Below are 56,237 nucleotides of genomic sequence, written 5' to 3' on the forward strand. Positions count from 1 at the left end.
AGGGAGAGAAAACCACCGGGGGTTGACCCTTTTTGGGGGGGGGGAGGGGGGGGGGGGGGAGAGGAGGAGGGGGGGGGGGGGGAGGGCCCGGGCCGTCCCCCCCCTCCCCCCCCCGAGCCCTGCGTTCACACCGAGTCGCCTGCTCCGTGGATCGGATCAGAGCTGGTTGCCGACGAAGACCGTGAGGTCGACGAGGCGGTTGGAGTAGCCCCACTCGTTGTCGTACCAGCCGAGGATCTTCACCGTCGTGCCCTCCTGGACCATGGTCAGGGAGGAGTCGAAGGTGCAGGACGCCGGGTCGCTGACGATGTCCGAGGAGACGATCTGGTCCTCGGTGTAGGACAGGTAGCCCTGCAGCTCGCCCTCGGAGGCCTTCTTGAAGGCGGCGTTGACCTCGTCCTTGGTGACCTCGCGCGACAGCTCCACGACGAGGTCGGTGGCCGAGCCGGTCGGGACGGGGACGCGCATCGCGATGCCGTCCAGCTTGCCCTTGAGCTGCGGGAGGACCAGGGCGGTGGCCTTCGCGGCACCGGTCGTGGTCGGGATGATGTTCTCGGCGGCGGCACGGGCGCGGCGCAGATCCTTGTGCGGGAAGTCCAGGATGCGCTGGTCGTTCGTGTACGCGTGCACCGTCGTCATCAGGCCCTTGACGATGCCGAAGTTCTCGTCGAGCACCTTCGCCATCGGCGCCACGCAGTTGGTGGTGCAGGAGGCGTTGGAGATGACGTGGTGGTTCGCCGGGTCGTACTTGTCCTGGTTGACGCCCATCACGATGGTGATGTCCTCGTCCTTGGCCGGAGCCGAGATGAGGACCTTCTTGGCGCCGCCGGCGATGTGCTTCTCGGCGTCGGCCTTCTTCGTGAAGATGCCGGTCGACTCGATGACGATGTCGACGCCCAGCTCGCCCCACGGGATGTCGGCGGGGTTGCGCTCGGACAGGACCTTGATGGTGTGCCCGTCGACGGTGATCGTGTCGGCGGTGTGCGCCACCTCGGCCTTGAGGCGGCCCAGGATGGTGTCGTACTTCAGCAGATGCGCGGTGGTCGCGGTGTCACCCAGGTCGTTGACAGCCACGATCTCGATGTCTGCACCCTGCTCCAGCAGTGCGCGGAAGTAGTTGCGACCGATACGACCGAAGCCGTTGATGCCTACGCGGATCGTCACGAACCGATCTCCTCGTTGGTACGCCGGCCATGCGGTGCCGGCGAGCTCTGTTTGGGATGTCCCCGACCACCCCCGACCCTACCTCCCTGGGGCCTTCGCGGTGACATCGAGATGCCGCATACACGGGCAGGCGGTCCGTACCCGCCAGTAGGGGTACGGACCGCCCCACCGTCAAAGCCGGTCACCCCTTTTGACTACGGTGAGCTGGTCAGCGTTGACCGGGGAGTTCACCCTCCGAGGGCCGCGAGCGCCTTCTTCACGAGGGTGTTGCGGTCGGCCGCCGCGGTGAGGTGCTCGAGGCCGAAGCCCAGCAGCACGGTCCGGTCGGTGGTGACCGCGCCGTACGTCTGGAACAGCGTGCCGGTGCGCGCCCAGTCCTTGAGCACGGCCGGGCTGCCCGGAGGCGGTCCGGAGGCGCTCCAGGCGCCGAGCGAGGTCTCGAAGCCCTCGGTCTGCGTCGCCGTGCCGTTCAGGACGAGCGAGGCGTCGTCGGCCAGCACGCCGTGCCCGCCGCTGCCCGGGTCGGTGACGTAGGTGATCGACACCTCGACGGACCGGCCGGCGTAGGCGCTCAGGTCGTAGGCGACCTGCTGCCAGCCGCTGGAGGCGCCGGTGAGGCTGTTCCAGGCGCCGCTGGTGCCGGTCGGGGTGCAGCCGCCCGGCGCGAAGGTGAGGTAGTGCTTGAGCCAGGGGTGCTCGTTCACCAGGAAGCCGGCCTCGCACTCCGACGGGACCTTCTGGCTGCTCGCGCCGCCCTTCTCCGGGAGCGTCGTCCAGTCGTCGCCGCCGGTGGAGTGGGCCTCGACGATCACGTGGTCGTAGCCGGGCTCCGTGTCCCACAGCAGCCGGCTGCGCAGTGTGGGCTGCTCGGCCGCCGTGACACCGGTGAGGTCGACGGTGCGGGTGAGGCGCTTGTAGGAGTCGTCGGTGTGCACGGCCGCCGCCATGTAGGAGCCCGCGTACGGCCCGTACGGGTTGACGGTCCCGGCGAACTGGCCCGCGCCCGCGCTCGCGAACTGCGGGTAGGTGGCGGCGGGCAGTTCCTCGGAGGTGACGCCGTAGGTGCCCGCCTTGTCGAGCGGGTTGCCAGGCGCCGCGCCGAGCGTGCCGCCGGCGCCGGCGAGCTTGCCGGAGCCGGTGAAGCCGGTGGCTCCGGGCGTGGACGTACGCGAATAGGCGCCCAGGTAGTACTGGCTGAAGTCGTTCGACAGGGTGCCGTCGCCGAGGTCGACGTTGCCGCCGGCCTGTTCGCCCGCCTCGATCAGCTTGCCGCCCTCGTTGAGGTAGGCACGCAGCTGGAGTTGGGTGGCGTTGCCCGGGACGCCCGCGCCCGTGTAGTGGACGACGGTCCTGAAGTGCTTCAGCACACCGAGCGCGTCGGGCGCGCCCTGGGTCGCGACGTCCCAGACGATCGCCTTGCGGCCGTTCGCCCTCAGCGCGTCGACGTACGTCTGCGCCTGCGTGGCGGCCACGCCCTCCTCGGCGACGACGAGCATGTCGGCCTGGGGCCGCTGCGCGACGGTGTAGGTGAAGTGCTTGCTCGCGGCCTTCCTGCCGCCCTTGGCCCCGCCGGTGAACCACACCTCGACCTTGTCGCCGGGGTCGGCGCCCCTGACCTTGGCCCGGTACTCGTCGAAGTGCAGGTTGTCGTCACCGCCGTAGGTCTCGCCGCCCCGCCACGCCCTCAGTGGCGTGTCGTGCGTACGGCCGCCGTTCACGCGGTACTTGAGCTCCTTGCCGCGGATCGCCCTGCGTACGACGACGGAGACCTCCTGGTCGGCGCCGCGCGCGTACGACGTGGTGAACTCGGCCGCGGTGAAGTCCGCCGCGGTCAGGCCCAGCGACGAGGACGGCCGGTCGGGGTGCGGGGCGGTCTCGGCGACCGACAACGCGAACGGGATGTTCTTCTCGAACTCCTGCTGGATCAGGTGCTCGTCGTCCGGGAAGTTGAAGACGGAGCGGCAGTCGGCCGCGTTCCACTGGTCGTTCGGGTCGGCGTTCGAGGCGGTCTGACAGGTCGACATCTCAGGGGTGAACATCGACATGCGGTTGGCGTTCGCCGCGTGGCCGTCCGCCTCGCCGTTCGTGGTGTACAGCTCCGAGGAGACCTGTGGGCGGTAGCCGGGGATCGCGGAGTTGTCCGGGCTGCCGGCCAGCGCCTTGTAGAGCACGTCGTCGGGCGTGGGCGTGGCCACCTGCCAGCCGACGCCGTAGAGCAGCAGCTCGGCGGCGGAGTGGTAGTTGATGCCGTAGGAGAAGCCGATGCGCTTCTCGAAGGCGTCGATCGCCTTGGTCTCGGGTTCGGAGCCGGGGCTCGCGCCGCGGTAGGTCTCGCTGGTGGGGTTGGGGGAGGAACCCTCGTCGTCGTAGCCCCACTTGTAGGCGAAGTTGCGGTTGAGGTCGACGCCGTCGCCGGTGGAGATGACGCCGTCGCCGTTGACGTCCCGCAGGTTCTTGCGCCACAGGCGGGTGTCGGAGCTCTTGAACGTGTAGTCGTAGCCGTCGGGGTTGGCGGAGATCACGAACCACAGCTCGGTGGAGTCGACGATCTTCCTGACGCGCTTGTCCGTCTTGTAGTGATCGAGGTAGTAGTGCATCAGCCGCCGGGTCATCTCCGGCGTGATCCACTCGCGCGCGTGCTGGTTGGACATGTAGAGGACGGAGGGCCTGGAGCCGTCCTTGGCCTTCTTCGCGTCCTTGGTCAGCTTGAGCGCGAGGATGTCCTGACCGCTCACGGTCTTGCCGATGGAGACGACCTTCGTGAGGCCGGGGTTCTGCTGCCCGGTCCGGACGATCTCCTCCTTCAGGCCACCGCTTCCGCTGTACGGCCGGAACACCCCCTGGGCCGCCCCCTCGACCCGCGCCTCGGCCTTGGCCGACAGCGTGTGCTCGGTGAGGTCGACGCCCTGCTTCTCCAGCTTCCGGGCCTGCTGACGGGTGAGGTAGACCTCGACCGGGGCGGTGCCCTTCTCGGGTACCTGCTCCCCCAGTTCGTGGCTGTCCTGTCCTGCCGCGAGGAGCAGGGGTACCTGCTTCGCGGTGACGTCGGCGCGGTAGACCTGGACCTCGCCGGGATCGGAACCCGGCGAACTCCCGTTCTGCGCCTGGGCGATGGGTGCGAGGCTCGCTCCGCCGATCAGGAGCGCGCCGACAGCGAGGATCGATCTCGCTCTGTGTCTCATGAACCCCCCTAGCAGTTGATCACCACAGCAGCGAACTGTTGCCAGGCTCATGACAGTTCATGATCGAGTCAAGAGCGCCTCAAGGACAGGAAAACGCAGGTGGCGCCGCCCAACCCGATGGTGGGGACCCCCTGTTTGTTTGCCCTTTTTCCGGTCCACCTACAAAGGTTTTTTTTCTCTTCCTCGTTGTTTTTTGCTTCTTTCCGGAAAGCTCAAGGACCAAACAAAAACCACTCAAGGAAAAGAAAACCTCGTTTCCCCCCCCCAGCTTGGGCGCCGCCACCTGCGTGTTGATCGACCGTCGGCCGGATCAGCCGACGAGGTTGTCGGCCATCTCCTCGGTGATGCTGGACTCCGTGCCCGGAATGCCCAGGTCGGAGGCGCGCTTGTCGGCCATCGCCAGCAGCCGGCGGATACGGCCGGCGACCGCGTCCTTCGTCAGCGGCGGGTCGGCCAGCGCGCCCAGCTCCTCCAGCGAGGCCTGCTTGTGGTCCATGCGCAGCCGGCCGGCGGCCGCGAGATGCTCGGGGACCTCCTCGCCGAGGATCTCCAGGGCACGCTGGACCCGGGCGCCCGCGGCGACGGCCGCCCGCGCCGAGCGGCGGAGGTTGGCGTCGTCGAAGTTGGCGAGACGGTTCGCCGTCGCCCGCACCTCGCGGCGCATCCGGCGCTCCTCCCAGGCCAGCACCGACTCGTGCGCGCCGAGGCGGGTGAGCAGGGCGCCGATCGCGTCGCCGTCACGGACGACCACGCGGTCCACGCCGCGCACCTCGCGCGCCTTCGCCGCGATCGACAGCCGGCGGGCGGCGCCGACCAGCGCGAGAGCGGCCTCGGGGCCCGGGCAGGTCACCTCCAGGGAGGAGGAGCGGCCCGGCTCGGTGAGCGAGCCGTGGGCCAGGAAGGCACCGCGCCAGGCGGCCTCCGCGTCGCAGGTGGCCCCCGAGACCACCTGCGGGGGCAGACCGCGGATCGGGCGGCCCCGGCCGTCCACCAGGCCGGTCTGCCGGGCGAGCTGGTCGCCGCCGGCGACGACCCGGACCACGTAGCGCGAACCGCGCCGCAGTCCGCCCGGCGCCATCACGATCAGCTCCGAACTGTGGCCGAAGATCTCCAGGATGTCCCGCTTCAGGCGCCGCGCCGCCATCGCGGTGTCCAGCTCCGCCTCGATCACGATGCGCCCGCTGACCAGGTGGAGGCCGCCGGCGAACCGCAGAATGGCGGAGACCTCCGCCTTTCTGCAGCAGGTCCGGGTGACGGGGAGCCGGGAGATCTCGTCCTTCACCGCTGCCGTCATCGCCATGGGCCGATCCTTCCATGCATCCGAAAAATACGGTCGTACGCGGCAGCCAGCAGCTCCGGATCGTGCCGCGGAGTTCCGTCCCTCCGGGCCACCGGCGCCAGCTCGACCGCGGCCCCGAGCCGCTTGGCGGCCTCGGTGAGCACCTCGCGGTCGGGAACGGCGGCCTCGTCGGCCAGCACCACGTCCAGGGCGAGTTTAGGGGCGTGTCGTCCCAAAACCTCCAAATGACGCTGCGGTGAGAAGCCTTCGGTTTCTCCGGGCTGCGGGGCGAGGTTCAGCGGGAGCACCCGGCGCGCCTTCGTCTCGATCAGCGCGTCCAGGAGATCCGGCACGAGCAGATGGGGGATGACGGAGGAGAACCAGGACCCCGGGCCGAGGACCACCCAGTCGGCGTCCAGGACCGCCTCGACGGCCTCCGGGACCGCGGGCGGGTCGTGCGGCACGAGGTGCACGGACTGCACCTCGCCGGGCGTCAGCGCCACGGTCGCCTGGCCGCGCACCAGGTCGACGTCCTCGGGCCGGTCCGGATCGTGCCCCTTGACCAGGGCCTGGAGCTCCAGGGGCACGGCGGACATGGGCAGCACGCGCCCGTGCGCGCCCAGCAGCTTGCCGACCAGGTCGAGTGCCTGGACGTGATCGCCGAGCTGCTCCCAGAGGGCGACGATCAGGAGGTTGCCGACCGCGTGCTCGTGCAGGTCGCCCTTGGACTGGAAGCGGTGCTGGATGACCCGGGCCCAGGTCTGGCCCCAGTCGTCGTCGCCGCACAGCGCCGCCAGGGCCTTGCGCAGGTCGCCGGGCGGCAGCACGCCCAGCTCGTCGCGCAGGCGCCCGCTGGAGCCGCCGTCGTCGGCCACGGTGACGACGGCGGTGAGGTCGCCGGTGATCCGGCGCAGGGCGGCGAGCGAGGCGGACAGGCCCATGCCGCCGCCGAGGGCGACGACCTTGGGCTGGGTGCCCCGGCGGCGCGGCCGGGCACCCCGGGCCTCGACCGGCCGGCCGGTGCGCGACTCGGGCACCGTGCGGCGCAGCCGGCTGAGCCGGCTCGGCCGCAGAGAACGTTCCGTCATTCGCGTCCCATGTCCCGGTGTACGACCACCGTCTCCACACCCTCGGCCGCGAGGCGCGCGGCGAGCTTCTCCGACATGGCCACCGAGCGGTGCTTGCCGCCCGTACAGCCGATGGCGACGGTCACGTACCGCTTGCCCTCGCGGCGGTAACCCGCCGCGATCAGCCGGAGCAGCTCGGCGTAGCGGTCGAGGAACTCCTTGGCGCCGGGCTGGTTGAAGACGTAGGCCGACACCTCCTCGTTGAGCCCGGTGAAGGGGCGCAGCTCCGGGACCCAGTGCGGGTTGGGCAGGAAGCGCATGTCCGCGACCAGGTCGGCGTCGACCGGCAGGCCGTACTTGAAGCCGAAGGACATGACGGTCGCCCGCAGCTCGGGCTCCTCCTCTCCGGCGAACTGGGCGTCCATCTTGGCGCGCAGCTCGTGCACGTTCAGGCTGGAGGTGTCGATCACCAGGTCGGCGTCGCCGCGCAGCTCGCGCAGCAGCTCGCGCTCGGCGGCGATGCCGTCGACGATGCGGCCGTCGCCCTGCAGCGGGTGCGGGCGGCGCACCGACTCGAAGCGGCGCACCAGCGCGTCGTCGGAGGACTCCAGGAAGACGATCCGCCGGGTCACGCCCCGCTGGTCCAGGTCGGCGAGGGACTCGCGGAGGTTGTCGAAGAAGCGGCGGCCGCGGACGTCGACCACCACCGCGATCCGCGCCACGTTCCCCTGCGAGCGGGCGCCCAGCTCGACCATGGTGGGGATCAGGGCGGGCGGCAGGTTGTCCACGACGAACCAGCCGAGGTCCTCCAGACACTTGGCGGCCGTCGACCTGCCCGCTCCGGACATGCCGGAGATGATCACCAGTTCGGGGATGGCCGAGTCCGGCATCCCGGCCGGCTCAGTCGTCGCGCCCGTACTCACCTGTGCTTCGTCTCCGCCCTGGTCCTGTTGCTCGTGGTGCTTGTTCACATTCATGTCTCCTGCCCCCGTCGTTCGTCCGGGGCGCCCGTCGTCACGGGCTCCCCACCGGAACCCATGGTGCCGGGTTCCTCCTCCATGATCTCTCCAGTCGCCGTGTTCACGGCGGGTGCGGCCGGTGCCGCCTGGGCCAGGGCCACGGCGATCGTCTCGGCCGTCTTGCGGCCTATGCCGGGCACCTCGCAGATCTGGTCGATGGTGGCGGATCGCAGTTTCTTGAGCGAGCCGAAATGCTTGAGAAGTGCCTGCTTACGGGTGTCCCCGAGGCCGGGCACGTCGTCCAGGGGGCTCGACCGGAAGCGCTTGGCCCGCTTGGTGCGCTGGTAGGTGATCGCGAAGCGGTGCGCCTCGTCCCGCACACGCTGGAGCAGGTAGAGGCCCTCGCTGGTGCGGGGCAGGACCACCGGGTCCTCGTCGTCCGGCAGCCACACCTCCTCCAGGCGCTTGGCGAGGCCGCACACGGCGACGTCGTCGATGCCGAGCTCGTCCAGGGCCTTCTTCGCCGCCGCGACCTGCGGCCGGCCGCCGTCGACCACGACGAGCTGCGGCGGGTAGGCGAACTTCCTGGGGCGGCCGTCCTCGTCGGTGAGCGCGTCCTCGCCGTCCGCCCACTCCCCCGTCTTCTCCTTCTCCGCGAGGTAGCGCCGGAAGCGGCGGTTGATCACCTCGTGCATGGAGCGGACGTCGTCCTGGCCCTCGAAGCCCTTGATCTGGAAGCGGCGGTACTCGCTCTTGCGCTGCAGGCCGTCCTCGAAGACGACCATGGAGGCCACGACGTCGTCGCCCTGGAGGTGCGAGATGTCGTAGCACTCGATCCTCAGGGGGGCGCTGTCCAGATCGAGGGCCTCGGCGATCTCCTCCAGGGCGCGCGAGCGCGTGGTCAGGTCCGAGGCGCGCTTGGTCTTGTGCAGCACGAGCGCCTGCTGGGCGTTGCGCTCCACCGTCTCCATCAGGGCCTTCTTGTCGCCGCGCTGCGGGATGCGCAGCGAGACGTTGGCACCGCGGCGCTCGGCGAGCCACTCCTGGACGGGTTCGGCCGGCTCGGGCAGGGCGGGGACGAGGACCTCCTTGGGGACGGAGTCCCCCTTCTCCTCGCCGTAGAGCTGCTGCAGGGCGTGCTCGACGAGGGCTCCGGTGGTGACGTCCTCGACCTTGTCGGTGACCCAGCCGCGCTGGCCGCGCACGCGGCCGCCGCGGACGTGGAAGATCTGGACGGCCGCCTCCAGCTCGTCCTCCGCGACCGCGATCAGGTCGGCGTCGGTCGCGTCGGCGAGCACGACCGCGCTCTTCTCCATGGCCTTCTTCAGGGCCTCGACGTCGTCGCGCAGCCGGGCCGCCCGCTCGTACTCCATCTCCTCGGCCGCCTCGGCCATCTGCTTCTCCAGGCGGCGGATGTACGTGCCCGTGCGGCCGGCCATGAAGTCGCAGAACTCCTCGGCCAGTTCGCGGTGCTCCTCCTCCGTCACGCGGGCGACGCAGGGCGCGGAGCACTTGCCGATGTAGCCGAGCAGGCAGGGGCGGCCGGTGCGGGTGGCGTTCTTGAAGACGCCGGCCGAGCAGGTGCGCACCGGGAAGACGCGCAGCAGGAGGTCCACGGTGTCGCGGATGGCCCAGGCGTGGCCGTACGGCCCGAAGTAGCGCACGCCCTTGCGCTTGTGGCCGCGCATCACCTGTACGCGCGGGAATTCCTCGTTCATCGTCACCGCGAGGTACGGATAGCTCTTGTCGTCGCGGTACTTGACGTTGAACCGGGGGTCGAACTCCTTGATCCAGGAGTACTCCAGCTGGAGGGCCTCGACCTCCGTGGACACCACGGTCCACTCCACGGACGCGGCCGTGGTGACCATGGTGCGCGTGCGGGGGTGGAGGTTCGTCAGGTCCTGGAAGTAGTTCGCCAGGCGCTGGCGCAGGCTTTTTGCCTTTCCGACGTAGATCACCCTGCGGTGCTCGTCACGGAATCTGTACACCCCTGGGGTGTCCGGGATCTCACCCGGCCGGGGGCGGTAGCTGGAGGGATCTGCCATGTCTCACACCCTACTGGCGGGGGCCGACACTCGGCGGGCCTGTGGACGACGCCCGGCGCGACGGCGGCCGGGCCCGCCCGGCGCGCCCGCGCCGGGCCGCCGATCGCGTCTCGGCCAGGAGCACGTCGCTGTTGGGTTTCAGGTGTTGTCGGGACTAGGTCAACACGCTTCAATGCGTGGGAACTCGGGGCCGTGAAGGACGGCGTACGGATGTGAAGACGCCCCGGCGCCGACGGGGTGGCCCCGAGGACGAGCGCGAAACCCGGCCCGACCAGCCGTAGTGAGCATTCACAGAAAGGCCCCTGCATGCCGCACGCCACACAGCACGCGGACGTCGCCGCCGTCGCCACCGCGGAACTGGACTCGGCCCTGCGGGGCGGCCCCTTCCACGTGGCGCTGCGTGCCGCGATCGCCGCCCGCGGACTGCCGCTGCAGCGGGTGCAGCACCATCTGTCGCGCCACGGGGTCAAGGTCGGTGTCACCAGCCTGAGTTACTGGCAGCAGGGTGCCCGGCGCCCGCAGCGCCCCGAGTCCCTGCGGGCCGTGCGCGCGCTGGAGGAGATACTCCAGCTGCCGGAGGAGTCGCTGATACGGCTCCTCGCCGAACCCGACGAGGGCACGTCCGGGCGCCGGCCCGCGGGCCGCTCCTACCGCTCCCTGGTGGAGGCGTCGGGCGTCCTGCAGCGGATGCTGGCCGAGCTGGGCTCGCCGCCCGACGGCGGGCTGCACACCCTGGGCCACCACGAGCTGGTGCGGATCGGGCCCGGACGTGAGCTGGCGGCGCGCGAGTCGCACCACATCGTCCGCGCCCACAAGGACGGCGTCGACCGCTTCCTGGCCGTCCACCACGGCGACCCGGGATGCGCGCCGGAGCGCATGGGCGTGCACGCGCTGGAGAACTGCCGCACGGGACGCGTGCGCGTGCACCAGGACACCGGCGTGCTCGTGGCCGAGCTCCTCTTCGACACCCGGCTGCGGGCCGGCGACACCTTCCTCTTCCGCTACGGCATCGAGGACGGCACCGCCGGGGTGTCCCGCGAGTACGTCCGCGGCTTCGGGCCGGCCGGCGGGCAGTACGCGCTCCAGGTGCGCTTCGACGCGAGAGCCCTGCCGTCCCGGTGCCACCGTTTCGCCCAGCACTCCCCGGCGGCCCCGCGCAGCGGCCGCCAGGAACTGCGCCTGAGCGACCCCCACCACTCGGTCCACCTCGTCGAGCCCCGGGTGCGGACGGGGATCGTGGGGATCGGGTGGGACTGGGAGTGAGACTCCGGTCCTGACGGTCCGGGGCCCTCCTCGGCACGACCTGGGCGAGGTAGTCGGAGCAGTTCCTCGCGCTGGACGTAAACGTTTGCGCAAGCGTTTACGCCAGGCGCGGAATGGGATACGGTCCGCCGGAAGGCCGGCCGCGTGCTCGGTGAGGGGCACGCCTCGGGAAGGGGATCGCGATGGCCACGATGGCCGACGTCGCACGGAGCGCCGGGGTCTCCGTGGCGACCGTCTCGCACGTCCTCAACGACACCCGGCCCGTCCTCCCCCACACCCGCCAGGCGGTCCTCGACGCGATCGACCTCCTCGGCTACACCCCGAACACCCTTGCCCGCTCCCTGGTGACCTCGCGCACCCGGTCCATCGGGCTCGCGGTCTCGGCGATCAGCAACCCGTACTTCACGGAGATCCTCCAGGGCGTCGAGGCGGCCGCCCTGGAACAGGGGTACGGCCTGCTCATCGCCGATCCGCACGACGACCCGGTGCACGAGCGCAAGGTGGTGCAGCTGCTGCACGAGCGCCGGGTCGACGGCATGATCGTCGCGCCGTCCGCGGACCCCCGCCAGCTCGTCGCCTATCTCGGCCGGCACCAGGTCCCCGCCGTCTTCCTCGACCGGCTCGTCGACACCGCGGACGGCGAAGCACCGGCGGACGGCGCACCCGCCGACGCACCGCGCCACGACCAGGTCTGCGCCGAGAGCGCCGAACCGACCGCCCGCCTCGTCACGCACCTCGCCGAGCTGGGCCACCGCCGGATCGGGCTGGTCGCCGGACTGCCCGGGCTCAGCACCACCCGGGAACGCATCGCCGGTTATCGCCTGGGCCTGGCCGGCTCCGGACTCCCGTACGAGGAGCGCCTGGTGGCGCACGGCGACTCCGAGTCCGCCGGGGCCGAACGCGCCACCGCGGAGCTCCTCTCCCTCCCCGCCCCGCCCACCGCGCTGGTCACCGCCAACAACGCGATGACCATCGGCGCCCTTCGTGCCCTGCGGGACCGCGGCCTGTCCGTACCCGGCGACCTGGCCCTGTGCTGCTTCGACGACTTCGCCTGGGCGGACCTGTTCTCGCCCCGGCTCACCGCCGTCGCCCAGCCCAGCAGGGAGATCGGCGCCGAGGCGGTGCGGGTCCTCCTGGAGCGCCTCGCCTCGCCCGGCCGCCCCGCCCGCACCCTGCGGCTGCCCTGCACCTTCGTCCATCGCACCTCGTGCGGGTGCCCCGAACCGCTCCCGCAGTCCGAGAAAGGAACCGCTCCGTGATCGTCGTCGCCGGTGAGGCCCTCATCGACCTGGTACCGCAGGGCACGGGTGCCCTCGCGGGTCTGACGCCGGCGCTCGGCGGCGGCCCGTACAACACGGCCGTCGCCCTCGGCCGCCTCGGCTCCCCCACCGCCTTCTGCTCCCGCACGTCGCACGACGCCTTCGGCGAGGCGCTGCTCGACGGGCTGCGCACGGCGGGCGTCGACGTCTCGGGCGTGCAGCGCGGTGCCGAGCCGACCACGCTCGCGGTGGCCACGATCGACGGGAACGGCTCGGCCTCGTACTCCTTCTACGTCGAGGGCACCGCCGACCGGCTGTTCTCGGCTCCGGCCGCGCTCCCGGCCGAGACCCGCGCCGTGTCCTTCGGGACCTGCTCGCTGGTCCTGGAGCCGGGTGCGACGGCCTACGAGACGCTGATGCGCAAGGCCGCGGCCCAGGGCGTCCTCACCGCGCTCGACCCCAACATCCGGGCGGTCCTGATCCCCGACGCGGACGCCTACCGGGCCCGGTTCAGGAGCTGGCTGCCCTCGGTGACGCTGCTCAAGCTCTCCGAGGAGGACGCCCTCTGGCTGGGTGGTTCCCCGCGCGAGTGGCTGGCGGCGGGGCCCGCGGCGGTCGTGATGACGCACGGCGGCGACGGGCTCTCCGTGTTCACCCGGGACGGCGCCGAGTACTCCGTGCCGGGTGAGAAGGTCGACGTCGTCGACACCATCGGCGCGGGTGACACCGTGAACGCGGCCCTGCTGCACGGCCTGTCCGACCGGGACGCGCTGTCCGCGGACGCGCTCGCCGCGCTGGGCGCCGACGGCTGGACGCGGCTGCTGCGGTTCGCGGCCCGGGCGGCCGCGATCACCTGCTCGCGGGCGGGCGCGGAGCCGCCGTACGCCGACGAAGTCGGTTCGGTGTAGGGGCGGTTCGCCTGCTTCACGGGTCCGGGTGCCGCAACGGGCGGCGCCCCGCGGGGAGTTGTCCCGCGGGGCGCCGCCCGTTGCCGAAGGTGTCAGGCCTTGCGTGCCCGCGTCGTCTTCTTCGCGGGAGCCGCCTTCTTCGTGGTCCCGGCCGCCTTCTTGGCGGCGGCGGTGCCGGCGGTCCTGGCCGTCGCCGTCTTCTTCGCCGCCGACTTGGCCGCGACGGTCTTCTTGGCCGCCGCCTTGCGCGGGGCCTTCACCGAGGTTCCGTCGCTGATGCGGTCGGCGCCGAGGATCTCCCGCAGGAACTTGCCGGTGTGGCTCGCCGGGACCCCGGCGACCTCCTCCGGCGTGCCCTCGGCGACGACGAGTCCGCCGCCCGCGCCGCCCTCGGGTCCCATGTCGACGACCCAGTCGGCGGTCTTGATCACGTCGAGGTTGTGCTCGATGACGATGACCGTGTTGCCCTTGTCGACCAGGCCGGACAGCACCTTCAGCAGCTTGCTGATGTCCTCGAAGTGCAGACCGGTGGTCGGCTCGTCCAAGACGTAGACCGTGCGTCCGGTGGAGCGCTTCTGCAGCTCGCTGGCGAGCTTCACGCGCTGGGCCTCACCACCGGACAGGGTGGTCGCGGCCTGGCCGAGCCGGACGTAGCCGAGGCCGACGTCGTTGAGCGTCTTGAGATGGCGGTTGATCGCCGGGACGGCCTCGAAGAAGTCCATCGCCTCCTCGATCGGCATGTTCAGGACCTCGGAGATGGACTTGCCCTTGTAGTGGACCTCCAGGGTCTCCCGGTTGTACCGGGCGCCGTGGCAGACCTCGCACGGGACGTAGACGTCCGGGAGGAAGTTCATCTCGATCTTGATCGTGCCGTCGCCCGCGCAGTTCTCGCAGCGGCCGCCCTTGACGTTGAAGGAGAAGCGGCCGGGCAGGTAGCCGCGGACCTTCGCCTCCGTCGTCTCCGCGAACAGCTTGCGGATGTGGTCGAAGACACCGGTGTACGTCGCCGGGTTGGAGCGCGGGGTGCGGCCGATCGGCGACTGGTCGACGTGCACGACCTTGTCGACGAGGTCGTCGCCGTCCACGCGCGTGTGCCGCCCGGGGACGCTGCGGGCGCCGTTCAGCTCGCGCGCCAGGTGGGTGTAGAGGATGTCGTTGACCAGCGTCGACTTGCCCGACCCCGACACGCCCGTGACCGCCGTGAACACGCCCAGCGGGAAGGAGACGTCGATGTCCTGGAGGTTGTTCTCGCGGGCGCCGTGCACCGTGAGCAGCCGGGACGGGTCGTGCGGGCGCCGGATGTCGGGCAGCGGGATGGCCTTCTTGCCGGCCAGGTACTGGCCCGTCTGCGACTCGCTGTTGGCGAGCAGCTCCTTCAGGGAGCCGCTGTGCACGACCTTGCCGCCGTGCTCACCGGCGCCGGGGCCGATGTCGACGACCCAGTCGGCGACCTTGATGGTGTCCTCGTCGTGCTCGACCACGATGAGCGTGTTGCCCATGTCGCGCAGCCGGACCAGCGTCTCGATCAGCCGGTGGTTGTCGCGCTGGTGCAGGCCGATGGACGGCTCGTCGAGGACGTAGAGCACGCCGACGAGGCCGGAGCCGATCTGGGTGGCCAGGCGGATGCGCTGCGCCTCGCCGCCGGAGAGGGTGCCCGCGGCGCGGTTGAGCGAGAGGTAGTCCAGGCCGACGTCGACCAGGAACCGCAGCCGCTCGTTGACCTCCTTGAGCACGCGCTCGGCGATCTTCTTGTCGCGGGCGCTCAGCTTCAGCTCGCCCAGGAAGTCCGCGCAGTCGCTGATGGACATCGCGGAGACCTCGGCGATCGACTTCTCCATGATCGTGACCGCGAGGACGATCGGCTTCAGGCGCGTGCCCTCACAGGTGGGGCAGGGCACCTCGCGCATGTAGCCCTCGAAGCGCTCGCGGCTGGCGTCGCTCTCGGCCTCGCTGTGCCGGCGCTTCACGAACGGGACGGCGCCCTCGAAGGGCGTCGTGTAGACGCGCTCGCGCCCGTACCGGTTGCGGTAGCGGACCTCGATCTGCGTCTTGTGGCCGTACAGCAGGGCCTTCTTCGCCCGCTGGGGCAGGCCCGCGAAGGGGATGTCCGTCCTGAAGCCCAGCGCGTCCGCGAGGGCGCCGACGAGGCGGCCGAAGTAGTCCTTGGTGTGCCCGTGCGACCAGGGGTGGATGGCGCCCTCGTCGAGGGACTTGTCCTCGTCCGGGACGATCAGCTCCGGGTCGACCTCCATGCGCGTGCCGATGCCGGTGCAGTCGGGGCAGGCGCCGAAGGGCGAGTTGAAGGAGAAGGAGCGCGGCTCCAGCTCCTCGAAGGACAGGTCGTCGTACGGGCAGTACAGGTGCTCCGAGTACATGCGCTCGCGCTCGGGGTCGTCCTCGGGGAGGTCGACGAAGTCGAGCACGACCATGCCGCCGGACAGGCCGAGCGCGGTCTCCACGGAGTCGGTGAGGCGGCGCTTGGCGGAGTCCTTCACCGTGAGGCGGTCGACGACCACCTCGATGGTGTGCTTCTCCTGCTTCTTCAGCGTGGGCGGGCTGGAAAGCTGGATCGTCTCGCCGTCCACCCGCGCGCGGGAGTAACCCTTGGTCTGCAGGTCGGAGAAGAGGTCGACGAACTCCCCCTTGCGCTCGCGCACCAGCGGCGAGAGCACCTGGAAGCGGCTCCCCTCCGGCAGCTCCAGGACCCGGTCGACGATGGCCTGCGGCGACTGGCGCGAGATCGGGCGGCCGCACTGGGGGCAGTGCGGCTTGCCGATGCGCGCGAAGAGCAGGCGCAGGTAGTCGTAGACCTCGGTGATGGTGCCGACCGTCGAGCGCGGGTTGCGCGAGGTCGACTTCTGGTCGATGGAGACGGCCGGCGACAGACCTTCGATGAAGTCGACGTCCGGCTTGTCCATCTGGCCGAGGAACTGGCGGGCGTACGAGGAGAGCGACTCCACGTAGCGCCGCTGGCCCTCGGCGAAGATCGTGTCGAAGGCCAGGGAGGACTTGCCCGACCCGGACAGGCCCGTGAAGACGATGAGCGAGTCACGAGGCAGGTCGAGCGACACATTCTTCAGGTTGTGCTCACGCGCGCCACGGACGATGAGACGGTCGGCCACAGCCGGTCCGCACCTTTCTTGAGAGAAGTGACAGGGGCAGGGCCCCGTGCTTCTTCAGACTAGGGGGAGCCACTGACAACGCCGGTCGGATTCCGCGATGGATAACAATCCGCAGCTCTCCAGCATGCCCGACGCCACCGCCGACCATATAGCACGCGCATTCGATTTACGGCACTGCTTCACCACCTTCACCCAAAGGTGTGGCGGGGCTAGGGTCATGACCATGATTGATCACGGTCATGACCTGGCCTCTGTACGTGACGCGACCGACCGGCTGCTCACCGCAGCCGCCGCACTGGACAACGCGGCCGTGGCCCAGCCGTCACGGCTGCCGGGCTGGACCCGCGGCCATGTCCTCGCCCACCTCGCCCGCAACGCCGACGCTCTGGTGAACGTCCTCGAGGGCCGCCCCATGTACGTCTCCGGACAGGCGCGGGACGCCGAGATCGAGCGCGACGCCCCGCGCCCGCTGGACGTGCAGCTCACGGACGTGCGCGAGAGCGACGCGCGCTTCCACAAGACCGGGGCCGCGCCCGCGGACTGGTCGCGCACGGTGGAGCTGCGCAACGGCGTCACCGACTCGGCGGCCAGGGTGCCGTTCCGGCGCTGGGGCGAGGTGGAGCTGCACCACGTGGACCTCGGCATCGGGTACGAGCTGGAGGACCTGCCGGCGGAGTTCACCGAGCGGGAGATCGACTTCCTGGCGCAGCGCTTCACGGGTCACCCCGATGTGCCTCCCACACGCCTGACGGACGGCACGCGCGCGTGGCGCACGGGCCGCGAGGCGACGGAGCCGGAGGTCACCGTGACGGGTCCGGCGCCCGAGCTGCTCGGCTGGCTCGCGGGGCGCCGCGACGGCTCCGGGCTCACCGTGCGCGACGGCACGCTCCCGGCGCTTCCCCCGTTGTGAGCGCATGGCCTGTGGCCGGGGACACGGGCGCACTCCCCGGCTATAGGCTGGCGGCCATGACGTACAGCGGACAGGTGACGGTCGGCGGCCCGGCGGACGTGCACGAGCTCAAGGACCTGATGATCACCAAGATCGCGGTCGGCCCGATGGACAACAACGCCTATCTGCTGCGCTGCCGGGCCACCGACGAGCAGTTGCTGATCGACGCGGCGAACGACGCGGACACGCTGCTCGGCATGATCGGCGCCGACGGCATCGCCTCCGTCGTCACCACGCACCAGCACGGCGATCACTGGCAGGCGCTCGCCGAGGTCGTCCGGGCCACCGGCGCCCGCACCTTCGCCGGCCGGGAGGACGCCACCGGCATCCCGGTGCCGACCGACGTCCTCGTCGACGACGGCGACACCATCCGGGTGGGGCGCGTGGAGCTGACCGCGCGCCATCTGGTCGGGCACACGCCGGGCTCGATCGCCCTCGTCTACGACGACCCGCACGGCCATCCCCATGTGTTCACCGGGGACTGCCTCTTCCCGGGCGGGGTCGGCAACACCCGTAAGGATCCGAAGGCGTTCGCCAGTCTCATCCACGACGTGGAGACGAAGATCTTCGGCACGCTGCCCGACGAGACCTGGGTCTACCCGGGCCACGGCAACGACACGTCGCTGGGCGCGGAGCGTCCGCATCTGCCGGAGTGGCACGCGCGCGGGTGGTGAACGCCGGGGGGACTCCCGTCGGTCACGGGCGGTGAGGCCCGGTGCTGAGCGCCGGTCGCGGGCGGTGAAGCCCAGCAGTGGGGGCGTGCGGGCACGGCGCACGCGCCCCGTGTGAAGCGTTCACACGCGCCGGAGCCATGTGCGCGCTCCCGGCGCGCCGGGTGGAGCAGTCCACTGGAAGCAGCCCCGCACAGGATGACGGCTCCTGCGCGGCATGGGCCGCCGGTCTTTCAATCCCCGCCCTCGACCGGCGGCCCCGGCGTGTCCCGAGCGGGACAGCAGCGCAGGCCGGCCGTAAGGGACGCCGGCCAGGACGGCGGGACTTACGCGTCCGCCTGTGCCGCCCCCGCGAGAGCGGCGACGCGCTCCACGCCGAACACGTACCCCTGCACCCCGCACCCGGCGATCACGCCGTCCGCACGCAGCGAGACGTACGAGTGGTGCCGGAAGGACTCGCGCTGGTGGATGTTGGAGATGTGCACCTCCAACACCGGCATGCCGTCACAGGTGTTGAGCGCGTCCAGGATGGCGACCGAGGTGTGGGAGTAGGCGCCCGGGTTGATCACGATCCCGCAGTGGTTCAGCCGCGCCTCGTGGATCCAGTCGACCAGCTGCCCCTCGTGGTTGGACTGCCGGAAGTCCACCGTGCCACCGTGCGCGGCCGCCGCCTTGGCGCACAGCGCCTCGATGTCGGCGAGGGTGTCCTTGCCGTAGATCTCCGGCTGGCGCTGGCCGAGCAGGTTCAGGTTGGGCCCGTTGAGAATCATGATCGGGGCGTTGGCCAGGGTGCGGGGCACGGTTCGTTCCTCCGGTCCGGTGGGTTGCGGCGATCCGTCGGGACCGCTGTCCGGACCCGGTTTATCACGGTGCACCCGCCGCGCCGTGGCCCGTACCCTCCGGGCATGACGACGATCTCGTACCCTCCCAAGCCGTCGCCCGGCGACCGTGTCGCCGTGATCTCGCCCTCCGCGGGTCTGCCGGGGCTCCTCCCGCGCCCGTACGAACTCGGGCTGGAGCGGCTGCGCAAGGAGTACGGGCTCGAACCGGTGGAGTATCCGGCGACCCGCAGGATGGGCTCCACGCCGCGGGAGCGGGCCGACGACATCCACGCCGCGTTCGCCGACCCGGACGTGAAGGCCGTGATCGCGTCGATCGGCGGCGACGACCAGATCACCGTGCTGCCGCTGCTGGACCGGGAGTTGATCCGGTCGCACCCGAAGCCGTTCTTCGGCATGAGCGACAACACCAACCTGCTGCTGTACCTGCGCAACGCCGGGATCGTCGGCTACCACGGCGCGACGGTGATGTGCGAGCTCGGCCGCCCCGGCGCCATGCACCCGCAGACCGCCGACTCCCTGCGGGCCGCGCTGTTCACCCCGGGCCCTTACGAACTGCGGCCCGCCGAGCGATGGAACGATGTCAACGGCGACTGGGCGGACCCCGCGACCTTCGACGCGGAACCGCCCTCCCGGCCGGGCGACGGCTGGACCTGGGTGAACGCAGACCGGGCGGTCGAGGGCCGCAGCTGGGGCGGCAACCTGGAGATCCTGGGCTGGCTGCTGATGGCCGACCGGGAGATCGCGCACGACCTGGCCGAGTACGACGGCGGCGTGCTGTTCCTGGAGACCTCGGAGGAACTGCCCAGCGCCGACGAGGTCTTCCGCACCCTGCGCAACATGGGCGAGCGCGGGCTGCTCCAGCGCTTCTCCGCGCTGCTCATGGGCCGTGCGCGGACCTGGTCCTTCCAGCGCCCCAACAGCCCCGAGGAAGCGGCCCGTTACGCGGCCGGCCAGCGCGAGGCCGTCCTGCGGGCCCTGCGCGCGTACGCCCCGGAGACCATGATCGTCTTCGACGTCGACCTCGGCCACACCGATCCGCAACTCGTCATCCCCTACGGCGGCTTCGTCCGCGTCGACGGTCCCGCCCGGCGCATCACCGTCACCTACTGACGAGCCCGATCACCCCCGTACGCCCCCGTAACCGGCGATCACGCCGGGTAGTTGACGCAGCATGCACGACGTACGCACCGTGACCGGCCCCTCCATGCTGCGGCTCGCGACCGCCTCGCTCGCCGGTACGGCCATCGAGTTCTACGACTTCTTCGTCTACGGCACCGCCGCGGCCCTGGTGCTGGGGCCGCTGTTCTTCCCGGCGTTCTCGCCGGTGGCCGGGACCCTCGCCGCCTTCGCGACGTTCGGCGTGGGCTTCCTCGCGCGGCCGCTGGGCTCGGTGCTGTTCGGGCACATCGGGGACCGGCGCGGGCGCCGCCCGGTCCTCGTCGGCTCGCTGCTGCTGACCGGCGCCTCCACGGTCGCCGTCGGCTGCGTGCCCTCGTACGCGTCGATCGGTGTGGCCGCTCCCGTGCTGCTGCTCGTGCTGCGTTTCCTCCAGGGGCTGGGGCTCGGCGGCGAGTGGGGCGGGGCCGTGCTCCTCACCGCCGAGCACGCGCCCGCCGAACGGCGCGCCCTGTGGTCGAGCTTCCCGCAGGTCGGACCCGCCCTCGGCTTCCTCCTCGCCAACGGCGTGGTGCTGGCCCTGTCGGCCGCACTGTCCGACGCGCAGTTCGCCGCGTGGGGCTGGCGCGTGCCGTTCTGGGCGGCCGGGCTGCTGGCGACGGCCGGACTCTGGCTTCGGTCTTCGCTCGCCGAGAGCCCCAGCTTCCTGGAGATCGACGACCACGCGCGCGTACCGCTCGCGGAGGTCCTGCGCGACCACTGGCGACTCGTCCTGCTCACGGCCGGCGCCCTCGCGATCGGCTACGCGATCTTCTACGCCGTCACCACGTGGTCGCTCGCCTACGGCACCGAGCGGCTCGGGGTGAGCCGTACGGTCATGCTGACCTGCATCATGGCCGCGGTGGTGGTGAAGGGCGCACTCACCCCGGTGTCCGCGCTGCTCGGGGACCGCTACGGGCGGCGGACGACGTGCCTGGCCGGCTGCACCGCCGCCGTGCTGTGGATGTTCCCGACGGTCGCCCTTCTCGCGACCGGTGAGCCGCTGCTGATGTTCACCGGCTTCCTGGGCGCGCTGATCGCCTTCATCACGATGTTCGGGGTGATCGCGGCCTACCTGCCCGAGTTGTACGAGCCGCGTGTGCGCTGCACCGGTGCTGCCGTCGGCTACAACCTCGGCGGGGTGCTCGGGGGCGCGCTCACGCCGATCGCGGCGACGGCGCTCGCCGGGCACGGGGGCCGGGTGCCGTGGGGCGTGGGGGCGTATCTGACGGGGATCGCGCTGCTGAGCCTCGGCTGCTTCGCCCTGCTGCCCGAGACGCGGCCGGTGCCGGGCGCCGTCCCGGAGCCGGTCATGGATTGATCGCCAGCTCCAGATAGGCCGCGAACAGCACCAGATGGACCCCGCCCTGGAGCGGCGTGGCCCGGCCCGGCACCACGGTCAGGGAGGCCACCACCACGGTGAGCGCGAGCAGCACCATGTGCACGGAGCCGAGGCCGAGGACGAGCGGTCCGGAGAGCCAGATCGAGGCCAGGGCGACCGCGGGGATGGTCAGGCCGATGCTGGCCATGGCGGAGCCGAGGGCAAGGTTCAGGCTGGTCTGCACCCGGTCGCGGCGGGCGGAGCGCAGGGCGGCGATGGTCTCCGGGAGCAGCACCAGGAGGGCGATGACCACGCCGACGACGGCGTGGTGCAGCCCGGCCGCCTCCACCCCGGACTCGATCGTGGGCGACACGCCCTTCGCCAGTCCGACCACGCCGATCAGTGCGAGGAGCAGCAGGCCGAGGCTGATCCAGGCGGTGCGGGCGGAGGGCTCGTCGGCATGGTCGTCGGCCGTGATCACCTCGCCCTGGCGGGTGATCGGCAGGAAGTAGTCGCGGTGCCGCACGGTCTGGGTCGCGACGAACAGGCCGTAGAGGATCAGGGAGGAGAGCGCGGCGAAGGTGAGCTGTACGCCCGAGAACTCCGGGCCCGGCTTGCTCGTGGTGAACGTCGGCAGCACCAGGCTGAGCGTGGCCAGGGTGGCGACGGTCGCGAGGGCGGCACCGGTGCCCTCGGGGTTGAAGACCGCCGTGCCGTGGCGCAGGGAGGCGACGAGCAGGCAGATGCCGACGATGCCGTTGCACGTGATCATGACGGCGGCGAAGACCGTGTCCCGGGCCAGCGTCGAGCTCTTGTCGCCGCCGTCTGCCATGAGGGTGACGATCAGCGCGACCTCGATCACGGTGACGGCGACGGCCAGCACGAGGGAGCCGAAGGGCTCGCCGACCCGGTGGGCGACCACCTCGGCGTGGTGGACGGCGGCCAGCACGGCCCCCGCGAGGACCACCGTGACCAGGGCGACGACGGCGCCGGGCAGATCGCGGCCCCAGGTGAACGCGAGCAGGACGATCGCCAGCACCGGAACGCCGACCGTCCACCGTGTCGTGAGCGATCTCAGCCGAGCGATCATGAAGTGATCGTCGCAGAGGCGCCTGGGCCCCGCACTCCGGTCGTCCGGGTCCGGCTCCCGGCCGCACGCGGCCCGGACCTCGGCTGATGTGCGGAGCCCATGAACCTCACTTCATCTCGGTCATCTCGAGTACGTCGCAGTCCGTGAAGGACGGCGGCCTCGTGGACAGTGCGGCCATGCGCTCCGCCATCTTCGTCGTCTCGGGGTCGTTGCTGTTCCGCATGGCCTCCTCGTAGGAGTCGAACTCGATCACGACGAGAAAGCGGCCCGGCGTGCTGCGGTCACGCAGCACGAGGCGGTGCGTCGGTCCGCCGCTGCGGCCGGCGAACTTCTTGTCCATCTCCTCGGACAGGGCGCGCATCTCGTCGATGCGGTCGGTCTCGAAGTCCACGATCTGCACGAACTTCATGGGTGCGTCCACGGGTGCCTCCCCCGGCCAGGGCACTCCCGGAGCGGAAGCGCCGTCCACCCAACGAAGCACCGGGAGCCGTCTTCGGCAATTCGGAGCGCACGGCTCCCGGTGGTGGTTGTTCCTACGCCGGTCGTGGTCAGGTCTGGATGCTGTCCTTCGCAGCGCCTTCGCTCTCCGCCCGCGCCGCCTCGTCCGCCGCCTGCTTCCGGGACGCTCGCAGGCTGGTGATCGTGGTGACGATCAGGACGGAGCAGATGACGCCGAGGGAGACCGGTATGGAGATCTCCGGTACGTGCACCCCGGACTCGTGCAGTGCGTGCAGCACCAGCTTCACGCCGATGAAGCCCAGGATGATCGACAGGCCGTAGCTGAGGTGGACCAGCTTCCTCAGCAGGCCGCCGATGAGGAAGTACAGCTGCCGCAGGCCCATCAGCGCGAAGGCGTTGGCCGTGAACACGATGTACGGGTCCTGGGTCAGGCCGAAGATCGCGGGGATCGAGTCGAGCGCGAAGAGCACGTCGGTGGTGCCGATCGCCAGCATCACGACCAGCATCGGGGTCATGACCCGCTTGCCGTTCTCCTGGATCCACAGCTTGGTGCCGTGGTAGCGGTCGGCCACGCCGAACCTGCGCTCGGCGGCCTTGAGCAGCTTGTTCTCCTCGAACTCCTCGTCCTCCTCGTCGGCCCGGGCCTCCTGGATGAGCTTCCAGGCGGTCCAGATCAGGAAGGCGCCGAAGAGGTAGAAGACCCACGAGAAGCTGGCGAGGATCGCGGCGCCCGCGGCGATGAAGACCGCCCGCAGGACCAGGGCTATGAGGACGCCCACGAGCAGGACCCGCTGCTGGTACTGCGAGGGGACCGCGAACTTCGCCATGATCAGGACGAAGACGAAGAGGTTGTCGACGCTCAGCGACTTCTCGGTGATGAAGCCGGCGAAGAACTCGCCGCCCGCCTCGCCGCCGCCGAAGACGAGCAGGCCGAGGCCGAAGAGCCCGGCGAGGGCGATCCAGACGACGGTCCAGATTCCGGCTTCCTTGACGGACACGTCGTGCGGCTTGCGGCCGATGAAGAAGTCGACCGCGATCAGGGCCGCCAGGCCCACGATGGTGAGGACCCACAGGGTCACGGAAACATCCACTGCGCCTCCGGCAGTACGTAACGGCAAATGTCAGCGTCGTCGCTGCCGGAGGTCTCTTCCACCCAGGCGCGGGCCCTGGGCCGACGCCCCGGGATCTGGCTGATCCGTACTGACGGGTGCGCCGCATCAGACAGGGAGTACTCCCCTCCGTGAGGAAAACAGTACCCCAATCACCAAGAAAAGGTAAAGCGATTGGCAAAGAAAAAACTAAATCAGCTGGTCAGGGCCCTTTACGTGTACTTGGTGCGGGCGGCCGCTACCTGCGTCAGCACCTGCTGGAGCACCTGGCTGCCGGACGGCACCAGCGGCGGCTCGTACGTCCAGGCGTGACCGACCCACGGATCGGCCAGGTGGTCGTCGGGCACCGGAGTGAGTCGCAGCAGCGAACGCCACAGCGGGTCGAGCAAAGGCCCGTAACCGGCGGCCTCCTCACGGTCCGCGACCAGCATCAGATGGACGCCGACGGCCGGGCCCTCGTCCGCGAGGTAGCGCAGCTGGTTCACCGCGCGGTCGTCGAAACCGTGCGGGAAGTCGTTGACGATCAGCAGCTGCTCGGCGGTGTCGAGGCCGGGCGGCAGCGAGTCGGCCGCGCCGCCGCGCACCGCCATCTGCACCAGATCGACCCGCTGGGTGAGCCGCGTCAGGACGTCCGCCACGCCCGCCGCGCCCAGGGCCGGCGGCGCCGCGAGCACGCCGGTCTGCACCAGCGGCACGAGCGCCTGGGCCCCGGAGCCGGCCGCGTCGATCACGTGCACGGCGAACTCGCCCGCCGGGTAGACCGCGAGCAGTCGGGCCGCCAGCGCCACCGCGGTCTCCATCGCGAGGTGCCGCAGCGCGTGGCTGTCCGTGGCCTCGTCGTCGAGATAGGCGGTGCGGCCGCTGTCGATCCACAGGCCGCGCTCCAGCGGCAGGCGGACCAGCATCGGGATGCGCAGCAGCTCGCTCTCGGGCAGCCGGAGATCACCCAGGCGCAGGGCCATGGGGATCTCCATCGGCACCCGGTAGCCGTGCCAGACGGGGTTGTCCCAGCGTGCGTACGCGGGCGGGAGCGCGGGTTCGACGACGTCCGACTCCGCGCGCAGCTGGGCGAGATCCCGGTCGAGCGCATGCCTGGCCTGGTCGACCAGCTGCGTGTGCTTGGCGCGGGCCGCCTCGCGGGCGGCGTCGCCCTGCCCGCCGATCCTGCTGCGCGGGTCGGAGAGGACCTGGTCCAGCTCCTTCTCCATGCGCGACTCGGCGAAGTCGACGGCGCTGCGGTACGCGGCCGTGGTGCGGGCCAGGTCCTCGAACATGCCCCAGACCTGGTTGTAGAGCCGCTCGTCCATGGACCAGCCGGTCGCGTCGCCCGCGACGGGCTGCGCGGGCTGCCCCGGCCGGGCCGGGGGCGCGGTCGGCGGGGGCGGTGGCGGGGCGGAGGTCTGCCGGCCCGGGTGGCTGTAGTTGACCGGGCCACCGGTGGGCGTGGCCGGCTGGGTGACCGCGGAGGGGTCGACCGGCTCGGTGGACCCCGGCTGGGTGCCCTGCGGTTCGTACGGGGACGAGGGCTGCGGGTCCGCCGGTCCCGGGGTGCCCTGCCGTGTGGGGCCGCCCTGGTCGGGGCCGAGCGCCGGTGCGGCGGTCTGACGTGTGCGGTCGCCGTCCGAGGTGCGCTGCGGCGGCGCGGGAACCGAGCGCGCCAGACCGTGGGCCACGGCGTCGTTGATGGTGCCCGCGAGCTGGTGGGCCTCGGACAGGCCCTGGTCGGTGAGGAGTTCGGCGAGGCCGCCGGCGTATCCCTGGCCCACGGCGCGGACCTTCCAGGCGCCCTGGCGGCGGTAGAGCTCCAGGGCGACGACGGCCGACTCGGCGTCCAGGCCGGTGATCGTGTAACTGGCGACCTCGGCGCCGTCGAGGCCGGTGACGGCGACGAAGGGGGCGGCCACCGCGCCGAAGCGGACCGGGCCGCCTGCGCCCGTGGGCAGGGCGAGCAGCACGCTGACGCGGTGCACGGACTCCGGCATGGCGTCCAGATCCACCGCGAGTCGGTGGTCGGCTGCCGCCTGCTTGGAGACCTCGAGCCCCGGCAGGGTGGGCGCGCCCGGGTGGGCCACCCATTCGACGCCGCGTGCCCTGCCGTCCGCGTCGCCGAGCGTGGCCGAGGCAACGATCGGTGTGCCGGCCGAGACCCGGATCTCGAGGCGGACCTGGGAGAGCGGGTGGTTCTGTCCCCGCACCAGCTCGGCCGTCATCGCCCTCTCCCCCTGTGTCGCTGATGTGTCGTGTGGTGTGCGCCGGGGCCCGTCCCGCGGTCGGGCCCCGGCGGGGTCGGACTACAGGTGCGGCAGGATCGCCGGCATCAGGTCCTGGAAGGTGCGGCCGTTGGCCGGCGTGCCGAGGGCCGTCATCGTCCAGCCGGGGCCCGAGCGGTGCACCTTGGCCATGATCTGGGCGGTGTAGGCGCCGCCGCCCGCGAGCGTGTAGCGGGCCAGCTCCTGGCCGTTGGACTCGTCGACCAGGCGGCAGAACGCGTTCTGCACCTCCTGGAACGTCTGGCCGGTGAAGGAGTTCACGGTGAAGACGATCTGGTCGATGTGGACCGGGATACGCGCGAGGTCGACGAGGATCGCCTCGTCGTCGCCGCCCTGCCCGGCACCGCCGACGAGGTTGTCACCGGTGTGGCGCACGGAGCCGTCGTCGCTCACCAGGTGGCGGAAGAAGACGACGTCGACCGGCTGCTTGTCCGCGAACAGCACGGCGGAGGCGTCAAGGTCGATCTCCCGGGTGCGCGATCCGAACAGGCCGCGCCGGGGAGCCGCCTGCCAGCCGAGACCCATGCGCACCGCGGTCAGACTGCCCCCGTCGTTCTTCTGCAGACTGATGGCCTGACCCTTTGTCATGTTGACGGTCACGCGCTGATTCCCCTCTCGAGCTGTCCCCTGTTGCCGCGATTCCGCGGTTGTCGAGAACCCTACGCAGGGCCACCGACAGTGACGAACCCCGACCCGTGCTTTGTGTCGGTCTTGCAACACAGCACGCACGGGCCGGGGTCCGGCAGTTGACGCGCCCGGTCAGGCCAGGCCCGCCTCCCGCATCTGGCGCAGTTCCTTCTTCATCTCGGAGATCTCGTCGCGCAGCCGGGCCGCGATCTCGAACTGGAGGTCGGCGGCGGCGGCCCGCATCCGCGCCGTCATCTCCTCGATCTGGTCGGCGAGTTCGGCCGCGGGGCGGTCGGTCGGGACCGTCTCCTTGGCCTTGCCCTTGGCGCTCCTGCCGCCGATCGCCTTGTTGCCGAGGGCGGGCACGGGTGCCTTGGCGCCCTTGCCGTCCTTGGACTGGCGGTAGCCCGAGCCGAGCAGCTGCTCGGTGTCGACGTCCTCGCGGGCGATCTGGGCGACGATGTCGTTGATCTTCTTGCGGAGCGGCTGCGGGTCGATGCCCCGCTCGGTGTTGTAGGCGACCTGCTTCTCCCGGCGGCGGTTGGTCTCGTCGATGGCCTTCTCCATCGCCGGGGTGATCTTGTCGGCGTACATGTGGACCTGGCCGGAGACGTTGCGCGCCGCGCGGCCGATGGTCTGGATCAGGGACGTGCCGGAGCGCAGGAAGCCCTCCTTGTCGGCGTCCAGGATCGCCACCAGCGACACCTCGGGCAGGTCGAGGCCCTCACGCAGCAGGTTGATGCCGACCAGTACGTCGAACTCGCCGGAGCGCAGCTCCCGCAGCAGCTCGACGCGGCGCAGGGTGTCGACGTCGCTGTGCAGGTAGCGCACCTGGATGCCGAGCTCCAGGAAGTAGTCCGTGAGGTCCTCGGCCATCTTCTTGGTGAGCGTGGTGACCAGGACGCGCTCGTCCTTCTCGGTGCGCGTGCGGATCTCGTGCACCAGGTCGTCGATCTGGCCCTCGGTGGGCTTGACGACGACCTCCGGGTCGACGAGGCCGGTGGGGCGGATGATCTGCTCGACGACGCCGTCCCCGCGGGAGAGCTCGTACTTGCCGGGGGTCGCCGACAGGTAGACCGTCTGCCCGATGCGCTCCTGGAACTCCTCCCACTTCAGCGGGCGGTTGTCGAGGGCGGAGGGCAGCCGGAATCCGTGGTCGACGAGGGTGCGCTTGCGGGACGCGTCGCCCTCGTACATGGCGCCGATCTGCGGGACGGTGTTGTGCGACTCGTCGATGACGAGCAGGAAGTCGTCCGGGAAGTAGTCGAGCAGGGTGTTCGGCGGGGAGCCGGGCAGGCGGCCGTCGAAGTGCATCGAGTAGTTCTCCACGCCGGAGCAGGAGCCGATCTGGCGCAGCATCTCCAGGTCGTACGTCGTCCGCATCCTCAGGCGCTGCGCTTCCAGGAGCTTGCCCTGCTTCTCCAGCTCGGCCAGGCGCTCGCCGAGCTCCTTCTCGATGTCGTTGACCGCCCGCTCCATGCGCTCGGGGCCCGCGACGTAGTGGGAGGCCGGGAAAACGTACAGGTGCTGGTCGTCGCTGATGATCTCGCCGGTGATCGGATGCAGGGTGGAGAGGGCCTCGATCTCGTCGCCGAACATCTCGATGCGGACGGCCAGCTCCTCGTAGACCGGGAAGATCTCGATGGTGTCGCCGCGGACGCGGAAGGTGCCCCGGGTGAAGGCCAGGTCGTTGCGCGTGTACTGGATGTCGACGAAGCGGCGCAGCAGCTCGTCGCGGTCGACCTCGTCGCCGACCCTGAGGGGGACCATGCGGTCCACGTACTCCTGCGGGGTGCCGAGGCCGTAGATGCAGGACACCGAGGCGACCACGACGACGTCGCGGCGGGTGAGCAGGGAGTTGGTCGCCGAGTGGCGCAGCCGCTCGACCTCCTCGTTGATCGAGGAGTCCTTCTCGATGTAGGTGTCCGACTGCGGGACGTAGGCCTCGGGCTGGTAGTAGTCGTAGTACGAGACGAAGTACTCGACCGCGTTGTTGGGCAGGAGCTCGCGGAACTCGTTCGCCAGCTGGGCGGCCAGGGTCTTGTTCGGCGCCATCACGAGGGTGGGGCGCTGGAGCTTCTCGATCATCCACGCGGTGGTGGCGGACTTGCCGGTGCCGGTCGCGCCGAGCAGGACCACGTCCTTCTCGCCGGCCTGGATGCGCCGGGCGAGATCGTCGATGGCCTGGGGCTGGTCGCCGCTGGGCTGGTAGGGGCTGACGACCTCGAAGGGCGCCACCGTGCGTTCGATGTTGGAAACGGGCCGCATGGAACCAACCGTACGACCCGGCACTGACAACGCGGGCCGGTCAGCGGTTCTGCGGGGTCCGGGAGCGGCGCCGGGCCGAGAGCCGGACCGGGCGCGGCGGCACGTGATGGGCCTGGTGGTGGACCGCCGGATGGGCCGGGACGCCCGGCTTGTTCTCGACCGGGGTCACGGCCGGCTTGCCCATGACCATCATCGGGTCGAACAGCACGACCACACCCGCGAGGACCAGGAAGGCGAGCGGGCCGACGAGCATGGGCCACAGCAGTTCGGCGGGCGATTCGCCCTCGGTGGGCACGCCCGTGTCGTGGAGGTGGACGCTGAGGGCCGCCATGCCCGTGTAGTGCATGCCGCTGACCGCCAGCCCCATGACCAGGCTCGCGCCCACGCTCCACGCGAACCCTCTGACCTGCCCGGCCGCCCACAGGGCGGCCGTCGCGGCGACCATGGCGATGACGACCGAGACGGCGACGGTCAGGGTGTTGTACTCCAGCTTGCCGTTCAGGCGCATTCCGGCCATGCCCAGGTAGTGCATCGACGCGACGCCCAGGCCGGTGATCGTGCCCCCGGTGAACAGGGCCGCTCCCCTGGCGCCCCGGTAGCCGACGATGAAGATCCCGACGCCCACCATCACGATGGCGACGCCGAGGCTGGCGAAGGTCAGCGCCTTGTCGTAGTGGATCGGCGCCTCCTTGACCGTGAAGCCCATCATGGCCACGAAGTGCATGGTCCATATGCCGGAGCCGATGGCCGCCGCGCCGAGGGCGAGCCAGCCTGGACGCCAGGACTGCGCGACCAGCATCGATCTGGTGGTGCAGCGCAGGCCGAGGGCGCCACCGAGGCAGGCCATGAGATAGGCCACCACCGGTGTGACGAGTCCGTAGGTGAATCCGTCGACCGTGCCTCGCATGCGCGGCTGCCCTTCCGCCCTCTTCGTCCCGTGAATCGCTGAAATGCGCCCCCTCCCAGGACCGCAGGAGCGGTCAGGGTTGAGGCAGAGAGTATGGCCCCCACCGGAATGGTCGAACGATATTCCGGCAAAGAAACACGTCGTTGCCTCAGTTGTGCGGCACCGGTGTGCGGACTTGGGCAACACCATTCGATGTGTGGCCATTCTGCACTCCGGCGTTGTTCACGCTCTGCTGTCACAGTTGATCTGTCCGTGATAGACCGACGTGAGGGGTACGCATGTACGCGCGCGCTGTCGCCGCCGTCACCACCGCTCTCCTGGGGACGGCCGCTCTGCTGGTGCCCGGATCCGATGCCAAGGCAGGTTCCCCCGCGACGGTCACTCACGCCCCTGCGGGCGCCGTCACCGCGCGGCCGCTGGTCATCGGCCACCGGGGAGCCTCCGCCCAGGCGCCCGAGAACACGCTGGCCGCCATCGACCGGGCGGCCAGGCTGGGCGTCTCCTGGGTCGAGAACGACGTGCAGCGGACCAGGGACGGCGAGCTCGTGGTCATCCACGACGACAGCCTTGTGCGGACGACGAATGTGAAGGACGTCTTCCCCCACCGGGCGCCCTGGAAGGTGAAGGACTTCACCGCGGCGGAGATCGCGCGCCTGGACGCGGGCAGCTGGTTCGCCCCCCGGTTCGCGGGCACGCGCGTGCCGACGCTGACGCAGTACATGCGCCGCGTCGAGCACAACCACCAGAAGCTGCTGCTGGAGATCAAGAACCCCGAGCTGTACCCGGGCATCGAGCAGCAGATCCTGAAGGTTCTCGGCGACGAGGGCTGGCTCGACCGGCAGCACCTGGCGGGCCGGCTGATCGTGCAGAGCTTCGGTGCGGACAGCCTGCGGATCGTGCACGGACTCGCGCCCGCCGTCCGGACGGCCTTCCTCGGCGCGCCGCACGTCGCGGACCTGCCCGCGTACGCGGGCTTCTCCGACGGGATCAATCCGTCCCACGGCTCGGTCTCCAGGGGCTACGTCGCCGCCGTGCACTCGGTCGCGGGACCGCACGGCAGGCCGCTCGCCGTCTTCGCCTGGACCGTCGACGACGCGGACACCGCCCGCCAGGTCGCCCGCTACGGCGTCGACGGCGTCATCAGCGACAAGCCGGACGTGGTCCGGACCGCGCTGCGCACCACCGCGCCGCAGACCCCCTGACGCCGCTGCGCCGGGCGTTGTCAGTGGCGGGTCGTACGGTGGGCGCATGGACAGCGATGGGCACTACGAGCAGCAGGTCGTGTGGGCCGTGGTCGACACCGGGATCGGTCCGCTGCTGCTGGCCGCGACCCGGGAGGGCCTGGTCAACGTCGTCTTCCACGCCACCGAGGCGGTGCGCGACAAGGCGCTCGCCCGGCTCGCGTCCCGGCTGGGGGCGGAGCCCGTCGAAGCTCCCGGCTCCCCGCTGCTGGCCGAGGCGATACGCCAGGTCACGGCGTACTTCAGCGGTCGGCGGCGGGACTTCGAGCTGCCGCTGGACTGGTCGCTGACGTCCGGCTTCAACCGGCAGGTGCTGCGGGAGCTGGCGGCCGGCGTCCCGTACGGCGCGGTCGTCGGCTACGGCGATCTGGCCGGACGGGTGGGCCAGCCGGGCGCGGCCCAGGCGGTCGGGACGGCGATGGGGTCCAATCCGCTGCCGGTCGTGGTGCCCTGCCACCGCGTGGTGGAGAGCGACGGGGGCATCGGGGGCTTCGGGGGCGGGCTGGAGACGAAGCGCAAGCTGCTCGCTCTGGAGGGCGTGCTGCCCGAGCCTCTGTTCTGAGGGGTGCGAGAAGGGTGGTCGGCAGGGGAAGCCGGTAGCAGACTCCGCCATGCGCACAGCCACTGGCATCCGAGGACTCGGAGCCGAAGGGACGGCGATCACGCATGACCGGAAACAGGGCAGTCGCTTATCTCAAGCCGGGCACGGTGGAAGTAAGGACCATCGATCACCCCACGCTCGAACTCCAGGACGGGCCTGGGGTGGCGCCGGACAATGTCGGCCGGAAGTGCCGGCACGGTGTGATCCTCAAAGTGCTCGCCAGCAACATCTGCGGAAGTGACCAGCACATGGTGCGCGGCCGGACGACCGCGCCCGAGGGGCTGGTCCTCGGACACGAGATCACCGGAGAGGTCGTCGAGAGGGGGCCCGACGTCGAGTTCGTCGAAGTCGGCGACATCGTCTCGGTACCGTTCAACATCGCCTGCGGGCGGTGCCGCAACTGCAAGGAACGCGCGACCGGCATCTGCCTGAACGTCAACCCGGCCCGCCCCGGCGCGGCCTACGGTTACGTCGACATGGGCGGCTGGGTCGGCGGCCAGGCCGAGTACGCCATGGTCCCGTACGCGGACTTCAACGTGCTGAAGTTCCCGGACCGGGACGAGGCGCGCGAGAAACTGCTCGACCTGACGATGCTGTCGGACATCTTCCCGACCGGCTTCCACGGCGTGGTGACCTCGGGCGCCGGTGTCGGGTCCACGGTGTACGTCGCCGGGGCGGGCCCGGTCGGTCTCGCCGCCGCCGCGTCGGCGCAGCTGCTGGGCGCCGCCGTGGTCGTCGTCGGCGACCTCAATCCCGAACGCCTCGCCCAGGCGCGGAGCTTCGGCTGCGAGACCGTCGACGTCTCGCAGGGCAGTGTCGAGGACCAGCTCGTGCAGATCCTCGGGGTGCCCGAGGTGGACGCCGCGGTCGACGCGGTCGGCTTCGAGGCGCGGGCCCACGGCAAGGACGCCCAGGAGGCACCGGCGACGGTGCTCAACTCCCTGATGGGCGTCGTGCGCGCGGGCGGCGCCCTGGGCATCCCGGGGCTGTACGTCACGGACGACCCCGGCGGGATCGACCAGGACGCCAAGTCCGGGACGCTGAAGGTCCGGCTCGGCCTGGGCTGGGCCAAGAGCCACCACTTCACGACGGGCCAGTGCCCGGTGATGAAGTACCACCGGGGCCTGATGATGGCGATCCTGCACGAGCGCGTGCACATCGCCAAGGCGGTCAACGCGACCGTCATCGGCCTGGACGACGCACCGCGCGGCTACGCCGAGTTCGACCAGGGCGCCAGCCGCAAGTACGTGCTCGATCCGCACGGCGCACTGAGCGGTGTGAGCCCGGTCTGACCCGCACCGGGGGTGCCCACGCGTACGCGCGCGTGGGCACCCCCTCGGCCGGCCGGAGCTAGTCGTAGTGCCGGGCCTCGAAGACGTTCCCGTCCGGGTCGCGGAAGTAGAAGCTGCGCCGGGCCTTCCCACGGGCGCCGTAGGAGTCGTAGGAGAACTCGGAGAGGGGGACGGCGCGTTCCTCGAGGCGGCCGTGCAGGGCGTCGAACTCCTCGCCGGGCAGCGCCAGGCAGACGTGGTTGACCGGGTGGCCCGCGCTGTCGGCGGCGCCGGGGACCATCTTCATGCCCGGCGCCATGGAGTGCGGCATGAGGTCGATGATGCTCTCGTCGTTGAGCCGGACCGAGGGGAAGGAGACCTCCCCCGCCGAGAACTCGGTGAGCCTCAGCGGCCGCAGGCCGACCGCCTTCTCGTAGAAGTCGGCCGAGGCGACCGGGTCGCGTACCCACAGGACTACATGGTCTAGACGCGTCGTGTTGTCCGTCATGTTCTTCAGGCTGGTGTGATCTCCCGCGGGCCGCAAGGGTCCGGCGGGACGGAGGGCCGCCGCTCCCCCGGTGCTACGGCTTGCGGCCCCACGCGGAGATCATCGGGGCCGTCGCCAGGTCCATCCCACCGGCCGCGACGTTCGCCAGGTGGCGGTCGATGTCCTCGTCCGTGGCGATCTCCGCGGCGACGAGGCGGTCGCGGATCTGGCGGACGGTGGCCGACTCCAGGGCGGCGCAGGCCGGGGAGGTGAGCGGGAAGTACACGTCGGCCCGCACGTCGTCCATCCCGGCCTCGCGCAGCAGGCGCGGCAGACGGCGGCCGTAGGAGAGGTCGGCGCCCCGGTCGGCGAGCAGCCGGCGGAAGCCGCGGCGCAGGCGGTTGGCGAGCTCCTCCTCGGGGCCGTGCTCGTCGGGGCAGGTCAGGGGCTGCAGGGCCGGGTCGGCGTCCTCGACGAGGAGCACGCCGCCGGGACGCAGGGCGTCGATCATCGACCGCAACGCCCGTTCGCGGTCGGGGACATGGACCAGGACGAGGCGGGCGTGCACCAGGTCGAAGCCCTCGCCCGGGGGCTCCTCGGCGGCGACGTCGTGGACGCGCACGCTGACCGGCGGGTGGGCCGCGGTGGCGAGCAGCGAGGTGTCGATGTCGGTGGCGACGACCTCCCCTCCCGGACCCACCTTCCCGGCCAGCCAGGACACCACCGAGGTGCCGCCGGCGCCGACCTCCCAGCAGCGCCAGCCGGATCCGACGCCGAGCCCTTCGAGGTGCCGGAAGGTCGTGGGGTCGAACAGGGCGGTGAAGGCGTCGAAGCGCTCTTCCGCCTCGGCCTGCCGGTTGTCGAGGAGGTATCCGTCGGATTCGCTCATGCCGTGATCATCCCAGTCGCGGGCGGTCCGTGAGCCGCCGTGAATCCTTCGTCCACAGGCGGGAACAAGACGGAATGTCCTGCTCCCACAGCCTCACCCACCCCTTACGGAGACCTGGCACACTGGCTGGCCAAGGCACCTCCAGGCGGCCCGTCCGGCCAGGGCGGACCGCCGACCGCGTTTCGAACCCGGAGATCCACGCTAGGAGATCCAGATGTCCATGGCAGGGAATCTGCGGAAGGTCACTCACCTCGGCAAGGTGGGCAACCTCCGCAAGGTGGCACGGCTGACCCGGCGGCGCCCCCGCGTCGACCTGAGCCACCCGGCCCGCTCCCCGCTGGGCTCCTCGGTGGTGAACTGCGTGACGTACCGCGACGGCGTGCGCGAGCCGGCCGGCAGCGACCTGGTGGACGCCGTGAAGCGCGTGCGGAAGAACGGCGACGGGTTCGTGTGGCTGGGTCTGCACGAGCCGACGGACCAGGAGTTCGCGGGCATCGCCGAGCTCTTCGACCTGCATCCTCTGGCCGTGGAGGACGCGGTCGAGGCCCATCAGCGCCCGAAGCTGGAGCGGTACGGCGAGACGCTGTTCGCGGTGTTCAAGACCGTCTGCTACGTCGAGCACGAGGAGCTGACCGCGACGAGCGAGGTGGTGAACACCGGCGAGATCATGGTGTTCACCGGTGAGGACTTCGTGATCACGGTCCGGCACGGCATGCACGGCTCGCTGGGTCCGCTGCGCGAGGAGCTGGAGGACGACCGGCAGCAGCTCGCGAAGGGCCCGGCGGCGGTGCTGCACGCGATCGCCGACCATGTGGTGGACGACTATCTGCACGTGACCGACGCGGTCCAGGCGGACATCGACCAGGTCGAGATGGACGTGTTCGCGGAGAACGGCGCGCGGGCCGACCCGGGCCGGATCTACCAGCTCAAGCGTGAACTGCTGGAACTGAAGCGGGCCGTCGTCCCCCTCGGCCGCCCGGTCGAGGAGCTCGCCACCCGGCCGATCCGGGTGGTGAGCCCGGAGATACAGACGTACTTCCGGGACGTCCTCGACCATCTGATGCGGGCGAAGGACCAGATCGCCGCCTTCGACGAACTGCTCAACTCGATCCTGCAGGCGCACCTCGCGCAGGTCACGGTCGCGCAGAACGAGGACATGCGGAAGATCACCGCCTGGGCCGCGGTGATCGCCGTGCCGACGATGGTGTGCGGTGTCTACGGCATGAACTTCGATCACATGCCGGAGCTGCACTGGACGTTCGGCTACCCCCTTGTCCTCGGCGTCATATCCATCGCGTGCCTGGCGCTCTACCGCGGCTTCCGGCGCAACGGCTGGCTGTGAGGGAACCCGGCGGGCCGGCCGGACCGTCGTATCAGCCCGTCGTCGTCCTGGCGTAGACGCTGTGGGCGAAGTCGGCGATCTGGTCCTCCGTCAGATGCTGGGCCAGGTCGGCCTCGCTGATCATGCCGACCAGCCGCTTGTTCTCGATGACCGGGAGCCGGCGGATCTGGTGGTCCTGCATCTCGCGGAGCACGTCGCCGACGTCGGCGCCCGAATCGATCCAGCGCGGGGTGCCGTGGGCCATCTCACCGGCGGTGATCCTGGCGGGGTCGTGGCCCATGGCCACGCAGCCGACGACGATGTCGCGGTCGGTGAGGATGCCGCACAGCCGCTCGTTCTCGTCGCTGATGGGCAGGGCCCCGACGTTCAGCTCGCGCATCAGCTGGGCCGCGCGGTCCAGCGTCTCGTGGGCGGGGATCCACTGGGCACCACGGTGCATGATGTCTCCGGCAGTGGTCATGGAGTACCTCCCGATGCCGGACGGCCGGCGCGGCACAGGACGCACCGCTAGTCCCGGCGCGTTTCATTCTCCTGGCGCGGCCCGCCCGATGCACCCGGAACTCCGCGGTAACAGACACCCGGCGGGCACAGGACGGCTCGGGCGCCGGGTCCGCCTCAGGCCGAGAAGGAGACGATCTTCCGGGGTACGACCCGGATGATCACGCGGACCTCGTCGTCCTTCTCCGCGGGCGGGTCGATGCCGAGGTACTTGTGCGAGAGCTCGCGCGGAAGCCGTTTGCCGTCGTCGGGGAGGATCTCGGCGGTGCCGCGGATCTCGACCGAGGTGTAGGGGTCGGCGAGGTCGAAGACCGAGAGGCTGACGCGGGGGTCGCGGCGGAGGTTGCGCACCTTCTGCCGCCCGTCGGTGGAGGAGAACAGCACGGCGTCGCCCTCGCGTTTGATCCAGACCACGGAGTTCTGCGGGGCGCCGTCGGGGCCGAGGGTGGCGACGGCGGCGAAGTTCCTGCCGTCGAGCAGTGCGCGGACGGGGGCGGCGAAGGTGACCGGATCGTTCGAGGAGGTCGTCATGGAGCCAGGTTATGAGCCAGGACAACTACATGCACATACATATAGTGGCGGCGTGCCGTCAGCCCCTCCACGCCGGGTGGCGCGGATCGTCCGCCCGCACCAGGACGTCGGCCGCGCCCGCCGGATCGGTCTCGTCGGCGTAGCGCTCGTAGGCGGGGAGCGTCCAGTGGTCGGCCTCGGGGGTGCGACGGCGCAGGGCGCCGGGTGAGAGCAGCACGTGGACGGTGAGGTCGAAGGGGAACCAGTGGCGCAGCAGGAGGGGACCGTGCAGCAACAGCAGCCCGCCGGGCGGGAGTTGGACGTAGGGACTGCGGGTGGCGCGGTCGGTGACCGGGTCCCACAGGTCGGGCAGGACGCGCCCGTCGCCGCCGGGTTCGAGGGGGCCGAAGACCTCGCGCCACAAGGCACCGGTGTCCAGCCGGCCGTCGTAGTAGGCGTCGATGTCCTGGCGGCCGTATTCGAGGCGGACGGAGGCGGGCCGCAGGAACCCCTCCGCGGCGACGGTCAGCGAGGGGCGGCCGCGCACGCGCAGGGCCTCGGCGACCCGTTCGGCGAGGTCGCCCGGGCGGGCCGCCGGGGCTCCGTCGAAGGCGACGCGGGTCCAGGGCCCGCCGTCGGCCGGCTTCAGGTCGAGCAGGCGCTCGGCCAGGAGGTCGCCGAGCCGGTCCCAGGTGATCGCTTCGAGTCGCACACGGCCATGATGCGCCAGCGCCGGTCCGGGCTGCGCACAGGCCCGAATTCGCGGTGGTCCCGAGCCCCGTCAGGGGGAATGAGACACATATGGCACGTCCGGCAACTCCCTCGCCCCGCGCCGGGCTTGTCGTCTTCCAGCCCCTCAGGAGACGGCACTGCACGGAGTGTCACGGCGGGCCGCTGACCCTGCTCGTGCTGGAGGACGGGGCGCCCCGGTGTGTCGACTGCGCCGACCTGGGGCATCTGGTGTTCCTGCCGCGCGGCGACACCGCGCTGACGCGGCGGTCGCGGGAGGAGAGCACGCTGTCGGCGGTCGTGGTGCGGTTCAACCGGCGCAAAGGGCGGTACGAGCGGCAGGGCGTCCTGGTGGAGGAGGCGGGACTCGCCCGGGCCGAGGAGCGCTGCCTCGCGGACGCGGAGGCGCGAAGGCGGCGCCGGGCCCGGGACGCCCAGCTGCGGGCCGTGCAGGACGTCCGGTTCGGGCAGGCGTTCGCGGCGGAGATCCGCCGGCTGTTTCCCGGGTGCCCGGCGGACCGGGCGGAGGCGATCGCCGCGCACGCCTCGGCGCGGGGCAGCGGGCGGGTGGGCCGGAGCGCCGCCGGGCGCGCCCTGTCCGAGGGCGCCGTCGTCTCGGCGGTCGTGGCGTCCGTACGGCATCTGGACACACCGTACGACCAGTTGCTGATGAGCGGGGTGCCGCGGCGCGAGGCCCGGCGGCGGATCGGACCGGGGGTGGAGACGGTGCTGCGGGGATGGCGATCGGGAAGGGCGGAGGTCGGTTGAGGAACGGGAACCGGACGACGAGCACCGGGCAGATCCCGCACACGTGGACGCACAGACGGATGCGCCGATGGCCGTGCATGCGGATGCACCGGTGGTCTCGCGGACGGATGCGCCGGTGGACGCACCGGTGGCGGCCTCCCGGACAGCACCCCCGGCGGTACCCCTCGCGCCTGCCACGCAGACACCCGTGGCGCGCGGGCGGCCCTCGCCTGGACGCACGCGCATGCGTCCGCGGTCCTCGGCCATGGTCACTGTGCCCGTACGGAATTTCACTTGAGGTGACTGCAGGCGCCGGGCAGGATCTCGGCTCTACGGGGGAGTTGACGACATGATCGATGGACCGTACCTCTGGCTGACGGTGCTGGGCGTGCTCGGAACGGGCCTGGTGGCGGGGGTCTTCTGCGGGTTCTCGACGTTCGTGATGAGGGGCCTCGCCTCGCTCCCGCCGGCGCAGGGCGTCGCCGCGATGAACGCGATCAACGTGACCGCGGTGATGCCGGCGTTCATGATCGTGTTCATGGGGTCGGCGGTGCTGTGCGCGGTGCTCGCCGTGGTCACCTTCGTGCTCTGGCCGGGCGACGGACGGGTGGCGCTGCTGCTGGGCAGCGCGCTGTACCTGTTCGGCTCGTTCGGCGTGACCATGATCGCGAACGTGCCGCGCAACGACACGCTGGCCAGGCTGGATCCGGGCACTCCGGAGGCGGCCGCGTACTGGCCGACGTACGTGCGCGAGTGGATGTTCTGGAACCACGTCCGCACGGTCGCCTCGGCCTGCTCGGCGGTGGCGTACGTCGTGGCCCTCACCTGACCACGGAAAGCGCTGGTCGTCCCCCTCTGCGCGGGTGGCCGGGGAGTCGTATCGTGGCCGGAAGGGCGCCGTCACGACGCCGGCTCACCGTATGTGGGTGCAAGGAAGACGGCCATGGGCGATCCCAAGGGATTCATGTCCACGCCTCGCCGGGAATGGCCTCGCCGGCCGGTCGAGGAGCGGGTCCGGGACTGGGACGAGGTCTATGTCCCGGGGGCGCTGCTGCCCATCATCGGCAAGCAGGCCGACCGCTGCATGGACTGCGGCATCCCGTTCTGCCACGACGCCTGTCCGCTCGGCAATCTGATCCCCGAGTGGAACGACCTGGTCAGCCGGGACGACTGGCGGGCGGCGGCGGACCGGCTGCACGCCACCAACAACTTTCCCGAGTTCACCGGCCGGTTGTGTCCCGCGCCGTGCGAGGCGGGCTGCGTGCTCGCGATCAACCAGCCCGCGGTCACCATCAAGAACGTCGAGGTCGCCGTCGCCGACCGCTCGTGGGAGCTGGGGTTCGTGCCGCCGCGGCCGCCGGACCGGCTGTCCGGGCACACCGTGGCGGTGGTCGGCTCGGGCCCCACGGGCCTTGCGGCGGCGCAGCAGCTGACCCGGGCGGGGCACACGGTCGCCGTGTACGAGAAGGACGACCGGCTCGGCGGGCTGATGCGGTACGGCATCCCCGAGTTCAAGATGGAGAAGCACCATCTGGACCGGCGGCTGGATCAGATGCGGGCCGAGGGGACGAAGTTCCGTACGGCGACGGCGGTCGGGGTGGACGTCGGGGCGGTGGAGCTGAGAGCGCGCTACGACGCCGTGGTGGTCGCCACAGGGGCGACGGCGTGGCGTGAACTGCCCGTGCCCGGGCGGGAGCTGGCCGGCATCCGGCAGGCGATGGAGTATCTGCCGCTGGCCAACCGGGTGCGGGAGGGGGACCTCGCGAGCTCCCCGATGTCGGCCGCCGGGAAGCATGTCGTCATCGTCGGCGGCGGCGACACCGGGGCGGACTGCCTGGGTACCGCGGTGCGTGAACGGGCCGCGTCCGTCACCCAGTTGGACATCTACGCCCAGCCCGGCGCCGACCGCGACGACGACGCCGAGCCCTGGCCGACGTACCCGAAGGTCTACCGGCTCTCCGCCGCCCACGAGGAGGCCCGCGATCTGCGGACGGCTCCGGCGGCGGACGCGGACGCGCGGCTGTTCGCGGCGTCCACGCTCCGCTTCGAGGGCGACGCCGAGGGACATGTGCGCGCGCTGCACCTGGTCGAGGTGGACGCGGCGCGCAGTCCCCGGCGGGGCACCGAACGAACGCTCCCCGCCGACCTCGTGCTGCTCGCGCTCGGCTTCTCCGGGCCCGACCGCGCGGACGGGCTCGTCGACCAGCTCGGACTGGCCATGGAGCCCCGCGGCACGATCACCCGGGACGCCTCCTTCGCGACCAACGTGCCCGGCGTGTTCGCGGCCGGGGACGCGGCGCGCGGCCAGTCGCTGATCGTGTGGGCGATCGCGGAGGGCCGGGCCGTCGCGGCGGCCGTCGACCGGCATCTGACGGGCAGCTCTCAACTGCCTTCGCCGATCGGGCCGTTCGACCGCCCGATGACGGTGTGAGCACCGACGGTGCCCCTGCGGGGCTCCGCCTCCACGAAAGCTCCGCCACTACGCAGGCTCTGCCACAAACAATGATCAACTTAGCGTCAGCACAAGGGATTCGACGGGAACATGGGCAACGGACAACGGTCGGCGGACAACGGGCAACAAGGTTCAGGACAGCAGGAAGTCGGCCTCCCCCGCCTTGGCGCCCTCGATGAAGGCCGTCATCTCGTCGGTGGTGTAGATCAGCGCCGGCCCGTCCGGGTCGGTGGACTGGCGGACGGCGATCCGCCCGTCGGCGAGCTTCATCGCCTCCAGGCAGTTGCCGCCGTTGCCGCCACTCCACGGCTTGTGCCACCCCTCGCTGCCCAGCTCCCGCGAGGGCATGCCGTTGTAGACGTGTTTGCGCGGCTTGTTGCGATCCATTCACAGCTCCTTGCGGAGATCCCGGAGGATCTCCTTCGTGCGATGTGCCGTAGCGGCCTGCGCCGCCATGCGGTCCATGACCTCGAGGTGGGTCGCCACCTCCGAGCGCGCGTCGAGGTAGACGGCGCCGGTCAGGTACTCGCTGTAGACCATGTCCGGCAGTTCTGACATGGCAAATCGGAACAGCACGAAGGGCCCGTACGTGCCGGGGTGCGGCCCGTTGGCGAAGGGCGCGACCTGCAGGGTCACGTTGGGCAGCTCCGTGGCCTCGAGCAACCGGTCGATCTGTGCACGCATCACCTCCGGGCCGCCGGCCGGGCGGCGCATCGCGGTCTCGTCCATGACCGCCCAGAATCGGGGCGCGTCAGGACGGGTGAGCAGTTCCTGGCGTTGTATGCGCAGGTCGACATGGCGCTCGATGTCTTCGGGTTGCGTCTGGCCGACGGCGCCCGATCTGAGCACTCCGCGCGCGTAGTCCTCGGTCTGCAGCAGCCCGGGGACGAAGTGCGGGTCGTAGGAGCGGATGAGGGAGGCCGCGCCCTCCAGGCTGACGTACATCGAGAACCAGCCCGGCAGGATGTCGTGGAACCGCTGCCACCAGCCGGGCTTGTTGGCCTCCTCGGCCAGCTGCACGAAGGCCTCGGCCTCCTCGTCCGAGACGCCGTAGGACTTCAGGAGCAGCTGGAGGTACGGGATCTTGAGGCCGACCTCGGCCATCTCCATGCGGCGGACCGTGGCCGGGGCGACGCGCAGGACGCGCGCGGCCTCCTCGCGCTTGAGGCCGGCGCGCTCGCGCAGATCCAGCAGACGGCGGCCGAGGACGACCTGTCCGACGGTGGGCGCGGACCGCGGTTCACTCACGCTCCACCTCCACCACGTCGCGTTCGCCCTGTCGTCCCTGGCGTGCGGCGCCAGGGTCCGGGCCCGCATCACTTGCATGCTTACAGCCATACGGCGCCATTCGAAGACCTATTCGAAGATCTGTACGGATCTCCGTCGATCCCAATTGGCGCCGCTCAAGGTGCTGTTGCGAGCAGTGTGCCACGGCATTTCACCGAGTCACACAGCACTCTGCATTTTTCAGAGTGACACTTGCCAAGTGTTCACGGCGGGGCGATAGTGGCAAGCGTGATTCCGTCCGCGCCCTTAGGAACAGACGCTGCCGCAGGCCCCCCCGGTCTCGGCGCCGCCGCGGCGGTGGCCTCCGACAAGGCCCCTGCCGAGCGCCGGTTCCGGTTCGAGCTGGCCGCACATCCGGGCTCTCCCGCCCAGGCCAGACGCCTGGCCAAGGCCCGGCTCGACGTCTGGTCGGTGTGCGAGGACATCTGCGACACCGCCGCTCTGGTCATCTCGGAGCTGGTCACCAACGCCCTCGTGCACACGGCGAGCAGCCGCATAGTCTGCGAGCTGCACGACGGCGACGACCTGGTGCGCATAGCCGTGCGTGACGAGGGTTGCGCACCCGGTGAACCCCATCCGCTGCGGGCACGGCCCGAGGAGGAGCACGGGAGGGGATTGCTCCTCATCGACGCGCTCTGCGACGCCTGGGGTGCTCATGAGCACGGACCGGGGCTGCTGGTCTGGGCCGAGCTGCCGCGCAAGGCCGTTCCCCAGGACCCCGGGCACGACTGCGGACCCTGCAACGACCTGGGCTGGGGAGCCCGTCCCAAGCCGGGCCCGGCCGGCGGGGAGGGCGACGACGAGACGGACGCACACGGACGGCACGGGACGGGAGACGCATGGCGGTGAGGGCTGCGTCCGGCGCCCGGGCGCTGAGCCTGGACACGCTGGTCCGCCTCGGGCGGGGACTGCACGCACCGGCCACACCCCGGCGACTCGCCGTGCCCGAGGGCATGACGGCACCGCTGGGCTGCGACGCGGTGCGGATACCCGCCCGCCTCGGCCCGCTGGTGCTGCCGCGGCTGCCCCGTGTGGGGTGCGTGTACGCCGATGACACGCACTGGTGGTGGCTCGTCCCGTCCGACTCCGACTACGCACTCGAGTGGCCGGAGCCCACGCAGTACGCCGCCGGGGCGGTAGTTCCGGACGCCCCGGCGGTCCCCGACCTCATCCACCTGCCATCGGGCACGGTGCCGTACACCCCGCCGATCCCGCTGTATCTGGCCCTGTGCCGGGTGACGGGGACGACGCCGAGCTGGTCGCGGCCCGCCGTCGCGTAACCGGTGATTGCGTAAACATCGCGTGGCCGCAGGGCGTACGCCCGCGTGTCCGTCCGTCTTCGGCCTGCGCCCTGCCCCGAGGCGCCCGGCACGGCGATAGTGGCCGTTCGTCGACGTGGACCGGGGGAGGCCGGCGGTGCGGTCATTGCGGGGCGGGGTGCTGGGACGGGGCGGACGGACCACGCCCGAGGTCTCCGAGTCGGAGCAACTGCTCTTCGGGGGCCCGCTCCGCTACGACATGGGCTGGAACCAGCACCATGACGCGTTCCTCGAACTGAACTTCCGGGCCATGGTGCGGCGGCTGCCGTCCCTGCTGGGGTCGAGCTTCCGGCTCGCCTGGCAGGCCGACCGGCGGGCGGCGCGGATCGTGCTGGCCGCCGAGGTCGGCCGGGGCGCGACACAGGCGGTGAGCCTGCTCGCGGTCAACAGCGTGCTGGGCCGGCTGATGGGCGGCGGCGCGATCGAGGACCGGCTGCGCGGCGCCGCTCCCGCGCTGATCGCCATGGCCGTCGTCATGCTGGTCGGGGCGACGCTGCGGGCGGCGTCGACGTATGCCACCGGGCGGCTGGAGCCCAAGGTGGAGCGCGTGGCCACCGAGCTGTACCTGGAGCGGGCGGCGGCCGTGGAGCTGGCCGCGATCGAGGACCACACCTTCCACAAGCTGCTGGACACCGCGCAGTACGGCGCCTCCTCGGCCCGCCGGATGATCTCGTACTCCACGCGCGTGGTGAACGCGATGATCTCGCTGATCGCGGCGGCGAGCGTGCTGACCGTGCTGCACCCGGCCCTGCTTCCGCTGCTCGCCACCATGACGCTGCCCAGCGCGTGGAGCGCGCTGACCAACGCACGACGCCGCTACGAGTCCTTCCACATCTGGGTGCAGCACGCGCGGGCCGGGCATCTGATCAGCGGGCTGCTGACCGAGCCGGCCGCCGCGCCGGAGATCCGCGTGCACGGCGTGGGCCCCTTCCTGCTGCGCCACTTCCGCGCCATGTCGGAGGCCGCGGAGGCGGAGCAGGCCCGGCTGGCCCGGCTGGCCGCGCGGACGGGGCTGATCGCCGCGGCCTGGACGGGCATCGCGACCGTGGCGACGTACGCGACGCTGGGCCTGCTGCTGCTCGGCGGGGCGATGGCCCTGTCGGTGGCGGGGACCGCCGTGATCGCGATCCGGACGGGTTCGTCGAGCCTGGACAGCCTGGTGCTGGAGATCAACGCGCTCCACGAGGAGGCCCTGTTCGTCGGCGATCTGCAGAAGCTCTACGTCGAGGCGGCCGAACGGGCGATCCCGGTCGGGGGCGACCCGCTGCCGGAGGACCCCCGGGAGATCAGGTTCGAGAACGTCACGTTCCGCTATCCCGGCGAGTCCTCCCGCCCCGCCCTCGACGACGTCACGCTCACGCTGCCGCTCGGCGGCATCGTGGCGCTGGTCGGCGAGAACAGCTCCGGCAAGACGACCCTGATCAAACTGCTCTCCGGCCTCTACACGCCGGACGAGGGCCGGGTCCTGTGGGACGGGGTCGACACGGCGACCGCGGACCGCCACGCGCTGGCCGAACGGGTCGCGATGCTGGCCCAGGACTTCAAGCGCTGGCCGTTCACGGCCCGGGTCAACGTGGCCGTCGGCCGCTCCTCGGCGCCGCTGACCGACGACCGCCTGGCCACCTCGCTCGCCGAGGCCGGGGCCGGGGACGTCGTGGAGAACCTGCCACGCGGCCTGGACACCCTGCTCGCCCGCAATTTCAGCGGCGGGCATGAGCTGTCCGGGGGACAGTGGCAGCGGCTCGGCATCGCGCGGGCGGCCTACCGGCGCGGTCGCGTCCTGGTCGTGGACGAGCCGACGGCGGCCCTGGACGCCCGGGCCGAGCTGGAGGTCTTCGAGAAGATCCGGGCCCTGGCCTCGGCGGGCCAGACCGTCATCCTGATCACGCACCGGCTGGCGTCCGTACGGCACGCGGATCTGGTCCATGTGCTCGACCGGGGCCGTCTCGCGGAGTCCGGGACCCCGGGCGAGCTGCTGGCCCGGGGCGGGATCTACGCGGAGCTCTACGCGCTCCAGGCCGAGCAGTTCAGGGCACCCGTGCCCGCCCCCGAGGCGGGCTGAGGTCACCTCAGGCGATCGCGTCCGCGGCCGTGTCGCCGCGCACGATCACCAGGAACGTGTCCGTCGCGAGGTCCATGACGACCTCGGCGGGCAGTCCTTCCATCCGTCGCGCGTGCGCGAACTCCTCCGCCGGCCACGAGCCTCGCGGCCCACCTGCGGGAAAGCGTTCGAGCACCGTTCGCCCGTTCACCATCTCGCACCTCCAGAAGCGTTGTCCTGTAGGAGTTAACGCCTTCCAGGGGCCGAACGCCTCGCTCAGTTGCCGGACTGAGACGTAGTTGACACTTGTTCAGCGCGGAGTGTGAGGATCCGGTCACTCAATGAAGATCCCGGACGCTTCGTGACTACTTTCCGTCTCATTCCTCGTACTCGTCGTGATAGAGGATGCGGTCACTTCCCGCAGGCGCCCCAAGAGACGACGCACGCCCCTTGGGTTCCTCCCACTCCTCCTGCCGGCCCAGCGCGGTCAGGTCCAGGAAGCCGCTGGTCGAACCGAGCCCGTCGAGTCCGCGCTCGTAGGTCGAGTAGGTGTGGAAGACCCGCTCGCCGTCCCGCAGGAAGCAGCTGAGGCCGGGCCGCTCGACGGCCTCCCCCTCGTGCTCCACGGTCACGCCGAAGTCGTGGTTGAAGTCGCTGCCGAACGAGGAGTACCAGGGCAGCGTCCACCCCATCCGCGCCTTGAACGGCAGGATCTTCGTGTACGGCGCCCGGGAGACCGCCGCGAGCGTGGTGCCCCGCGCCCTGAGATGCGCCAGATGCCCGATCTGGTCCAGGAAGGCCGAGCAGCTGCGGCAGCCGGCGTCCCACTCGGGCGCGAACATGAAGTGGTAGACGACGAGCTGCGCCCGGCCCTCGAACAGGTCGAGCAAGGTGGCCTTCCCGTCGCCGCTCTCGAAGACGTACTCCGTGTCCACCTCGACCATGGGCAGCCGGCGCCGCTCGGCGTTCAGCGCGTCACGCGCGCGCGTGACCGCCTTCTCCTTGGCGAGCAACTCCTCGCGCGCCGCGCGCCACTGCTCGCGCGAGACGATCTCCGGAAGCGACATGGCCCCTCCTTGCAACGGTCCGTCGAAGGTGGTGACCGACGGGAGGGCCGGAACTCATCGCCGCCTCAGATATTTTTTCCGGCGTACGTCACCGGGAGCGTGACCAGGCCGCGGGCGCGCAGGGAGCGGCGCCATCTGATCTCGCCGTCCGCGAGGGCGAGTTCGGGGAACCGCTCCAGCAGGGCGGCCAGCGCGATCTCCGTCTCGACGCGGGCGAGCGGGGCGCCCAGGCAGTAGTGGATGCCATGGCCGAGGGCGAGATGGCCGGAGGCGTCGCGGGTGAGGTCGAGGCGGTCGGGGCCGGGGAAGCGGGCGGGGTCGCGGTCGGCGGCGGACGGGGAGACCCAGACCGTCTCGCCGGCCGGGATCGTCACGCCGGCGATCGTCACGTCCTCGACCGGGAAGCGGCGGATGGCGAACAGCGCGGGACCCTCGTAGCGGATGAACTCCTCGACGGCGCCCGCGAGTCGGGAGGGGTCCTGGCGGACGGCGGCGAGCTGGTCGGGGTGCTGGAGCAGGGCGAGCACGGAGTTGCCGATGAGCTGGACCGTGTTCTCGTACCCGGCGAAGAGGATGAGGAAGGCGAGGGACATCAGCTCGTCCTCGCTGAGCCGGTCGCCCTCGTCGCGCACGGCGATCAGGTCGGAGAGCAGGTCGTCGGCGGGTTCGGCGCGCTTGTCGGCGAGCAGCCGGGTGAAGAAGCCGAGCATGGCCACCACCGCCTCCTTGGCGGCCCCGGGCCGGGCCGGATCCGGCGCGACGAGCGTGTCGGTCCACTCCCGGAAGTCCCTGCGGTGCCGGCCGGGAACGCCGAGCAGGTCGCAGATGACGGTGATGGGCAGGGGCGCGGCGTAGGCGGCGACCAGGTCGGCGGTGCCCTGCGTGCCGAGGGCGTCGAGGAGGTGGTCCGCGGTCCGTCTGATGGGCGTGCGCAGTTGCTGCACCCGTCGCGGGGTGAAGGCCCGGCCGACCAGGCGGCGGACGCGGGTGTGGTCCGGCGGGTCCATGTTCAGCAGGTTGGCGTCCAGGGCCGGCGGCAGGGAGAAGCCCTTGTACGTGCCCGCCGTGGCATGGCGCTTGTCCAGCGAGAGCCGCGGATCGGCGAGGGCGGCCCGGACGTCGTCGTAGCGGGTGACGACCCAGGCGGGCGTGCCGTCGGGCCCGGTGATGCGATGCACGGGCGCGGTCTCGCGCAGGCGCCTGTACACGTCGTACGGATGGTCGAGGAGGCCGTCGGCGGGGTCCATGGGATCAGCCTAGGCGCGGGCTCAGGGGTTCGCCGACTGCGTTATCCCCTGGGCGAGTTGGCCCATGAAGTCGGCGACACCCTGGCCGAAGGTGGTCGGCGCGATCAGCACGCCGAAGGCCAGGGCGAGGAAGACGGTCAGCCACGCGTCGGAACGGCTGCGGGCCAGCGGCTTGCGGCGCGCCCGCACGAAGAGGACGACGGCCAGCAGCACCGCCAGATCGATCGTGAGTTCCATCGGCCGGCCTCCCGTCGGACGAGTGCGTCCCGGCCTTCCTGTGTAGCGTGAAACCACTTGGTGTGACGCCACGGTCACGGCTGGTTGGCGTCAAAGTACCTGTCTGCGACCGGTTTTCAGGTCTTGTAATCCTGGATGCGGCGTCCGTGCGAGCGGTCCAGGAGCGCGGGCAGCCGCTCCCCCAACTCCCCTGCGACCGACGGGACGTCGAGGGTGAGAAGCTCCCGGTCCCGCATGAGGACCCGTCCGTCGACGATCGTCGTGCGGACGTCGGAGGCGCGGGCGCTGTGCACGAGGGTGGCGGCCAGGTCGTGCACGGGCTGGGTGTGCGGGCCACCGAGGTCGACGAGGACGATGTCCGCGCGACGGCCGGGGGCGAGGCGGCCGAGGGTGTCGCCCAGACCCACCGCCCGGGCGCTCTGCAGCGTTGCGTGGTGCAGGGCCTGACGTGCTGTCAGCCAGCGCGGGTCGCCCGTCGTGGACTTCTGAATCAGGGCGGTCAGGGCCATCGACTCCCATACGTCGAGGGAGTTGTTGGAGGCCGCGCCGTCCGTGGCCAGGCCGACCGGGATGCCGATGTCGCGCAGGGCGCGGACGGGTGTGGTGGTGGGCCAGCCGAACTTGAGGTAGCCGCGGGGCGCGGAGGCCACGGCCACCCGGCCGGCGGCCGCTTCGAGGACGGGCAGGTCGCGCTCGGTGATGCCGGTGCCGTGCGCGATGAGCACGTCGGTGTCGAGGATGCCGGTGCGCCGCAGGACCTCGATCGGGGTGACACCGTGGCGGTCGAGGCTGGCCTCGGTCTGGTCGCGGTTCTCGGCGGCGTGCAGATGGACGGGCAGGCCGTGCGCGCGGGCGAGCCCGGCGGTGGCGGTGAGGTCGGCGTCGTCGACGGTGTAGGGCGCGTGCGGGGCGAGGGCGGTGGTGATGCGGCCGCCGGCGGAGCCCCGGTGCCGCAGCGCGAACTCCAGTGACTTCTCCCGGCCTTGGGGCCCCTGGGAGGAGAAGTACGCCTGCCCGAGGTGCGCCCGGATACCGCATTCCTCGACGACGGCGGCGACCCGGTCCATGGCGAAGTAGTGGTCCGCGAAGCAGGTGACACCGCCGCGGATCATCTCGGCGCAGGCCAGCCGGGCCCCCAACTCCACGTCCCGCTCGGTGAGGTTGGACTCGACGGGCCAGACGACGTCGTTGAACCACTCCTCGGTGGGCAGGTCCTCGGCGACGCCGCGCAGCGCGACCATCGGCGCGTGCGTATGGCAGTTGACGAGTCCGGGCATCGCGACCTGGCCTCGCGCGTCGATGCGTTCGGCCGCGGCGAGACGTTCCCCGGCGGACGCGGTCGTCACGGCGTCGACGCGTCCGTCGCGCACGACGACGGCGGCGTCCTCCTCGAACCCGATCCGCTCACGGTCGTCGTGGACGAGGACGGTGCAGCCGGTGATGACGAGGTCGGCCCGGGAGCGGTCGCCGGTGATGGGGAGCCCGGCGGGAGAGTCGGTCATCCCGTCAACGTACGGCCTCGTCCTTGGGTCGTGTGAGCCGAACCGCGCATCCTGGCGCCGCTCTGTCGGGGAGTGGGACGGGCGGGGCACCCTGGCCTCACCGCAGCGCTCCCGTCGGCTTCCGGAAAGGGGCCCGGCATGCTCCTCGGCACCTGGAACCTGGAGAACCTGTACCGGCCGGGCGGCCCCTTCGGCCCCAAGGACAAGGCCGCCTACGAGTCGAAGCTCGCCGCCCTCGCGGCCGTGATCACGGAACTGGACCCGGCGCTGCTCGGCGTGCAGGAGGTCGGCGAGCCGGCGGCCCTCGACGACCTGGTCGGCATGCTGGACGGCGACTGGCACACGGTGCTCAGCGCGCACCCGGACGGCCGGGGCATCAGGGTCGGCTTCCTCTCCCGCCAGGAGCTGCGGGTGCTGGCCGACACCGGCACCTTCCCGGCCGGGCTGCGTCCCGTGCAGGGGGACGACTCCGGCGCGCAGGTCGAGGCGGCCGGCCGCGGCCTCCTGGCGGTGGAGGCGGCGACGGACGCCGGCCCGCTGCGGCTGGCGGTGGCCCATCTGAAGTCGAAGCTGCTGTCCTACCCGGGCAACCGTTTCTTCCCCCACGACGAGGGCGAACGCGCCCGCTACGGCGCCTACGCCCTCTACCGCAGGGCCGCCGAGGCGGCGACCCTGCGCGCGCTGGCCGACGACCTGCTCGACGGGGACGGACGCGAGCGGGACGTGGCCGTGCTGGGCGATCTGAACGACGAGGTGCAGGCCGCCACCACCCAGATCCTGCTGGGCCCGCCCGGCTCCGAGATCGGCACCCCGGGCTACGACCGCCCGGACCAGGGCGACGCGGCCCGGCTGTGGGACGTGGCCCCGCTGATCCCGCCCGAGGAGCGCTACTCCCGTGTCAACTCCGGGCGGCGCGAGCTGATCGACCACATCCTGGTGAGCCATCGCCTGGTCCACCGGGTGACCGCGGCCGGCACCGGCCTGCCCGGCGACGGCACGTTGCGGCTGCCGTCGGTGGGCCCGGACCCGGCGGAACGCCGCGGGGAGGCGGCGTCGGACCATGCGCCGGTGTGGGTGCGGGTGGGGCCGTAGCGCACCGCCCCACCCGGTGCCGCCCCACCCCGCACCGCCCATCACGTGCCGCCCGCCCCTTGCCGCTCCTCCTCAGCCGGCGTCGCGCGGATCGAGCGTGGCGGTGAGCAGGTTCGGGTCCTGCTGGGTGAAGTACGCGGCGCTGTCGACGTAGACCGTCCGGCCGCGCACGGCCAGGGAGGTCGGGTTGGACAGGCCGTCCGCCCGGGTGAGGGCGACCGTGCGGGTGCCGTCCGGCCGCACCGCGACGACCTCGTTGTCGCCGATGAGCGCGGCGAGGACGGTGTCCCCGTGGGGGTCGGCGAAGGTGAAGTCGTCGATCGCGGCGAGCCCGGTCGCGCGGGTCTCGACCGCTCCCGCGCCTCCGTTCCCCCGTACCGGAATGCGCAGCAGCGTCCCCTGGTCGCTGTTGGTCACCCACACCGCGCCGCCGTGGACCTTGATGCCGTTGGCGCCGAAGCCCGCGCCCGTGACGGGGACCGGGTCGAGTGCGGGGTCCTTGGCCCACACGGCCGGCGTGCCGCCCGCCTGCGGGATGCGCCAGACGGCGCCCTGTGCCGAGTCGGCGGCGTAGAGCACACCGTGCCGCTCGTCCAGGGCGAGGCCGTTGGGGATCGCGGTGGCGGGCAGTTGGGCGATCTGCCGGGGTGTTCCGCCGTCCGGGCCGATGCGCCAGACGCCGGTCTTGCCGGTGCCGGTGGCGTAGTCGACGTAGAGCGTGCCGTCGTGGGCGCGGGCGATGCCGAAGGCGGTCGCGGCCTTCAGCACGGGGGTGTCGGGGTTCGGCTCCTCGGGCAGCGTCGCGATGATCCTCGTGTCCCCGTCCCGGGTGACATGGGCGACCTGCCTCGCGGAGGCGAAGGTGATGTCGGCGGAACCGTCGGGTTCGACCGCGATGTTCTCCGGCGACTGTCCCGCCGCGAGATCGAAGTGGGCGACGATCCGCGGCCGGGACAGGGGCGGCTCGGAGGCCGAGGCGGGGGCCGTCGCGAGCAGGCCGAGGGCGACGGCGGCCGTGGTGGTACCGACCAGGTGCGGAAGTCGGGGCATGAACCCTCCTTGGACCGGTGCACGAAAGCCACCAGTCTGCGACGCGCGAGAGGAACTGTCGTGCGAATTTCCTTTCCCCGTACGGGAGTTCACCCGGCGGTCACCCGGATCTTGGACTGCCCGTGCGGCAGCTCCTCCCAGTCGTCCATGAAGCGGGCCGTCAGCCCGTACCGGCCGGCCAGCGCGACGAGCGTCTCCGTGCGGTAGTAGAAGTCCTCCCGCAGCACCTGGTGCTCCTCGCCCTCCGTCCGGTCGAAGGTGAAGTCGAACCAGCCGCCCGGCGCGAGCACCCGGCCGACGTTGGCCAGGCACTCCTCGATGACCGGGAGCGGGGAGTGCGAGAAGACGCTGTGCGCGTGGACGACGTCGAAGTGCGCGTCGGGCAGGAACCGCAGCGTCAGGTCGCCCACGGGCGTGAGTGTGGGCAGCCGCCGCGCCAGCCCCATCTCCAGGATCGTGTCCTGCGCGGCGAGCAGGATGTCCGGGGAGATGTCGATGCCGTAGTAGTGCCCGGGCTCCAGGTGGCGGATGAACCGCCAGCCGCCCCGCAGATTGCCGCAGCCGATCTCCAGCATGCGGTGCCCGGGCCGCAGTCCGTGGCCGACGAGGTAGTCGAACTGCATCGCCCCGAGCGCCAGCCAGCGCTCCCGGTTGCGGCTGCCGACCGCCGCGTCCGGGTCGGCCCGGGTGTCCGAGCGCATCACGGCGCGGTAGTAGGAGACGTGGTCCGGGTGGCGACGGCTCAGCCAGGCGTCCCGCGCGGCGCGCGCCACATGGCGGGGGACGCGGTCGGGGTGGCGCAGGGCGTAGGCGATGCGGTGGCCGAGGGCGGCACGGTTGGCGGTGAGGTTCCTGGCGGGCATGATCCGGCCTTTCCGAGGCGGTTCTTCAGCTCGTGCACCCGGTTCCGGGGTGCTGCTGAAAGCCTCGGTGCGAGGACGCGGTGTCCGGCTCGCCCGACCGGCGCGGGTCCGGGGGCGGTTCGGGTGATCGCGATGTCAGCCGATCGGTTGATGCGGTCCGATGCGGGCTGCACTAGACACGGAGCATGGAGAACACCACCGCTGCGGACGAACACCGGCCGGCCTCCGACGAGCGCCGGCCGACCGTGGACGAACGCCGGCCGACCGCGGACGAACGCCTGCTGACCGCGGTCGTCCATGCCGCGTTCCTCGCGCTGCTGTGCTCCTCGTTCGTACGCTTCCTGACCCGCGACCAGGGCGGGCCACGTACGGCATGGGTGGTGGCGCTGTTCGCGTCCTTCTCCCTGCTCTACGCCCTCGGCCACTTCCTGGCCCCTCCCCCGCGCGCCGGAACCCCACCCAGCGGCCGGCACCTGACCTGGCTGGCCTCGGTCTGCGCGGTCTGGGCCGCCTTGCTGGCCCTCGCCCCGAGCGCCACCTGGTGCGCGATGCCGCTGCTCTTCGCCGGCCTCTACGCCCTGCCGCCGCGGATCGCGGTGCCGCTGACCGCCGTGCTCACGGTGCTGGTGGTGGTCTCCGAGATACGGGTCGCGGACGGCCCGCTCAACCCCAACATGGTCGTGGCCCCGCCGGCCGTGGCCGCGGTCGCCACCGCCGTCTTCGTCCACCTCCACCGCCAGGCGGCCCGGCAGCGCGCGATCGTCGACGACCTGGTCCGCACCCGGCGCGATCTCGCGGCCACCGAGCGGCGGGCCGGCGTCCTGGCGGAGCGGCAGCGGCTGTCCGCCGAGATCCACGACACCCTCGCGCAGAGCCTGTCCAGCCAGCAGATGCTGCTGCAGGCGGCCGAGCGCGTGGCGGACTCCGACCCCGCGGCGGCCCGCGCGCACACCCGCGAGGCGGCCGCCATCACCGCCCGCGGCCTCGCCGAGGCCCGCCGTTTCGTCCACGACCTGGCACCGGCCGACCTCGCCGGGCACTCCCTCCCCGCGGCGCTCGCCGCCCTCGCGACACGCGAGAGCGGCCCCGGCCTGACGGTCGGCTTCCGCCTCGACGGCGACCCCGGTCCACTTCCCGACCGCATCGAGGCGGCCCTCCTGCGCATCGCCCAGGGCGCCTTGGCCAACGTACGCGAACACGCCGCCGCGACCCGGGCCGCACTGACCCTGACCTGCCTGGACGACCAGATCTCGCTGGACGTCGCCGACAACGGCCGCGGCTTCGACGCGGACGCCCCGCCCGCCGCCTGCGGCACCCGCGGCCACGGCCTGCCGGCCATGCGCATCCGGGCCCGCCAGTCGGGCGGCACGCTCGCGGTCGAGTCCACACCGGGCGAGGGGACGGTCGTGTCGGCCGCGATACCGCTGACGCTGGAGGAGGTGGTCGCGTGAGTCCCTCCATGGGTGGTCGCGAGAGTGCGGGCGTACGCGGTCGTGAAAGTGCGGCCGTACGGCTCCTGTTGTGTGACGACCACGCCGTGGTGCGGGCCGGTCTGCGCGCCCTGCTGTCGAGCGCCGACGGGATCGAGGTGGTCGGTGAGGCGGGCGGCGGGGAGGAGGCGCTGGCCATGGCGGCGCGCCTGCGCCCGGACGTCGTCCTGATGGACCTCCAGCTCGGTGAGGGCATGGACGGGGTGACGGCGACCAGGCGGCTGACCGCGGAAGCGGAGGACGGCCCGCGCGTGCTGGTGCTGACGATGTTCGACACCGACGCCGACATCACCCGGGCCATCGAGGCGGGCGCAACGGGCTATCTGCTGAAGGCGGAACGCCCCGACGAGCTCTTCGCGGCGATCCGCAGCGCCGCCCGCGGCCGTACGGCCCTGTCGGCGCCGGTCGCCGACCGGCTGCTGGCCCGGATGCGCAGCCCGCGCCCCACGCTCTCGGAGCGCGAACACGAGATCCTCGCCCAGCTGTCCCGCGGCCTCGGCAACCGCGAGATCGCCCGGGAACTGTTCATCAGCGAGGCGACCGTGAAGACTCATCTCGGCCGGATCTACGGCAAGTTGGGGGTGGAGACGCGGGCGGGAGCGGTGGCGGCGGCGAAGGAGCGGCGTCTGCTGCCGTGACGCTCCGCTAGCCGGCCAACGGCAACCGGGACAGCCCGGGCTGCTCGGCCGGCCGCATCCCGGCCCTGCCGCGCCGTCGCGCCAACTCGCCGATGAGCGCCGCGAGTTGGTCACGGTCGGCGGGTGACAGACGCCCCGAGTCGTCGAGGTGCACGGCACAGGCGGTGGTGGCGTCCACCAGCCGTTCCAGCGTGGCGACGACCTCGCCGGCACCCTCCGAGTGCCGGGCGAGCGGGGGGAGTTCGGCGCCGGCGAGCGCGATGGCGGCACGGGCTTCGGCGAGCGCGCGGTACGCCTCGCGACGGAGAGTCCAGCGGGCGGGGCGGGCGCCGGGGTCGGCGCCGAGGTGCGTGGGGGCGGGGGTGTCGGCGGGTTCCGAACCGGTGCGGACGACGGGGCTGCCGGGGCCGCCGCGGACGGGGGTGCTTCCAGGCCCGGTGCTGGTGTGGGGTCCACCGGCCTCGGTGAGGACGTGCGCGAGATAGACCTGCGCGGCCGTGCCCGCCGCCGTGACGCGTGCCCGCACTCCTCCGCCCCGCTGCCCCGGCATGGGCAGATGGCCGGCGACCAGCACGATCGCGCAGGCCAGCAGGGTCTCGGTGATCCGCCCGGCGGAGGCCTGCCGCTCGCCTCCGAACATCACCAGGGCCAGGACCAGCACCGTCGCGACGGCGGTCTGGGCGGCGAAGTGCCGTGTGGCGACGGGGATCAGTGCCCCGCTGACCGCGACGAGCGCGACGAGCCCCTCGGGCCGCGGCAGCACGGCGGCGAACCCGGCGAAGAGGAGCGCCCCCAGCACCGTGCCCGCCGCCCGGCACAGTACCCGCGACACGAGCGGCCCCAGGTCGGGCTTGACGAGGAAGACGGCGGTGGCGGGCAGCCAGTACCAGTGCTCGTGCTGCCCGTACCAGCGGGCTTGGTGCAGGGCCTGCGCCGCGGCGACGCTGACGCCGAAGCAGAGGGCGACCCGCAGCCCGTACTCACGTCCGCCGGCGCCCAGCACGATGCGCAGGAGCGTCTTCGCCGTACGACGGCGGGTGTGCAGGTCACCCCCGTCGCCCCGGTCGAAGGCGTGCGCGGCGTGGAGGAGGGCGTCGTCGAGGGCGCGCAGGGCGGGGGCGGAGCGGTGGGGCGCGGGCAGCGGACCGGTGTGGCCGCTGCCGCGCACGGCGGCCGCGAGCCGGCGGGGCCCTTCGGAGGCCCGCCCGCCGACGGCCTCACCGCCCCAGGCGAGAGCGGTCGCGGCCTCCGCGAGGGGCAGGGCGGCGGCGTACTGGGCGTGCAGCCGGCGCTCGGCGGCGGACGAGGCACCGCGCCGCAACCGGGGCCCGGCGAGGGCGTCCTGCGCATGGTCGAGCGCGGCGGTGAGCGCGACCCGGCGCGCGACGGCGTGCTCGGTCCCGACGGCGTCGAGCAGGTCGGCGACGGCGTCGTACACGGCGGCCACGGCGGCCCGCTCCCCGTCGAACCGGAAGTCGCCGGCGAGGGCACCGGGCGTGGGCAGGACCAGCCGCAGCCCGATGAGCCACCCGGCCCCGACGAGGAAGGCGGCCGCCCGCTGCCAGCCCTCCTCGGGCAGCGGCATCCCGGCCCCGACGGCGGACATGACGAGCAGCTGGGTGGCGGCACCGGAGGCCACGGGCCCCACGGCGCTCACCGCACCGGCGACCAGCCCCACACCCGTGAGCAGCAGGGTGAGCCCCACGGCCCCGATGTGCTCC

General features: G+C 71.6%; 50 protein-coding genes (1 of these 50 running past the window's edge). 20 read left to right on the plus strand and 30 right to left on the minus strand.

Translation table 11 applies throughout. The features are described from left to right. Positions 1-156 precede the first annotated feature (156 nt). From gap to uvrC, 6 genes are all read right to left on the minus strand, one after another. Positions 157-1,164 carry a type I glyceraldehyde-3-phosphate dehydrogenase gene (gene gap / locus ACFU97_RS19470; RefSeq protein ID WP_384257877.1) on the minus strand — a complete coding sequence of 336 codons (1,008 nt, stop codon included), beginning with the start codon at positions 1,162-1,164 and terminating at the stop codon, positions 157-159. 227 nt (positions 1,165-1,391) lie between these two features. Next, positions 1,392-4,346: a M14 family zinc carboxypeptidase gene (locus tag ACFU97_RS19475; RefSeq protein WP_384257879.1), complete on the minus strand. Its 2,955-nt coding sequence runs from the start codon at positions 4,344-4,346 to the stop codon at positions 1,392-1,394. A 310-nt stretch (positions 4,347-4,656) separates the two neighbouring features. Continuing rightward, entirely contained in the window at positions 4,657-5,646 is a 990-nt protein-coding gene (whiA, locus tag ACFU97_RS19480) for a DNA-binding protein WhiA (protein ID WP_093836177.1), read from the minus strand. Beyond that, complete coding sequence (gene yvcK, locus ACFU97_RS19485) at positions 5,637-6,713, minus strand: uridine diphosphate-N-acetylglucosamine-binding protein YvcK (RefSeq protein ID WP_384257882.1); 1,077 nt, start codon at positions 6,711-6,713, stop codon at positions 5,637-5,639. Before yvcK ends, whiA begins: the two co-directional genes overlap by 10 nt. Further along, the gene (gene rapZ, locus ACFU97_RS19490; protein ID WP_384257885.1) at positions 6,710-7,669 is read right to left on the minus strand and encodes an RNase adapter RapZ; all 960 of its coding nucleotides are present in this window, start codon (positions 7,667-7,669) and stop codon (positions 6,710-6,712) included. The genes yvcK and rapZ overlap by 4 nt, the downstream gene beginning before the upstream one ends. Then, positions 7,666-9,696 (minus strand): excinuclease ABC subunit UvrC, encoded by a 2,031-nt coding sequence (gene uvrC, locus ACFU97_RS19495; protein WP_384257887.1) that lies wholly within the window; start codon positions 9,694-9,696, stop codon positions 7,666-7,668. Before uvrC ends, rapZ begins: the two co-directional genes overlap by 4 nt. Positions 9,697-10,002: 306 nt before the next feature. Between uvrC and ACFU97_RS19500 the strand changes: the two genes are divergently transcribed. The 3 genes from ACFU97_RS19500 to ACFU97_RS19510 all read left to right on the plus strand — a co-directional run bounded on the left by ACFU97_RS19500 (position 10,003) and on the right by ACFU97_RS19510 (position 13,126). Then, complete coding sequence (locus tag ACFU97_RS19500; protein ID WP_384257890.1) at positions 10,003-10,959, plus strand: hypothetical protein; 957 nt, start codon at positions 10,003-10,005, stop codon at positions 10,957-10,959. Between the two features lie 182 nt (positions 10,960-11,141). Then, on the plus strand, positions 11,142-12,218 hold the full coding sequence (locus ACFU97_RS19505) for a LacI family DNA-binding transcriptional regulator (RefSeq protein ID WP_384257892.1): 1,077 nt from the start codon (positions 11,142-11,144) through the stop codon (positions 12,216-12,218). Next, entirely contained in the window at positions 12,215-13,126 is a 912-nt protein-coding gene (locus ACFU97_RS19510) for a carbohydrate kinase (RefSeq protein WP_384257895.1), read from the plus strand. Before ACFU97_RS19505 ends, ACFU97_RS19510 begins: the two co-directional genes overlap by 4 nt. Positions 13,127-13,218: 92 nt before the next feature. On the opposite strand, the gene uvrA is transcribed toward ACFU97_RS19510, so the two are convergent. Next, complete coding sequence (gene uvrA, locus ACFU97_RS19515) at positions 13,219-16,248, minus strand: excinuclease ABC subunit UvrA (protein WP_384257897.1); 3,030 nt, start codon at positions 16,246-16,248, stop codon at positions 13,219-13,221. A 223-nt stretch (positions 16,249-16,471) separates the two neighbouring features. Between uvrA and ACFU97_RS19520 the strand changes: the two genes are divergently transcribed. Together ACFU97_RS19520 and ACFU97_RS19525 are read left to right on the plus strand one after the other, a co-directional pair. Further along, positions 16,472-17,158, plus strand: a complete 687-nt coding sequence (locus ACFU97_RS19520; RefSeq protein WP_384257899.1) for a maleylpyruvate isomerase family mycothiol-dependent enzyme — start codon at positions 16,472-16,474, stop codon at positions 17,156-17,158. A 56-nt stretch (positions 17,159-17,214) separates the two neighbouring features. After that, on the plus strand, positions 17,215-17,871 hold the full coding sequence (locus ACFU97_RS19525) for an MBL fold metallo-hydrolase (RefSeq protein ID WP_384257901.1): 657 nt from the start codon (positions 17,215-17,217) through the stop codon (positions 17,869-17,871). Positions 17,872-18,194: 323 nt separating this feature from the next. On the opposite strand, the gene aroQ is transcribed toward ACFU97_RS19525, so the two are convergent. Continuing rightward, the gene (gene aroQ, locus ACFU97_RS19530; RefSeq protein WP_384257904.1) at positions 18,195-18,668 is read right to left on the minus strand and encodes a type II 3-dehydroquinate dehydratase; all 474 of its coding nucleotides are present in this window, start codon (positions 18,666-18,668) and stop codon (positions 18,195-18,197) included. A gap of 105 nt (positions 18,669-18,773) precedes the next feature. On the opposite strand from aroQ, the gene ACFU97_RS19535 reads away from it, so the two are divergent. Then, on the plus strand, positions 18,774-19,820 hold the full coding sequence (locus tag ACFU97_RS19535) for a S66 peptidase family protein (RefSeq protein ID WP_384257906.1): 1,047 nt from the start codon (positions 18,774-18,776) through the stop codon (positions 19,818-19,820). Between the two features lie 61 nt (positions 19,821-19,881). Further along, positions 19,882-21,186, plus strand: coding sequence for an MFS transporter (locus ACFU97_RS19540; protein ID WP_384257909.1), 1,305 nt, complete (start codon positions 19,882-19,884; stop codon positions 21,184-21,186). Here ACFU97_RS19540 and ACFU97_RS19545 read toward each other — a convergent pair. From ACFU97_RS19545 to ACFU97_RS19575, 7 genes are all read right to left on the minus strand, one after another. Continuing rightward, positions 21,176-22,276: a calcium:proton antiporter gene (locus ACFU97_RS19545; RefSeq protein ID WP_384257911.1), complete on the minus strand. Its 1,101-nt coding sequence runs from the start codon at positions 22,274-22,276 to the stop codon at positions 21,176-21,178. The genes ACFU97_RS19540 and ACFU97_RS19545 overlap by 11 nt on opposite strands. Positions 22,277-22,382: 106 nt before the next feature. Then, positions 22,383-22,697: a hypothetical protein gene (locus ACFU97_RS19550; RefSeq protein ID WP_384257914.1), complete on the minus strand. Its 315-nt coding sequence runs from the start codon at positions 22,695-22,697 to the stop codon at positions 22,383-22,385. Between the two features lie 127 nt (positions 22,698-22,824). Next, positions 22,825-23,826: a TerC/Alx family metal homeostasis membrane protein gene (locus ACFU97_RS19555; RefSeq protein WP_384257916.1), complete on the minus strand. Its 1,002-nt coding sequence runs from the start codon at positions 23,824-23,826 to the stop codon at positions 22,825-22,827. Between the two features lie 230 nt (positions 23,827-24,056). Next, positions 24,057-26,054 (minus strand): TerD family protein, encoded by a 1,998-nt coding sequence (locus ACFU97_RS19560; RefSeq protein ID WP_384257918.1) that lies wholly within the window; start codon positions 26,052-26,054, stop codon positions 24,057-24,059. An 81-nt stretch (positions 26,055-26,135) separates the two neighbouring features. Next, positions 26,136-26,714, minus strand: coding sequence for a TerD family protein (locus ACFU97_RS19565; RefSeq protein WP_384257921.1), 579 nt, complete (start codon positions 26,712-26,714; stop codon positions 26,136-26,138). A gap of 159 nt (positions 26,715-26,873) precedes the next feature. Beyond that, positions 26,874-29,009 carry an excinuclease ABC subunit UvrB gene (uvrB, locus tag ACFU97_RS19570; RefSeq protein ID WP_384257924.1) on the minus strand — a complete coding sequence of 712 codons (2,136 nt, stop codon included), beginning with the start codon at positions 29,007-29,009 and terminating at the stop codon, positions 26,874-26,876. Between the two features lie 40 nt (positions 29,010-29,049). Next, a complete protein-coding gene (locus ACFU97_RS19575) occupies positions 29,050-29,916 on the minus strand; it encodes an MHYT domain-containing protein (protein WP_384257926.1) in 867 nt (288 codons plus the stop codon). A 278-nt stretch (positions 29,917-30,194) separates the two neighbouring features. On the opposite strand from ACFU97_RS19575, the gene ACFU97_RS19580 reads away from it, so the two are divergent. The 3 genes from ACFU97_RS19580 (at position 30,195) to fdhA (ending at position 33,050) form a co-directional block, all read left to right on the plus strand. Then, positions 30,195-31,118 (plus strand): glycerophosphodiester phosphodiesterase, encoded by a 924-nt coding sequence (locus ACFU97_RS19580; protein WP_384257927.1) that lies wholly within the window; start codon positions 30,195-30,197, stop codon positions 31,116-31,118. A gap of 46 nt (positions 31,119-31,164) precedes the next feature. Then, positions 31,165-31,719, plus strand: a complete 555-nt coding sequence (locus tag ACFU97_RS19585; RefSeq protein ID WP_384257930.1) for a methylated-DNA--[protein]-cysteine S-methyltransferase — start codon at positions 31,165-31,167, stop codon at positions 31,717-31,719. Positions 31,720-31,823: 104 nt separating this feature from the next. Further along, positions 31,824-33,050, plus strand: coding sequence for a formaldehyde dehydrogenase, glutathione-independent (gene fdhA / locus ACFU97_RS19590; protein WP_384257932.1), 1,227 nt, complete (start codon positions 31,824-31,826; stop codon positions 33,048-33,050). 58 nt (positions 33,051-33,108) lie between these two features. Here fdhA and ACFU97_RS19595 read toward each other — a convergent pair whose 3' ends face one another. Further along, entirely contained in the window at positions 33,109-33,537 is a 429-nt protein-coding gene (locus ACFU97_RS19595; protein ID WP_384257935.1) for a VOC family protein, read from the minus strand. A 73-nt stretch (positions 33,538-33,610) separates the two neighbouring features. Continuing rightward, entirely contained in the window at positions 33,611-34,405 is a 795-nt protein-coding gene (locus ACFU97_RS19600; protein WP_384257937.1) for a methyltransferase, read from the minus strand. A 214-nt stretch (positions 34,406-34,619) separates the two neighbouring features. Between ACFU97_RS19600 and ACFU97_RS19605 the strand changes: the two genes are divergently transcribed. Next, positions 34,620-35,747, plus strand: a complete 1,128-nt coding sequence (locus ACFU97_RS19605) for a magnesium and cobalt transport protein CorA (RefSeq protein WP_384257939.1) — start codon at positions 34,620-34,622, stop codon at positions 35,745-35,747. 31 nt (positions 35,748-35,778) lie between these two features. Here the strand turns inward: ACFU97_RS19605 and ACFU97_RS19610 are convergent, their stop codons facing one another. From ACFU97_RS19610 to ACFU97_RS19620, 3 genes are all read right to left on the minus strand, one after another. Continuing rightward, positions 35,779-36,207, minus strand: coding sequence for a CBS domain-containing protein (locus tag ACFU97_RS19610; RefSeq protein WP_384257942.1), 429 nt, complete (start codon positions 36,205-36,207; stop codon positions 35,779-35,781). Positions 36,208-36,362: 155 nt separating this feature from the next. After that, on the minus strand, positions 36,363-36,776 hold the full coding sequence (locus tag ACFU97_RS19615) for a PPOX class F420-dependent oxidoreductase (protein ID WP_384257944.1): 414 nt from the start codon (positions 36,774-36,776) through the stop codon (positions 36,363-36,365). Positions 36,777-36,834: 58 nt separating this feature from the next. Then, a complete protein-coding gene (locus ACFU97_RS19620; RefSeq protein ID WP_384257946.1) occupies positions 36,835-37,467 on the minus strand; it encodes a uridine kinase in 633 nt (210 codons plus the stop codon). 89 nt (positions 37,468-37,556) lie between these two features. On the opposite strand from ACFU97_RS19620, the gene ACFU97_RS19625 reads away from it, so the two are divergent. From ACFU97_RS19625 to ACFU97_RS19635, 3 genes are all read left to right on the plus strand, one after another. After that, positions 37,557-38,252 (plus strand): DUF2293 domain-containing protein, encoded by a 696-nt coding sequence (locus ACFU97_RS19625; protein WP_384257949.1) that lies wholly within the window; start codon positions 37,557-37,559, stop codon positions 38,250-38,252. A 328-nt stretch (positions 38,253-38,580) separates the two neighbouring features. Beyond that, positions 38,581-39,060, plus strand: coding sequence for a DUF1772 domain-containing protein (locus ACFU97_RS19630; RefSeq protein ID WP_384257951.1), 480 nt, complete (start codon positions 38,581-38,583; stop codon positions 39,058-39,060). Between the two features lie 114 nt (positions 39,061-39,174). After that, complete coding sequence (locus tag ACFU97_RS19635; protein ID WP_384257954.1) at positions 39,175-40,662, plus strand: glutamate synthase subunit beta; 1,488 nt, start codon at positions 39,175-39,177, stop codon at positions 40,660-40,662. 153 nt (positions 40,663-40,815) lie between these two features. Here ACFU97_RS19635 and ACFU97_RS19640 read toward each other — a convergent pair whose 3' ends face one another. Continuing rightward, on the minus strand, positions 40,816-41,070 hold the full coding sequence (locus ACFU97_RS19640; RefSeq protein ID WP_384257956.1) for a DUF397 domain-containing protein: 255 nt from the start codon (positions 41,068-41,070) through the stop codon (positions 40,816-40,818). Further along, positions 41,071-41,931, minus strand: coding sequence for a helix-turn-helix domain-containing protein (locus tag ACFU97_RS19645; RefSeq protein ID WP_384257959.1), 861 nt, complete (start codon positions 41,929-41,931; stop codon positions 41,071-41,073). 258 nt (positions 41,932-42,189) lie between these two features. Here ACFU97_RS19645 and ACFU97_RS19650 point away from each other — a divergent pair, with 258 nt between their 5' ends. The 3 genes from ACFU97_RS19650 (at position 42,190) to ACFU97_RS19660 (ending at position 45,351) form a co-directional block, all read left to right on the plus strand. Next, a complete protein-coding gene (locus tag ACFU97_RS19650) occupies positions 42,190-42,819 on the plus strand; it encodes an ATP-binding protein (protein ID WP_384257961.1) in 630 nt (209 codons plus the stop codon). Further along, positions 42,810-43,250 carry a hypothetical protein gene (locus ACFU97_RS19655; RefSeq protein WP_384257964.1) on the plus strand — a complete coding sequence of 147 codons (441 nt, stop codon included), beginning with the start codon at positions 42,810-42,812 and terminating at the stop codon, positions 43,248-43,250. The genes ACFU97_RS19650 and ACFU97_RS19655 overlap by 10 nt, the downstream gene beginning before the upstream one ends. A gap of 238 nt (positions 43,251-43,488) precedes the next feature. Then, positions 43,489-45,351, plus strand: a complete 1,863-nt coding sequence (locus ACFU97_RS19660) for an ABC transporter ATP-binding protein (protein ID WP_384258096.1) — start codon at positions 43,489-43,491, stop codon at positions 45,349-45,351. A 7-nt stretch (positions 45,352-45,358) separates the two neighbouring features. On the opposite strand, the gene ACFU97_RS19665 is transcribed toward ACFU97_RS19660, so the two are convergent. From ACFU97_RS19665 to ACFU97_RS19685, 5 genes are all read right to left on the minus strand, one after another. Next, on the minus strand, positions 45,359-45,544 hold the full coding sequence (locus ACFU97_RS19665; protein WP_384257966.1) for a hypothetical protein: 186 nt from the start codon (positions 45,542-45,544) through the stop codon (positions 45,359-45,361). 163 nt (positions 45,545-45,707) lie between these two features. Then, positions 45,708-46,397: a DUF899 domain-containing protein gene (locus tag ACFU97_RS19670; protein WP_384257969.1), complete on the minus strand. Its 690-nt coding sequence runs from the start codon at positions 46,395-46,397 to the stop codon at positions 45,708-45,710. A 65-nt stretch (positions 46,398-46,462) separates the two neighbouring features. Continuing rightward, positions 46,463-47,644, minus strand: coding sequence for a cytochrome P450 (locus tag ACFU97_RS19675; RefSeq protein ID WP_384257971.1), 1,182 nt, complete (start codon positions 47,642-47,644; stop codon positions 46,463-46,465). A 21-nt stretch (positions 47,645-47,665) separates the two neighbouring features. Next, complete coding sequence (locus ACFU97_RS19680) at positions 47,666-47,881, minus strand: hypothetical protein (protein WP_384257973.1); 216 nt, start codon at positions 47,879-47,881, stop codon at positions 47,666-47,668. 116 nt (positions 47,882-47,997) lie between these two features. Further along, positions 47,998-49,383 carry an amidohydrolase gene (locus ACFU97_RS19685; protein ID WP_384257975.1) on the minus strand — a complete coding sequence of 462 codons (1,386 nt, stop codon included), beginning with the start codon at positions 49,381-49,383 and terminating at the stop codon, positions 47,998-48,000. 138 nt (positions 49,384-49,521) lie between these two features. Here ACFU97_RS19685 and ACFU97_RS19690 point away from each other — a divergent pair, with 138 nt between their 5' ends. Next, on the plus strand, positions 49,522-50,475 hold the full coding sequence (locus ACFU97_RS19690; RefSeq protein ID WP_384257978.1) for an endonuclease/exonuclease/phosphatase family protein: 954 nt from the start codon (positions 49,522-49,524) through the stop codon (positions 50,473-50,475). A 72-nt stretch (positions 50,476-50,547) separates the two neighbouring features. Here ACFU97_RS19690 and ACFU97_RS19695 read toward each other — a convergent pair whose 3' ends face one another. Both ACFU97_RS19695 and ACFU97_RS19700 read right to left on the minus strand, forming a co-directional pair. Next, entirely contained in the window at positions 50,548-51,525 is a 978-nt protein-coding gene (locus ACFU97_RS19695; protein ID WP_384257980.1) for a hypothetical protein, read from the minus strand. 89 nt (positions 51,526-51,614) lie between these two features. Then, complete coding sequence (locus ACFU97_RS19700; RefSeq protein WP_384257983.1) at positions 51,615-52,388, minus strand: class I SAM-dependent methyltransferase; 774 nt, start codon at positions 52,386-52,388, stop codon at positions 51,615-51,617. Between the two features lie 185 nt (positions 52,389-52,573). Here ACFU97_RS19700 and ACFU97_RS19705 point away from each other — a divergent pair, with 185 nt between their 5' ends. Beyond that, entirely contained in the window at positions 52,574-53,839 is a 1,266-nt protein-coding gene (locus tag ACFU97_RS19705; protein ID WP_384257985.1) for a sensor histidine kinase, read from the plus strand. Between the two features lie 8 nt (positions 53,840-53,847). Then, positions 53,848-54,516: a response regulator gene (locus ACFU97_RS19710; protein WP_384258098.1), complete on the plus strand. Its 669-nt coding sequence runs from the start codon at positions 53,848-53,850 to the stop codon at positions 54,514-54,516. 7 nt (positions 54,517-54,523) lie between these two features. Here ACFU97_RS19710 and ACFU97_RS19715 read toward each other — a convergent pair whose 3' ends face one another. After that, positions 54,524-56,237 carry the 3' portion of an FUSC family protein gene (locus tag ACFU97_RS19715; RefSeq protein WP_384257987.1) on the minus strand. It continues 293 nt past the right edge of the window, so only the last 1,714 of its 2,007 coding nucleotides appear in the window; its start codon lies beyond the right edge, outside the window; the stop codon is at positions 54,524-54,526.

It is taken from the genome of Streptomyces sp. NPDC057616 (genome assembly GCF_042800575.1).
Taxonomy (GTDB): domain Bacteria; phylum Actinomycetota; class Actinomycetes; order Streptomycetales; family Streptomycetaceae; genus Streptomyces.

What these genes read in the sequence shown, in the direction of transcription:
- ACFU97_RS19700 (WP_384257983.1), bottom strand. Translation starts at nt 52,388, where the DNA reads ATGCCCGCCAGGAACCTCACCGCCAACCGTGCCGCCCTCGGCCACCGC.
- ACFU97_RS19605 (WP_384257939.1), top strand. Translation starts at nt 34,620, where the DNA reads ATGTCCATGGCAGGGAATCTGCGGAAGGTCACTCACCTCGGCAAGGTG.
- ACFU97_RS19580 (WP_384257927.1), top strand. Translation starts at nt 30,195, where the DNA reads ATGTACGCGCGCGCTGTCGCCGCCGTCACCACCGCTCTCCTGGGGACG.
- ACFU97_RS19500 (WP_384257890.1), top strand. Translation starts at nt 10,003, where the DNA reads ATGCCGCACGCCACACAGCACGCGGACGTCGCCGCCGTCGCCACCGCG.
- uvrC (WP_384257887.1), bottom strand. Translation starts at nt 9,696, where the DNA reads ATGGCAGATCCCTCCAGCTACCGCCCCCGGCCGGGTGAGATCCCGGAC.
- ACFU97_RS19680 (WP_384257973.1), bottom strand. Translation starts at nt 47,881, where the DNA reads ATGGAACTCACGATCGATCTGGCGGTGCTGCTGGCCGTCGTCCTCTTC.
- ACFU97_RS19615 (WP_384257944.1), bottom strand. Translation starts at nt 36,776, where the DNA reads ATGACGACCTCCTCGAACGATCCGGTCACCTTCGCCGCCCCCGTCCGC.
- ACFU97_RS19705 (WP_384257985.1), top strand. Translation starts at nt 52,574, where the DNA reads ATGGAGAACACCACCGCTGCGGACGAACACCGGCCGGCCTCCGACGAG.
- ACFU97_RS19710 (WP_384258098.1), top strand. Translation starts at nt 53,848, where the DNA reads ATGGGTGGTCGCGAGAGTGCGGGCGTACGCGGTCGTGAAAGTGCGGCC.
- ACFU97_RS19575 (WP_384257926.1), bottom strand. Translation starts at nt 29,916, where the DNA reads ATGCGAGGCACGGTCGACGGATTCACCTACGGACTCGTCACACCGGTG.
- ACFU97_RS19595 (WP_384257935.1), bottom strand. Translation starts at nt 33,537, where the DNA reads ATGACGGACAACACGACGCGTCTAGACCATGTAGTCCTGTGGGTACGC.
- ACFU97_RS19665 (WP_384257966.1), bottom strand. Translation starts at nt 45,544, where the DNA reads ATGGTGAACGGGCGAACGGTGCTCGAACGCTTTCCCGCAGGTGGGCCG.
- ACFU97_RS19520 (WP_384257899.1), top strand. Translation starts at nt 16,472, where the DNA reads ATGATTGATCACGGTCATGACCTGGCCTCTGTACGTGACGCGACCGAC.
- ACFU97_RS19585 (WP_384257930.1), top strand. Translation starts at nt 31,165, where the DNA reads ATGGACAGCGATGGGCACTACGAGCAGCAGGTCGTGTGGGCCGTGGTC.
- ACFU97_RS19545 (WP_384257911.1), bottom strand. Translation starts at nt 22,276, where the DNA reads ATGATCGCTCGGCTGAGATCGCTCACGACACGGTGGACGGTCGGCGTT.
- ACFU97_RS19610 (WP_384257942.1), bottom strand. Translation starts at nt 36,207, where the DNA reads ATGACCACTGCCGGAGACATCATGCACCGTGGTGCCCAGTGGATCCCC.
- fdhA (WP_384257932.1), top strand. Translation starts at nt 31,824, where the DNA reads ATGACCGGAAACAGGGCAGTCGCTTATCTCAAGCCGGGCACGGTGGAA.
- ACFU97_RS19630 (WP_384257951.1), top strand. Translation starts at nt 38,581, where the DNA reads ATGATCGATGGACCGTACCTCTGGCTGACGGTGCTGGGCGTGCTCGGA.
- ACFU97_RS19685 (WP_384257975.1), bottom strand. Translation starts at nt 49,383, where the DNA reads ATGACCGACTCTCCCGCCGGGCTCCCCATCACCGGCGACCGCTCCCGG.
- ACFU97_RS19535 (WP_384257906.1), top strand. Translation starts at nt 18,774, where the DNA reads ATGACGACGATCTCGTACCCTCCCAAGCCGTCGCCCGGCGACCGTGTC.
- ACFU97_RS19640 (WP_384257956.1), bottom strand. Translation starts at nt 41,070, where the DNA reads ATGGATCGCAACAAGCCGCGCAAACACGTCTACAACGGCATGCCCTCG.
- ACFU97_RS19505 (WP_384257892.1), top strand. Translation starts at nt 11,142, where the DNA reads ATGGCCACGATGGCCGACGTCGCACGGAGCGCCGGGGTCTCCGTGGCG.
- ACFU97_RS19655 (WP_384257964.1), top strand. Translation starts at nt 42,810, where the DNA reads ATGGCGGTGAGGGCTGCGTCCGGCGCCCGGGCGCTGAGCCTGGACACG.
- ACFU97_RS19525 (WP_384257901.1), top strand. Translation starts at nt 17,215, where the DNA reads ATGACGTACAGCGGACAGGTGACGGTCGGCGGCCCGGCGGACGTGCAC.
- rapZ (WP_384257885.1), bottom strand. Translation starts at nt 7,669, where the DNA reads ATGAATGTGAACAAGCACCACGAGCAACAGGACCAGGGCGGAGACGAA.
- ACFU97_RS19690 (WP_384257978.1), top strand. Translation starts at nt 49,522, where the DNA reads ATGCTCCTCGGCACCTGGAACCTGGAGAACCTGTACCGGCCGGGCGGC.
- ACFU97_RS19600 (WP_384257937.1), bottom strand. Translation starts at nt 34,405, where the DNA reads ATGAGCGAATCCGACGGATACCTCCTCGACAACCGGCAGGCCGAGGCG.
- ACFU97_RS19670 (WP_384257969.1), bottom strand. Translation starts at nt 46,397, where the DNA reads ATGTCGCTTCCGGAGATCGTCTCGCGCGAGCAGTGGCGCGCGGCGCGC.
- ACFU97_RS19625 (WP_384257949.1), top strand. Translation starts at nt 37,557, where the DNA reads ATGGCACGTCCGGCAACTCCCTCGCCCCGCGCCGGGCTTGTCGTCTTC.
- uvrB (WP_384257924.1), bottom strand. Translation starts at nt 29,009, where the DNA reads ATGCGGCCCGTTTCCAACATCGAACGCACGGTGGCGCCCTTCGAGGTC.
- ACFU97_RS19560 (WP_384257918.1), bottom strand. Translation starts at nt 26,054, where the DNA reads ATGACGGCCGAGCTGGTGCGGGGACAGAACCACCCGCTCTCCCAGGTC.
- yvcK (WP_384257882.1), bottom strand. Translation starts at nt 6,713, where the DNA reads ATGACGGAACGTTCTCTGCGGCCGAGCCGGCTCAGCCGGCTGCGCCGC.
- ACFU97_RS19635 (WP_384257954.1), top strand. Translation starts at nt 39,175, where the DNA reads ATGGGCGATCCCAAGGGATTCATGTCCACGCCTCGCCGGGAATGGCCT.
- ACFU97_RS19660 (WP_384258096.1), top strand. Translation starts at nt 43,489, where the DNA reads ATGGGCTGGAACCAGCACCATGACGCGTTCCTCGAACTGAACTTCCGG.
- ACFU97_RS19675 (WP_384257971.1), bottom strand. Translation starts at nt 47,644, where the DNA reads ATGGACCCCGCCGACGGCCTCCTCGACCATCCGTACGACGTGTACAGG.
- ACFU97_RS19695 (WP_384257980.1), bottom strand. Translation starts at nt 51,525, where the DNA reads ATGCCCCGACTTCCGCACCTGGTCGGTACCACCACGGCCGCCGTCGCC.
- whiA (WP_093836177.1), bottom strand. Translation starts at nt 5,646, where the DNA reads ATGGCGATGACGGCAGCGGTGAAGGACGAGATCTCCCGGCTCCCCGTC.
- ACFU97_RS19475 (WP_384257879.1), bottom strand. Translation starts at nt 4,346, where the DNA reads ATGAGACACAGAGCGAGATCGATCCTCGCTGTCGGCGCGCTCCTGATC.
- ACFU97_RS19540 (WP_384257909.1), top strand. Translation starts at nt 19,882, where the DNA reads ATGCACGACGTACGCACCGTGACCGGCCCCTCCATGCTGCGGCTCGCG.